Source organism: Sphingomonas adhaesiva, assembly GCF_036946305.1.
GTDB classification, from domain to species: domain Bacteria; phylum Pseudomonadota; class Alphaproteobacteria; order Sphingomonadales; family Sphingomonadaceae; genus Sphingomonas; species Sphingomonas adhaesiva_B.
Genome location: NZ_JAQIJJ010000003.1, coordinates 507,671 through 561,544 on the forward strand (window position 1 = coordinate 507,671; position 53,874 = coordinate 561,544).

The window sequence follows — 53,874 nt, forward strand, 5'->3', positions numbered from 1 at the left end:
ATTGTACCGGCGCCAGGCGGCGTCTCTCTGCATGTAAGCCTCCATCGAATCGGTAAAGGGGGCTTTACATGTAAAGGACGGTTTACGTCAAGCTGCCTTTACCTGCATCAAAACCGTGTCGGCCCTCATGGAGAAGGACGGATGGCTTCGCAGACGGCGGCCTGGGGCGAGCCGCGAAGCCCATGACCTGCCATCAATCCGCGCGCACGACCGTCCAGATGCCGATCTGCCTGGGTTTGGCTAAGACGTCATCCAAGCCGGCATGCCACGCCTGCCGATAAGGTCGGTTCAGCTGGACGTTGAGCACATCGTTCCGATCGGTCCACGTCTCATGAAGCTGGAAGACGTTCGGCCGCTCTGGATCGACGTGCAAGGCTGCACGAACGAAAGTTGGCTCGTGCCTCATTGCATCCAGCACCGGATTAAGAAGAGAACGAAAGCGATCCACTTGGTCGGTTTTGACGTGGAAGGTGATGACGTAGGTTTCCGGGTTCGACTGCAAGGTCATTCGAGAACCACCTGTACCAGAGCCTCGGCGACGGGGGCGCCATCGTTGCCTGCAATCCGGACTCGTACGGCATGCTGTCGACTGCCGCTGCGCAAAGCTATGCCGGTCGCGATAAGATCGCAGCCGTCTGCCGGGGCAAGGTAGGTAATGCTCAAACTGCTGGTCGCCCCGCCTGATGGCACGGCTTTTGCGCCGGACACCGCCGTGGCGACGGCCGCCACGTCGGCGAGGGTGGCAATGACGCCGCCGTGGATGACCGTTCTCTCCGTTACGTTCGCGGCTGCGAACGGTAGGCGCAGCCTGACTGAACGCGGCTCGATGCTGTCGATCGCCAAGCCTAGCGAACGCGCAACGGGCGAGCCCAGCAGCCTGTCGAGGATGATGGCCTCGGCGGTTGACGGTTCGATCATGCCGACACCGACCGGGCGATATCGCTCGCGAGTTGGGAAGCGTGCGTTACCATCACGCCGTGCGCTACGCCGTCGTAGACGACCAGCTTCGCGCCTGGGATCGTCGTGGCGTAGACGCGACCGCTACTGTCCAGCGGCGCGGAGGCGTCGCGATCGCCATGGATGATGGTGACCGGCAGATCGAGGCCAGCGGCTTCCGCCGACAGGTCGCTCAGCGCGATCGTGCGCTGAAAGGCGACCACGGCACGGCGGGAGCAATCGAGCACCATCGCCGCCATCCAGGCGTTGACGCGGCTCGGTGCGCCGGGGGCGAAGGGATCGATGTTGGCGTCGATCCAGCCCGACAGGTCGCAGGACAGCTGGGCGCACAGACCGTCGACCATCTCGGGTGTGATCCCGTTCTCGCCGATGACACGCGGTCCCGTCGCCCCGACGAGGATCAGCCGCGCGACCCGCGAGCGGTTATGGTGCGAGAGATAGCGGATCGCCTCGCCGCCGGCACCGGAATGGGCGACCAGCGTGACGCCCGTCAGGTCGAGCGTGTCCAGGACTGCGGCGAGATCGTCGGCGAGGCTGTCGTAGTCGTAGCCCGGCCGATCGGTGGATCGTCCGTGTCCGTTACGGTCGTAAGCTATCGTGCGAAAGCCAGCGGCGTTGAGGTGGAGCATGGTCTCGCCCCAGATCCGGCCGTCCATCGCCCATCCGGCCATCAGGACGATGGGTGAGCCGGCGCCCCAGTCGCGAACGAACAGCCCATGGCCGGCGCCACGCGGAATGAAGGCCGGGCTCATGCGGCATCCTTGTCCAGGAAGCCGATCACCTCGGCGATGCGACCATCCGGTGCGAGCCGGACGATGTCGGTTCCGCCGGCGACGGGCGCGCCGTGTTCGAGCGCGAGCGTCCAGGAGAAGCGCGTGAAGGTGCCATGCGCGTCGGGGATACCGCGGAGCGCGAAGACGTGGCCGGGGAATTGTGCGCGGGCAGCCGAGATCATGGCGGCGATCCCGTCATGACCGTCACCCGTCATCATCGGATCGGCGTAGCGGGCATTGGAGGTCCAGCCCTCGGATAGGCGACGATCGCGCGAGGCTGCATCGGCATCGTTCCAAAGCGCCAGATAGTCGCGCGCCAGTGTTTCCGGGTCGGTCATCATCTGTCTCCTCGTCATTGATGAAGCGAGGATGCGGCGGGCGATCAGGCAAGGCGATTACCCCGGAGGTAATGGCATCGGCGCAATGCTGCGATACTGTGAGGCCATGGCCATAGGAGCAAACACCGTCGGGGACGTTCTGCGCGACTGGCGCGCACGACGCCGGTTGAGTCAGCTCGATCTCGCCGGCGAAGCTGAGGTGTCGACGCGCCACCTCAGCTTCGTCGAGAGCGGGCGCGCGGCGCCCAGTCGTGAGTTGCTCCTGCGCCTTGCCGAACCGCTCGCGATGCCGCTCAGGGAGCAGAACCGGCTACTGCTCGCGGCAGGCTACGCGCCCGTGCATGGTGAGCAAGCGCTCGAGGCGCCGGACATGGCGGCCGCGCTGGCGGCGGTCGAAGCGGTCCTGAACGCGCATGCCCCGTTTCCGGCACTGGCGGTGGATCGCCACTGGAATCTCTTCCGCGCCAACGACGCGGCGACGGCGATGTTGAGAAGTATCGATCCGACGCTGCTGGCACCGCCCGTCAATGTGTTGCGGGCCACGCTTCATCCTAAAGGCTTGGCACCCCGCATCGAGAACCTCGCCGAGTGGCGACACCATCTGTTGGCCCGCATGCGCCTCGATATCGACCGTTCGGGCGATCCGGAGCTTGAGGCGCTCCATGCCGAGCTCGTCCGCTTACCCAGTCCGATCAGCCGTCAGCCGCCGGGCGATGCCGCACGCATCGCGGTGCCGCTCGCGATCCGCAGCGAGGCGCATGGTCGCGTGCTGTCGTTCCTGTCGACGACAACGGTATTCGGCACCGCAACCGACGTGACGTTGGCGGAGCTGACGCTGGAATGTTTCTATCCCGCCGACGATGACACCCGGCAGGCGCTGCTCAGCGGTTCACGTCCGTGATCGAGCGCGCGACATGCCCCTGATCGTTGAGGAAGTCGATCGTCGCATGGCCGTTCGCCGCGACCTTCAGCTCAAGCCGCTTGCGGCCGTTCGCATCGCGCAGCGCCAGCACCGAGGCCTTGTCCTCCGTGCGGCCAAGGAACGCGCGCGGCGCGATCCCGACGCCGGCGGCGCGGATGGCAGCATCTCGCTCGACGCTGGCTGGCTGGCGAACCAGCCGGGCAACTGTCGCAAAATCGACGGGCCGATCGGGACGATCGTTGATGGCAAGCCCCGCCTGCCGCTTGTCTCCTGCTTCGTCACTGCTGAGCGATACCGTCTGATCCTGCCGCCATCGGTCGAAGGACAAAGCGCCCAGATTGGTCGGCTTGCCGTCCTTCAGCGCGCCGGAGAAGACCAGTCCGCCATTCTCGGTGCCCTCGTCATTGTAGAAGATCATGCCCGCCTGCGGGCGGTCGGGATGCGGGGTCTCGCGCCCGGCGACGATGATACCCGGCATGCGGTCCCGCGAGGCGATCGTCATGCGCAAGGTGCCGTCGGGCTCGCGGACGTTGATGCGCTGGACGTCGATCGTGTCGAACGTCGCAGCGTTGGGGCCGGCATTCGCACCAAGGATCAGCCAGACGACGGCCAGCGTAGTGACGGCGGCATAGGCGCCGACCGCTCGTGAGGCATCAAGTTTCACGCGCTATCTCTCCCCGGGGTTCGCGTACAGGCGCTTCGAAGCTAAGCCGTGACGCTACGATCCTCTTCAACTATATCGCAAGCAACGAAAGCGACCGTCGTAGGAATACCTGCAACGGCGGGACGGAGTAGAGAAGCATATGCTGACAATCATCGCCGCGCTTCTTTCCGCAATGCCCGGGCCACCGCCCAAGGCCGTGATGCCCAAGGGTGCGATCCAGGAGATCACCTTGGCACCGATCTTCCGCTATCGGTTTATGTGTTCCGAGCATCCGGCAGGCGAGCTGGACTATGCGGGCGACGCACTAGGCGCGGATTGCCTCGTTTTCGGCGGCATGGACAGCGACACCGGCTTTGCGAAGCTCTACCGTAGCGACGGACGCGCCAACGCGGATTGGTATGGATGGCACACCGACGTGCTGGCGCCCGTCAACGGCGTGGTCGCGTTCGTCTACGACAATCCGCGGGTCAACACGCCCGGCACGCTCGGTCCACCACCTGCGGGCACGGTTCGCATCCGTACCGGGGACGGGATCATCGTGACGATGGGGCACCTCGCCGACATACGGGTGCATGTCGGCGACCGGGTCGAGGCAGGCCAGGTCCTCGGCCTCGACGGCAACAACGGGAATGCAAGGGCGCCGCACATCCATATCGGCGCCTACCGCGAGGCCAATAACGAACCGCTCCAGATCCGCTGGGACCTGCGAGCGCTGGCAAAGACAACACCGTCGAGCATCGCGATCGGTTCAAGCAATGCAGCGGGCAAGTAGACCGATGCCTGATATGGACGAGATCATGCAAGCTGTGGCCAAGTTGCAGAACGGTGATCGCGATGAAGCACGCAACGATTTGGATCGACTGTGGAAACAGCTCGGACCGAGCGGAGCCCCGCTGCAACGCTGCACCATTGCGCACTTCCTTGCCGATACCGAAGCTGACCTGTCGAGAGAGCTCGAATGGGATCTTCTGGCGCTTGAGGCCGCTACCGGTTCTTCAGAAGCCCAGGACCGAAATGCCATTGATGCGTCGGTCGCCAGTTTCTTACCGTCATTGCATCTGAACGTCGGAGACGCCTATCGTCGTTTAGGGGAAAGCCGTCTTGCGTTACAGCACGCCATTCTAGGGTTGGCGAATCTCGGGGCTCTTCGAGAGGATAACTATGCGGCCATGGTTCGATCGGGCTTGGCCCGGCTGCAAGCCAGATTAAGTGCTGGTGATGGATCGTGAATTGGACGGCGCTTGCGCCAAGACGTGCGCATTAGGCGACACCGCGCGCGCATCCGGCGCCCCCCGTTAAGTCTCAGGAGTATGTGCAATGCTGGAGACTCGATGCCATTGCGGCCGCGTATCGATTGTCGTCCCAAAGCGACCTCGCGTTCTTACTGCCTGCAACTGCTCGCTGTGCCGCAGGATCCAACCGCTATTCGCCTATTACAAAGCCATGTCGGTCGAGGTTCACGGCGGTGCGGACGACTATGAAGGTTATGCATGGGGTAGGCGTGTACTGCGCTGGCATCGTTGTAAGTCGTGTGGATGTTTCACGCATCATGAGCCGCAACATCGTAGGCCCGACGGCACATCGCGCCTCGGCGTCAATCTGGCGCTTGTGGCAGATTCAGATCGTTTGGCTAGGGTGGCGGTCAATCTGCGTGATGGCGCCTCCGACACCTGGGAGGTGATCGACCGATATCGCGTCGGTATGCTGCCCAGACACTAGTAAGAAGTTGTTCCGGGCTGCTCCGACTTACCGGTGCTTGCTCTAATCCGTCATGGTTCGGCAGCGGAGAAGTAATGATTATCGTGCTGAGTGGCCTGCCCGGTACTGGCAAGACGACGATCGGGAAGGCGGTGGCCGCCAAACGATCGGCTGCCTATATCCGGGTCGACGAGATCGAGCATGCGTTGAGGCAATATTCCGGATTTGATGGCGACATCGGTGCCGCTGGCTATGCCGTTGCTTTTGCCATAGCTTCGTCGAACCTAAAGCTGGGCAATCCGGTCGTGGCCGATAGCGTCAATCCCGTTCCCGAGAGCCGGCAGGGCTGGCGACGTGTTGCGCAAGCCATCGAAGGGGAAAGCTGGCTCGATGTCGAAGTGGTCTGCAGCGACTTGGAGGAACACAGGCGTCGAGTGGAGGAGCGTGTAGCCGATATCGAGGGGTTCAGACTCCCTACATGGTCGTCCGTCAGCTCGCATGACTACGTGCCGTGGACGGAACCCCGTTTGATAGTGGACACCTCTTGTCTCAGTACGGTGGACGCAGTCGCTTTGATCGAACGGCAAATTGAAGCGGTGATCGAGCATCGCTCCGCCACATCCTGAGCCGCAACAGCCCGAAGCCTTTGGCCAGTTCGTCCCTCGTCCGTTTGGCGACGTCGCGATCGCGCGTCGTACCTTCCCGGAGGCTGCCGATGATAGTGTCGGTATGCTTGTAGATGGCGGATCAGCGGGAGCCGCCCGGTCGACGATAACAGGGGGCGGCGCCAGCACAGCATATTCCACCGGTAAGTCGGCCATGCGACCATCTACTACGTCCGTGATCAGGAAGCTGTCGCGCGTCATCGTCGTGGTCCGCCCCGAGGCACCTCCACGCCGCCACTGAAACGGGTGCGAGACAGGAGATCGTCCTCCGAGGGTCTGCTGGACAATCTCTAGATTGTCACGGCTCTGTCGACACTCTTCAGTCCCGCAACTTGGCCTCGCTTCTTCCTGATCAGCGACCGTTCAAACGGCAATCGATCGTTCCACGACCCGTCGAAGCATCCCAGTCGAGAAAGGTGACGGTCACGCCGTGCATGCGGCCCGCGCCATCTCTCGCCATACACTGCTGTGACGCGCCGGGCCGCGTGGGTAGATACAGCGGGCATTCGACATGGTTGGTGCGCAGTCCCGCTTTCCAGAGCGGCGTCATGCAGGCGGGTCCAACCTGCCCCGAGGGCATCATCGTTCCCCGTGGCCCCGGACGACCGAACTGTCGCCGCGGAACGCGATATCGCTGCGGGTAAACGGCGGTGGCCTCACCGACATGAGACCCGGGGCCGAAACGGGGGACCGGAGCTACCGGTTCTACGACCTGCGCGATGGCGGCGCCCCCGCTCGCCATGCCGGCAATGGCGAGCAAACCGAGCTTCGCGCCGACGGACAGCAATCCCCGATACAAAACGACGTCCTCGCGATAGTTGTTCATCAGTAAAGCCTCCGATAGAAATCAAGAGAGCAGCCCGAGACCGCTGGCGATTTGCGCTTCAGGTCGCGCTAATCCGGCAGCCATTGCGCAATCGTCCATTCATGGCCGGATGGGTCGCGCACCCGACCATACAGTTCGCCCCAGAATTGGCGTTCCATCGGCACGACGATGGTTGCGCCCGCGTCCAGAGCCGATCGCCACGTTGATGCAGCGTCCTCGACCTGGAGGTGAAGGGTAACGGTCGTTCGGTTTCGCTCCGTCGGTGCGACGCTGCCGCCGCCGTAGGAGGCGGAGTCGCTGAACTCGTCCATCACGATCAGCGTCGACCCGCCGATCAGAAGGCGCAGGTGCATGATGCGGCTCGAGCCGTCATTAGCCGGCATGCGGGCGACCTCGATCGCGCCATAGGCCTGCTTATAGAATTCGGCTGCGTCGGCTGAGTCCGCGACGGTGAGGATCGGCGTTAGGCCGAGCGGGGGTTCATCGGTCGACATGGCGGCAAACCTCGAGGATGAGTGGGGACGTGTTTGCGCTGGCCGTCATCACGATACCGTCCACCCCTTAGCGCCGAGCCATTGTACCAGCGCACGGTCCGGATCGTCGCCGTCCGAGCCAGGGACCATCGCGACCTCGCGGCCATCGGGCTTGACGATGACGAAGGGATCGAATGAGCCGTTGCCGTTCCGCCGGTAGCGGTGTTGCTGGACGACGAGGAAGCCGCGCCACGGACCATCGCGCAGGACGCCGTACAGGGCGCCGTCGGTGACGTAGCGGATTGCGCTGGTGCGCACCGCGACCTGATGGATCGCCGGCGAGGTCGCGTAGGCGTCGGCCTCGACATAGACGTAGCCGCCATCCAGCGAGAAGTCGGGATTGGCGAGGCTCGACAGGTTGCGCTTGGGATCGTTGGAGTAACGGCCGCGGTACAATTCGCGGCTGCGCCCCGTGCGCGTGTCGGTCAGCCACAGCGACGCAGGAGCCTGGCCGCTGGCGCCGGCCGTGCCACGCGTCGGCCGGGTCGAGGCGACGAACTGGCCATCAGGAGAGCGTGCGCTCAGGCGATCCGCGGCCAATGCGGCTGACGACAGCATCACGGTCGAAGCGACGACAATCATCGTCCTTCGTGAGGTGCGCATAAGAAATCCTCCAGCCAAACGGTGAATGCGGTCTTGTGGGTGCCGATGGGCGAGCATCCGGGATGCATCCAATTGACAGGCTGCCTGCATCGGCGCAGCGTTCGCGGTGGCTGATGCCGCCGGCCGCTCGCGCCCGATAGGGCATGGTGAAGGCATCGCGACGCATATCCTGTCACCGGACAGTCCCCGGCGATGGATCGGCAAGGCGAGCACCCGATGACCTATCGCCGCGAGTGAGGAACTGTCATGACCACGATCGATCAGGCCAAAGCCATGGCCAAGAGGTTGCGTGCCGCCTTGTCCGCGCACGGAACCGACATCACGCATTCCACCAGTCTCGAGCTGGTTGCCGCTGAACTCGGCCACCGCGACTGGAACACGGCCGCGGCGCGTCTGCCGGCCGCCCCGACCGACGGCATCGCCTTCCGCCAAGCGATTCCGATTCTGCGCATCTTCGATGAAGCGAAGGCACGGGAATTCTATTGCGACTTCCTTGGTTTCGCGGTGACGATGGAGCATCGACACGAGCCGAGCCTTCCACTCTACATGGCGATCGAACGCGCCGGCCTGGAACTCCACCTCAGTGAGCATCATGGCGACGCCAGTCCGGGGTCTACCAGTTTTGTGTGGATGACGGGTGTGGTCGCTTTTCAAGCCGAATTGATTGCGAAGAACTACGGCTATGGCCGTCCCGGCATCGATGATCTGCCCTGGGGCAGACAGGTCGAGGTCGCCGATCCTTTCGGCAACCGTATCCGCTTTTGCGAGCGAAAGGGATGAGCCTCGGGATGGCCGCCTCACGATCGAGAGCATGGCGGCCATCCCACCCATCACGCCGCCTCGTGCGACAGGATGTTCAGCAGCCGTCCGAACGGATCTCGCACGAACAAGCGATGCACGCCCCAGGGTTCGTGGGCCGGGCCGTAGGCAATCTCCTGCCCGGCCGCGACGAGCCGCGCATGCACGGCATCGAGATCGTCGACCTCCATCGATAGATCGGGCACCGGCGTGCCGGAGCCGCCCTCGCTCGCGAAGCTGATCTGCGGCACGGCATGGCCGGACCCGACGAAGGTGACGATCCAGCCGTGGTCCATGCCGATCGTCATGCCTAGTATGTCAGCGTAGAAGGCGCGCGCACGGTTCACGTCGGCGGTCGCGATGTTGGGAACGATCCGGGTCACGCTCATGCTCGTCCCTTCTCTCTGGTCAGTCGTCTTCCCAGGCGATGGCGGCGATGCGCCAGCCTTGCTCCGCCCGCGTCAACTGCATCAGCTTGGCACCGCTGCCGTCATAAGGCGCGCCCTGATGCCGTCCGCTCTTCGCGTAGGTGGAGTGGCGGCAGGCGATATCGCGGAGCACCCGTGTGCTGGCGCCGGTCTCCCATTCATGGAAGTCCGTGAGCGTGCCATCGGCCAACATCCGGGCGCGCGGCGCGATGAAGGTGTCGACCGTCATTGTCTCGAGACCCGCGGCGCGGGTGCGCACGATCACCGCCTCGGGCAGGAACAGGCTCCAGAGCCGGTCCACGGAGATCGCGCGTCCGCCGCGATTGTCGAAGGCCGCGTAGAAGTCGAGGACGAGCGCGTCGATCGCGGGGGCATCGGCCGGATCGCCTGCGTGCGTCATAGAAGCGCCGGCGTTCCGACCCAAAGCACGCGGACCGGCGCCGTCCCGTCGTTGCGCATGCGATAGGGATGGCGTTGTTCGAAATGCGTGCTGTCGCCCGCGTTCAGCGTGAAATGCTCGCGCCCGACCCAGACGTCGAGCGTGCCCTCAAGCACGTACCAGAAACCCTCGCCCTCGCGATGCGAGATCGGGGAGGCATGGCCCGGCGGCACCGTCATGTACAGCGCCTCCATGCGCCGCTCAGCATGGCTGCCGCTGAGGCGCACATACTCGACCGGGCTGGTGCCGACGTGGAGATGCTCGGGCGCTTCGGCGCGGCGGACGATCTGCCCCGGTGGCGGCGTTCCGATGAAATAACCCGTTTCGACGTCCAGCGCGGCAGCGATCTGGGCGAGGGAGACCAGCGACGGCATCGCCTGGTCGCGCTCGACCTGCGACAGGAACGGCACGGACAGGCCGGAGACGCCGGCCAGATCCTTCAAGGTCATACCCAGGCGCTGGCGCCGCTGCCGGATCGCCGCGCCGATCAAGGGCGGGCCATGATCCTCCGGTATGATTGCCTGTGCCGTTCGAGCCACGCCGCGATGCCCCTGTCGATGCAAGCCTGCCCTACCTTGCGACTATGGTATTGTCAAAATAGTTTGACAGAATCATAACGATCGTGGTCCGTTATCGTGGCGGAGGCGTTCGATGCTTGATGATACCGAAGCCACAAAACCGGACAGCGCGATCACGACCTCGCGACTGACCCTGCGCCGGCCGACGCTGGCCGACTTTGGAGACATGACGACGCTCTGGAGCGAACCCGAGGTGATCCGCTACATCGGTGGGCACCCCTTCTCGCCGGAGGAAGTCTGGCAGCGGCTGCTGCGCTACCGAGGGCATTGGGCGCTGCTCGGCTACGGCTATTGGGCCATCCGTGAGACCGCGGCTAATGCGTTCGTCGGCGAAGTCGGCTTTGCCGACTGGCATCGTACTGGGCTGCCCGACATCACCGGAATGCCCGAGGGCGGGTGGGTCCTGAACCCTTCGATGCAGGGCAAGGGCTATGCGGGAGAGGCCCTCGATGCCGCCTTGGCGTGGCTCGACCGTACGATCGATCCGCCTTCATCGGCCTGCATCATCGCGCCAGAGAACCGGCGTTCCCTCAACCTCGCGCAGCGACGAGGCTATCGGATCGTTCGGGAGGCGACCTACCGCGACACCGAGACATGCATTCTGGTGCGCGATAGTCCGACTGGTGAACGATATTCGACAAGTCCGATCGCGAAGTAGCTCATCGTGACATTACTCGCAGAGGGCACGCGGAATTTGACTGCGCCATGGTTTGCATTCTCGATTTCTCGCGATCTACAAGTGGATGACCACGAGGGGAGAGACTGGACGAGCTCGCCTGTTGCCGGCGAAACGGATCGATGAGATGTGGAGGGTGAAGCCGCTATCTGCGATCGAACTTCGCCACCTGCGCTACTTCCTCGCTGCCGCCGAATACGGCAGCTTTCGCAAGGCCAGCAGCGCGCTGGCCGTACAAGAGTCGTCGGTCAGCCGCCGGATCCGGGATTTGGAGGGGCATCTCGGGACTTCCCTGTTCCGGCGGCATAATGGGGGTGTTGCGCTGACACCGGCCGGCCAAGGCTTCCTTCGCGAAACGCGGACGGCCCTGGAGCATCTCGGCGATGGCGTCACTGGCGTCAGTGCGATTGGAAAGAGCGAGAGCGGCAATCTTCGCGTAGGTCTCTTCTCGTCTCTGGCCTCCGGTTTCCTGTCCACGCTCTTTCGTGCCTTCGATGCCGACCGCGCAGGCGTGCGGATCGATTTTAGTGACGGGCATCCGAGCGAACATATCGCGGCGGTGAGGATGCGGCATCTCGACATCGCCTTCATCACCGGCACGACAGAGCATGCAAGATGCGAAACGGCTCATCTCTGGTCCGAACAGGTCTTCGCGGTGCTACCGGCATCCCATCCGCTTGCCGCTCAACCGTCGCTCGTCTGGCGGCAACTGGTCGGTCAAACGTTCATCACCAGCGAGCAGTCGCCCAACAACGAAGTCCACGACGTTCTCATCCGACGCCTGTCCGATCTCGGACAACATCCCGAAGTTCATAGACAGCATGTCGGTCGCGACACGCTGATGTCGCTCGTGGCGATCGGGCTTGGCCTGACGCTCACCAGCGAGGCCGCGACGTCCACGTCGTTCGACGGAGTCGTCTATCGACCGATCGCGGGGGAAACCATCTCCTTCTGCGGCGTATGGCTGCCGCAGAACGACAATCCAGCCTTGCGCCGCCTGCTGAGCATGGCTCGGGCGCGATCCGTGATCGATCAGCCGGTCCGTCCACCAAGCGCTCCGATCACCTGGCAGTCGCTCGGCGGGCTTTCGCAAATTCGCGATCGGTCGCCATGAACCGCTCCAGCATGGGCGCAATCAGGCGAACGGGATCGGCCGCCGGCTGCCCCGTGTCGCGCGCGAGCACGTCTGCATAGGTGACGAGATCGCGGTGAAGGCCGGCGGGCAGTTCGAGCGAGACCTTCACGGGCTTGTCGTCGGCGATCGGTCCGAGCTTCAGCTTCGCCATAGGATCAGCCTCCGTAGGGTTCGAGGACAAGGTCGCGGGTTACAAGCACGCGGACCGGAAAGCCGGGGCGGATCGTCAGCGTCGGCGCGATATCGAGCTGGCGACCGACCACCTGCCGACCGACCTGGCTGACGCCATCCGACGCACCCTGGCGGATCGCGCGAGCGATGTCGCTTTCCTCGCCCGAAGACCCGGCCTGCGCACCAACGGAGAGCAGCGTCGAAAGGCCAGCGGCCTTGGCGAGATCCCACCAGTGGTGGTCCACCCCGTCCTCCAGCCCGGCATAGCCCTCGGCATCGGCACCGGGCTGGCGCTCCAGCACGATCGAGCGGCCGTTCGGGAAGATCAGCCGCGTCCAGACGAGCAGCACCCGCTTCTGTCCGAAGCCGACGCCGTTGTCGTACTGGCCTACGACGCGCGTGCCCTGCGGGACGAGCAGGATGCGGCCGGTCGGGCTGTCGTAGACGTTCTCGGTGACTTGGGCGGTGACCTGCCCCGGCAGGTCGGAGCGGATGCCGGTGATCAGCGCGGCCGGGATGACGGCACCGGCCTGAAGCACGTTCGCCGAGGCGGGCGCGGCGACGCGATCGGGCGACACGGTACGCTTGTCGGGTGCGGCGTCGAGGAAGGCCTGCTGGCGCTGCTGGGCCGATGGCGTTGCCGGCTGTGGGGCGAGGCCTAGACTGGTGAGGTCGGGCTGCGGCAGCGGCGATCCGGGCGTGGTGGATGCCGGCGCGGCATTGTCCGCCAGACGCGCTTCGGTGCCGGCGAACAGCTTGGCGGTGCGCGCCGCCTCCAGCTCCTGTAGGCGCCGCTCCAATTCCTGGCGTCGGCGCTCGGCTTCCGGATCGGGGGCGGCCGGTTGCACGGAACCTCCAATCCCGGGCGTCGGCACCGGCTGGCCGCCGTTCTGCGCGCTGAGGATCGGCCGGCCGAGATCCCCCGGCAGCGGCGGTCCCAGCTTCGGCACGCCGGTATAGTCCTTGGGCAACGCATTGAGCCCGTCGGGCGTGTTGCGATTGCCGGTGGCGAGCAACTCCTCCGATGCCTTGCCGCCATGCTGGCTCTGAAGCCCGTAGACCAGCGCTCCGCCGACGCCGAGGCCGGCAGCCAGGCCGATCCCGGCCAGCACCTTGCGCGACAGCCGCGTCACCCGCGGCGGCTCGGCGCGCAGCCGCATGGCAGAGGCAGGCTCGCCGGTCAGCGACCGGGCTTCGTCGCTCGCAGCGACCGCGGGCTCGACCTCCTCGTTCCGGATCTCGTCGGGGCTCATGAGCTTGGCCGCCCATCGGTGCGCACGATCCGCACGCGCTGCTGGCTCCGGCTCGATCCGAACCGCAACTCGGCGGCGGCGAACAGCCGATCGACGATCATGTGGTTGCCACGGACGCGGTAGTTGACCAGTTCGGACGTGTCGCCCTCAGGCCCGACCACGAACAGCGGCGGCATCTCACCTTGGGCGATGCCGCGCGGGAACTCGATGAAGACTTGCCGGCCGTCGTCGAAGGCGCGCAGCGGCCGCCAGGGTGCGGTGTCGCCGGTGATCGCATAGCGAAAGTTGAGGCTACCGAGATCGACGCCCGACGCCACCGGCTGCGCGGCCTGCGCCTCCGAGTTCTGCCTGCGGAGCGCGATCAGTTGGTCCAGCGGATAGGACCAGGACACCGAGGCCATGTAGGTCCGCTCCGTGGCGCGCAATTCCATGTGATAGGTGCGCCGGTCGGTGTTGATGACGAGGTTGGTCAGGAGGTCGGGCCGGGTCGGCTTGACCAAAATGTGGACCACCTTGCCGGCGCCCGCGCCGCTCTCGGTGTCGCCGATGATCCAGCGAACGGTGTCGCCGGCCGCAACCGGTCCCGAGCCGACCAGCGCCTCGCCCGGCTGGAGCGCGACGTCGGTGATCTGCCCCGGCGCGGCATAGACTTGGTAGAGCGCGCCTTCGGTAAAGGGATAGACCTGCACGGCGTTGATGAAGCCGTTGCGCACCGGCTGCATGCGGGCGGCGGCGTTGGCGACCGCCACACGCGCTGCCGGGTCGGCGAGCTCGGGCGACGGACGGGAGGGGGCCAGCGGCTTCAACTGGCCGGGCAACGGCAACGGCTTGGGTAGCTCGACCACGGTGACCGGAGCGGGCGGATCGACCTTAAGCGCCGCCGGTGCGGCATCGTCGTAGGCGATCTCAGGCGGCTTCTCGAGGTGGGCGCAGCCGGCGAGCGTCGAGGTGCAGAGCAACAGGATGGAAGCGGCGGGCAGCCGGCGAACCGGCCTCCCGTGCTGTCGGGACGGCGGGATCATTGGCCGAGCTCCTTGGACCAGTCGATAGCGGTGACGTAGAGGCCGAGCGGGTTCTTCCGCAGCGTGTCGGCGTCGCGCGGGGTCTGCACCGCCACGGTGAGGATCGCCGACCAGCGCTCGGTGGCGGCGAGTGCACCGTCCTGGTAGCGGCGCTCGGTCCAGGCGATGCGGAAGGAGTCCGGCGAGGCGCGGATCACGCTCGACACCTCGACCGAGACCTGCACCTTGCCGACGCGCGCGAAGGGATCGTTGGCGCGGGCATAGTCGCTGAGCGCCAGCGCACCCTTGTCGGAGGCGAGGTCGTAGGCGCGCAGCCAGTTCTGCCGCAGCACGATCGGGTCGGCCGGCACCGCGCGCACCTGCTCGATGAAACGCGCGAGGTAGAAGGCGACCTGCGGTTCGGTCGGGCGATAGTCTGGCACCGCCGGGGCGATGGCCTGCGCGGCGCCGAGCTTGTCGACCTGCACCACCCACGGCACGATCGAGCCGTTGGCGGACTGCCAGATCAGGCCACCCGCCAACCCGGCGGAGAGCGCCAGCGAGCAGAACGCCATCAGCCGCCAGTTCTTCGCCTGGACGCGGGCGGAGCCGATGCGATCGTCCCAGGCCTGCGCGGCACGCTGGTAGGGCGTCACCGGCTCGGGGGTCTTACCGTAATGCGCGGCGGGTCGTCGGAACGGGATCATGGTCACTCCCCTTGCTCGAGATCGACGGAAGCGCCGCCGCCATGGGCGTCGCCGGACCTGACCGCGTGGGCAGCGGCCTGGACGCCGTGCGAGGCCTTCTGGCCGCGCTGCAGGCGCCGGGCCCAGGCGGGCGGGCTGCCGGCCGCGCCGGAGGATGCGGCCGGGGTGGACGCGGCATCGGTGGCGGCCTCACCGGCGGCGCCATGCCGTCCGGCGTCGAAGCTCTCGCTCATCGAGGCCGCGGCGCGGCGAAACGGACTGGCGATGGCCTGGCCGACCCGCGAAGCGCCCGTGCTCGCGACGTTGCCGAGGCCGGGGGCGACGCCGGCGACGCCCGACTGGCCGGCAGCACCGGCGCTGTAGGCGGCGGACGCGCCACCGGCGAGCGTTGCGCCGCCACGCGCCGTGGCACCGGCGGCGCTGGCGAGCGCCGCGCCGCCCGAGGCGACGCCACCGACGGCCGCCGCGCCGGCCGCAACCATGCCACCCGCGGCGAGCCCGGTCCCGATCGCCGCGCCGGCGCCGAGCTGCGGGCCGCCCGACACGAGCCCGCTGGCGATGCCGGGGCCGAAGATGCCGAGACCCAGCAGTGATAGTGCGGCGAGCACGATCGCCATGGCGTCGTCGATGGTCGGCGTCGCGCCGGCGAAGCCCTTGGTGAACTCGCCGAACAGGGTGGAGCCGATGCCGACGACGACGGCGAGCACCAGCACCTTGATGCCCGACGAGACGACGTTGCCGAGGACGCGCTCGGCCATGAAGGCCGACTTGCCGAACAAGCCGAAGGGGATGAGCACGAAGCCGGCGAGCGTCGTCAGCTTGAACTCGATCAGTGTGACGAAGAGCTGGATCGCGAGAATGAAGAACGCGAGCAGGATCAGCGCCCAGGCGAAAAGCAAGCAGGCGATCTGGATGAAGTTCTCGAAGAACGACACCCAGCCCATCAGCGAGGAGATCGAGTCGAGCAGCGGGCGGCCGGCGTCGAGCCCGGTCTGCGCCACCTTGCCGGGGCGGAGCAGATCGGCGGCGGTGAAGCCGGTGCCGGACGCCTTCAGCCCGAGCCCCGCAAACGAGTCGAAGACAATCCTGGCGAGGTTGTTCCAGTTGCCGATGATCCAGGCGAAGACGCCGACGAACAGCGTCTTCTTGACGAGGCGCGCGATGATGTCGTCGTCGGCACCCCAGGACCAGAACAGGGCGGCGAGCGTCACGTCGATGACGATCAGCGTGGTGGCGATGAAGGCGACCTCGCCGTGCAGCAGGCCGAAGCCGCCGTCGATGTAGCGGGTGAAGACCTCAAGGAAGTGGTCGATGACGCCGGTGCCGCCCATGTCAGCGGCTCCCGGCGAGCGGCACGGCCTTGGCGGGATCAAGGCCCAGGAAGCGCGCCCGGTTCTCGGCCCAGGTCCGCAGGCAGGCCGGATCGCGCGCGGCGGCTTCGCCGAGGAACTGGCATCGCTCCAGCGCAAGGCGCAGCGGATCGGCCGGGGCGGCGGAGACGGTGACCACGACCGCCGCCGGCGGGGCCTCCTCCTTCCGGGTCATCTCCACCGCCGTCGCGGTCACCGCGACGGCGACGAACACGATGGCGCCGATGCGCGCGTGCATCCTACCTTCCATGACGCTCGCCCTCAGTTGCTGCCGTAGAACATCTTGGCGTTGCCCGGCTGGTAGCCGGTGCCCGGCGCCAGGAAGCGGCGGCGCTGCTCCTGCCCTTGCGCGGAGGCCGCGGCCTGCTCGGCATCGTGCAGCGCCTGCGCGCGCCCGTTGGCGGCAACGACGGCAGTCAAGTCGGCGAGCTGCTGCGCCTGAAGCGCGAGGAGCTGGTTGCCGGCCTGTGCGGCCTGGAGCGCGCCGGTGGCGCCCTGGCTCGCGCCGACCAGCGCTGACGTCTGAGTGCGGTTGGTGTCGAGGTTGCCGACGACGCCGGCCTGAACGCGCATCGCATCCTGCAAGCCGCCGACCGTGGTCTGCCAGCGCGAGCGGGCGTTGCTGACGAGCTGCGCGTCGGTCGCCGAGAGCGAGACGCTGCCATACTTCTGCGTGAAGGCTTGGTCGATCGAGCGGACGTCGTAGGCGATGTTCTGCGCCTGGGAGAGGAGCTGCTGGGTCCGGCTGACCGACTGCTGTAGCTGCTGCAGCGAGGAGTAAGGCAGACTCGCGAGGTTGCGGGCCTGGTTCATCAGCATCTGCGCCTGGTTCTGGAGCGAGGTGATCTGCTGATTGATCTGCTGGAGCGCGCGCGCTGCCTGGAGGACGTTCTGCGCGTAGTTCGATGGGTCGAACACGATGATGGCCTGCGCGGGTGTCGCCAGCATCGGCGCGAGGAGGACGGGAGCGGTGAGCAGCGCCGCAGCGAGTCGGACGCTAAGGGAATGGCGCGGTCTCATGGACGTGTCTCCAGGTTGGTGAGGTCGGGGATGAGGTCGGCGGCCCAGCCGGCGTCGCGATGGCGCAGCCAGGCCGCGAGGAAGCCGGCGCGGCTGTGCTCGGCGACGATCCTCGCAATGGCCTGCTGGTCCGTGCGCGAGGATGCGGCGCAGAGCGCCAGCGCCACCTCGCCGAGGCCCAGCTCGAACAGCCGGTTGCCGCGCCGCGACTGGCAGTAATAGTCGCGCTTCGGCGTCGCCCGCGCGAGGATCTCGATCTGCCGGTCGTTGAGGCCGAACCGCCGATAGATGGCGGTGATCTGCGGCTCGATCGCGCGTTCGTTGGGAAGCAGCAGCCGCGTCTGGCAGCTCTCGATGATGGCCGGGGCGATAGCCGACCCGTCGATGTCGCTGAGCGACTGGGTGGCGAAAACGACGCTGGCGTTCTTCTTGCGCAGCGTCTTCAGCCATTCGCGGAGCTGCCCAGCGAAGCCCTCGTCGTCGAGCGCGAGCCAGCCCTCGTCGACGATGATCAGCGTCGGTGCGCCGGTCAGCCGGTCCTCGATGCGGTGGAACAAGTAGGCGAGCACGGCCGGCGCCGCGCCGGTGCCGATCAGCCCCTCGGTCTCGAAGGCCTGCACAGTGCCGGCGCCGAGATGCTCGTGCTCGGCGTCGAGCAGCCGGCCATAGGCGCCGCCGACGCAATAGGGTCGCAGCGCCTGCTTCAGGTCGTTCGACTGGAGCAGCACCGCGAGGCCGGTGATGGTGCGCTCCTCGACCGGCGCGGAGGCGAGCGAGGTCAGCGCCGTCCAGAGATGCTCGCGCACGTCAGGCGTGATCGGCACGCCTTCGCGGATGAGGATGGCGACCAGCCAGTCCGCCGCCCATGCACGCTCCGGCACGTCGTGGACGCGGGCGAGCGGCTGGAGCGCGACGCCGTCATAGGCCGGGTCGAGCGGCGCTAGCGCCTCCTCGATGGCGTCCCACGTCTCGGCCTCGCTGCCGGCCGGACCGATGTCGTTGCCGCCGAGATCGTGCCAGTCACCGCCCATCGCCAGCGCGGCGGCGCGGATCGAGCCGCCGAAGTCGAAGGCGAAGACCTGCGCGCGACGGTAACGCCGAAACTGGAGCGCCATCAGCGCCAGCAGCACCGACTTGCCGGCACCGGTCGGGCCAACGACGAGGGTGTGACCGACGTCGCCGACATGCAGCGACAGCCGGAACGGCGTCGATCCCTCGGTGCGGCCGAACAGCAGCGGTGGCGCGTCGAAGTGCTCGTCGCGCTCCGGCCCGGCCCACACCGCTGAGAGCGGGATCATGTGCGCGAGGTTCAGCGTCGAGACCGGCGGCTGGCGGACGTTGGCGTAGGCGTGCCCCGGTAGCGAGCCGAGCCAGGCATCGACCGCGTTGATCGTCTCCACCATGCAGGTGAAGTCGCGGCCCTCGATCACCTTCTCGGCGAGCCTGAGCTTCTCGTCGGCGATGCGCGGGTCCGCATCCCACACCGTCAACGTCGCGGTGACGTAGGCGACGCCGGCATAGTCCATGCCGAGTTCCTGCAGCGCCATGTCGGCGTCGTTGGCCTTGTTGGAGGCGTCGGTGTCGACGAGGGCAGAAGCCTCGTTGGTCATCACCTCCTTGAGGATCGCCGCGACCGACTTCCTCTTCGCGAACCACTGCCGCCGGATCTTCGTCAGCAGCTTGGTCGCGTCGGTCTTGTCGAGCAGGATGGCGCGGGTCGACCAGCGATACGGAAAGGCGAGCCGGTTCAGCTCGTCGAGCAGGCCCGGCGTGGTGGCGGTCGGGAATCCGGTGACGGTGAGAACGCGGAGATGCTGCGTGCCCAGCATCGGCTCCAGGCCGCCGGTGAGCGGCTGGTCGGCGAGCAGCGCGTCGAGATGCATCGGCGTCTCGGGCACGCGCACGCGGTGTCGCTTGGTCGAGACGCAGGCGTGGAGGTAGGTGAGCGTCTCGGCATCGTCGAGCCAGCGGCAGGCGGGCATGAAGCCCTCGACCAGCTGGAGCAGCCGGTTGGTGCGGTCGACGAAGCCGGCGAGCATCTCGCGCGGGCGCGCTCCGGCATCGGCACGGTTCTCGTATAGCCAGGCTTCGGAGCGCGTCGCGGTCTCCGCCGGCGGCAGGAACAGGATGGAGAGGAAGTAGCTCGACTCGTAGTGTGCGCCTGCCTCCTCGAAGGCAGCGCGCCGCTCGGCGTCGACGAGGGCCGAGGCCGCATCGGGAAAGCGGCTGTCGGGATAGGCGCCGGCCGGGTGACGCTGCGCCTCGACGAAGATCGCCCAGCCCGAGCCGAGACGGCGGAAGGCGTTGTTCAGGCGGCCGGCGACCGCGACCAGCTCGGCCGCGACCGCGCTGTCGAGATCGGGGCCACGAAAGCGCGCGGTGCGCTGAAGCGAGCCGTCCTTGTTGAGGACGACGCCCTCGCCGACCAACGCCGCCCAGGGCAGGAAGTCGGCGAGCCGGGCGGCACGGCTGCGATACTCGGCGAGGTGCATCACGATCGCGCCCTCAGACCGACAGGTGGCCGGGGACGCGCAGGTGTCGGCGCACCACGTCGACGAAGAGCGGGTCGCGCTTGGCCGCCCACACCGCCGCCATGTGGCCGACCACCCAGATGGCGAGGCCGAGCAGCCAGAGCCGCAGGCCGAGCCCGACCGCACCGGCGAGCGTGCCGTTCATGATGGCGACGGCGCGCGGCGCACCGCCGAGCAGGATCGGCTCGGTCAGCGCGCGATGCACCGGCACGGTGAAACCCGGCACCTCGCCGGCCGGATCGGAGACGCCGGCCATCAGACCAGCGCCCCGCCGCCGAAGGAGAAGAACGACAGGAAGAAGGAGCTGGCCGCGAACGCGATCGACAGGCCGAAGACGATCTGGATCAGCCGGCGGAAGCCGCCGGACGTGTCGCCGAAGGCGAGCGTCAGGCCGGTCGAGATGATGATGATCACCGCGACGATCTTGGCGACCGGCCCCTCGATCGACTGGAGGATCTGCTGGAGCGGCTGCTCCCACGGCATCGACGAGCCGGCGGCCTGCGCGGCGGGCGACATCGTCAGGCTGAGCGCAGCAGCAGAAACGGTCAGTGCGAGACGCTGGCGGGCATGCGATAGGGTACGGGTCACGATTGGTCTCCTGGGGTGAGGGCTGCGGAGGGGATGAGAGGAGCGGCAGTGGTGACGGTCGTGGCCGGCACGACGCGGTAGTCGCCGTCGGCCCCGAGCCTTTCGACGCGGGCCAACTCGGCGAGACGGCGCTGCGAGCCGCGCCCAGCGAGCACGGCGACGAGGTCGATCGTCTCGGCGATCAGCGCGCGCGGCACGGTCACCACGGCTTCCTGCATAAGCTGCTCCATGCGGCGCAGCGCGCCGATGGCGCTGCCGGCGTGGATCGTGCCGATGCCGCCGGGATGGCCGGTGCCCCAGGCCTTCAGGAGGTCGAGCGCCTCGGCGCCGCGAACCTCGCCGATCGGGATGCGGTCGGGGCGCAGGCGCAGCGCCGAACGAACGAGATCGGACAGGGAGGCGACGCCGTCCTTGGTGCGCATGGCGACGAGGTTGGGCGCGGCGCATTGCAGCTCGCGCGTATCCTCGATCAGCACCACCCGGTCGGGCCAGCGCGCCACTTCGGCGAGGAGCGCGTTGGTGAGGGTCGTCTTGCCGGTCGACGTGCCGCCCGCGACGAGGATGTTCTTGCGCTCGCCCACCGCCAGCCGCAGCAGCGCGGCCTCAGCGAAGGTCATGATGCCGGCGTTGGCGTAGTCGTCGAGCGTGAACACCGCGACGGCGGGCTTCCGGATCGCAAAGGCCGGCGCGGCGACGACCGGGGGCAGCAGCCCCTCGAACCGCTCCCCGGTTTCGGGCAGCTCGGCCGAGACACGCGGGGCGCCGGCATGGACCTCGGCGCCGACATGGTGCGCGACGAGGCGGACGATGCGCTCGCCGTCGGCGGCATCGAGCCGCTCGCCCGTGTCGGCGAGGCCGTCCGAAAGCCGGTCGATCCAGAGCCGCCCGTCGGGGTTCAGCATCACCTCGACGATTGTCGGATCGTCGAGGAAGCGGGCGATGGCCGGGCCGAGCGCCGTGCGCAGCATCCGCGCGCCACGCGATCTCGCCTCCGATCGTCCGTGCTGAACCACGCTGTTCGCCCCGTCGTCATCGGACCGCACCGTGCGGCCCTGGATCGGGGTCGAGTAGAAGAGGCCCTAAACGCCCAAGTTCAACAAGTTTCCATCGTGGTAGTAGTGTGGCGTGCAAATACAGGTGATCGGCGGCGCCAAGTTCTGGAACCGGCCATGACGGCGACGCTTCGACGACTCAGGCACTGTCACCGCCAATGTCGTCTGGTATCTCGTTCAGCACGCTGCGGCCCTTCTGCAACTGGCGCCCGAGCGTCTGGATGAACCCGTCGAACCGCTCGCGCCCTTTGATCTGCGCGGTCGACTGCGCGTCCTCGGGCAGGGGCGGTGTGATCGTCAGCCAGAAGCGCACGAACAGCGCGAGCATGTCGGCGGTGATGCGCTGGTCGCGCTCGACCCGCGCCATCTGCCGGGCGAGCTTGTCGAGGCGGCGCGTGAACGCTGCCTCGCGCTTGTCGAGCGCATCGGGGGACAGAAACGAGGCGACGGCTGCCTCGACGATGGAGGAGCGCGGCAGTCGTTTGCGCTCGGCCAGCTCGTTGATCCGCCCAATCATCTCGGCCGGCAGGGTCAGGTTGAGGCGGTCGCGCATCGGCGTCACAGCTCCATGCCGTCGCCGGGGTCAAGCGACACCTGCCGCGCGATCCCACGCATCTGCTGACGCATCGCCCGGGCCTGCCGGGCGGCATCGTCCTCCTCGTCGTCTATCATCACCGCGAACTCGTCGGCGGGCGCCTTCGCGATCTCCGGCACGATGGCGACATGCTCGGGCAGTTCCGGCTCGCGCCGCAGCCCGGCGTTCGCCTTGTCCGCCTCGGCTGCTCTGGCCGCGGCGAGCAGCGCCGCGTCCGGCTGTATCGGCGCCAGCGTCGACCAGCCGTCGGTGCGTTTCGATCGACCGGACTTCGCCGGATCGGGCGGCGGCAGGACGCGCTCCTTGAACCGCGCATCCTCATAGTAGCGCGCCTTCTTCGCCCGGATCGGCGGCGTGCCCGCGACCATGACGATCTCGTCGGCGGGGGGAAGCTGCATGACCTCGCCGGGCGTCAGCAGCGGCCGCGCCGTCTCCGAGCGCGACACCATGAGGTGACCCAGCCAAGGCGAGAGCCGGTGCCCGGCATAGTTCTTCTGCGCCTTCATCTCGGTCGCGGTGCCGAGCGCGTCCGAGACCCGCTTGGCGGTGCGCTCGTCGTTGGCGGCGAAGCTGACGCGCACATGGCAGTTGTCGAGGATCGAGTTGTTGTTGCCGTAGGCCTTCTCGATCTGGTTCAGCGACTGCGCGATCAGAAAGGCCTTCAGGCCGTAGCCGGCCATGAAGGCGAGCGCGGACTCGAAGAAGTCGAGGCGGCCGAGCGCCGGGAACTCGTCGAGCATCATCAGGACGCGATGCTTGCGCTCCTTGGCGTGCAAGTCCTCGGTCAGGCGGCGGCCGATCTGGTTCAGCACGAGCCGGATCAGCGGTTTGGTGCGCGCGATGTCGGACGGCGGCACCACGAGGTAGAGCGTGGCGGGCGCGGCGTCGGCCACCAGGTCGGCGATGCGCCAGTCGCAGCGGCGCGTCACCTCCGCCACCACCGGATCACGATAGAGGCCGAGGAACGACATGGCGGTGGAAAGGACGCCCGAGCGCTCGTTGTCGGACTTGTTCAGCAGTTCTCGGCCTGTCGACGCCACGACGGGGTGGACGCCGGCCTCGCCCAGATGCGGCGTCGTCATCATCGCCTGCAGCGTCGCCTCGATCGAGCGCTTCGGGTCGGAGAGGAAGGCGGCGACGCCGGCGAGCGTCTTGTCGGCCTCGGCGTAGAGGACGTGGAGGATGGCGCCGACCAGCAGCGAGTGGCCGGTCTTCTCCCAGTGATTGCGCTTCTCCAGACTGCCTTCCGGATCGACCAGGATGTCGGCGATGTTCTGGATGTCGCGGATCTCCCACTCGCCGCGCCGGACCTCGAGCAGCGGGTTGTAGGCGGCGGACGCGGCGTTGGTCGGATCGAACAAGAGCACGCGGCCATGGCGGGCGCGGAAGCCGGCGGTGAGCTGCCAGTTCTCGCCCTTGATGTCGTGGACGATCGCCGAGCCGGGCCAAGTCAGCAACGTCGGCACGACGAGGCCGACGCCCTTGCCCGAGCGGGTCGGCGCGAAGCACAAGACATGCTCCGGCCCATCGTGGCGGAGATAGGCGCGGTCGAGCTTGCCGAGCAGCACGCCATCGGCGCCGAGCAGCCCGGCCGCCTGCACCTCCGCCGCCTCCGCCCAGCGTGCCGAGCCGTAGGTCTCGACGCGCTTGGCTTCCCGCGCCCGCCACACCGACATGCCGATCGCGACCGCGATGGCGATGAAGCCGCCGGACGCGGCGATATAGGCGCCCTCGACGAAGATCGACGGGGCATAGGCATCGTAGGAGTACCACCACCAGAAGAAAGCGGGCGGCAGGTAGAACGGAAAGCGTAGCAGCGTGAACCAAGGCGGTCCGAGCTCCGGCTGGAAGGCGAGCCGCCAGGCGACCCACTCGGTGGCGCCCCAAACGCAGGCGAGCACGATCAAGAAGACGGTGAGGATCTGGCCCCAAAGGATCTTGGTGGCGGTCATACGCCAAGCACCTGGTTCATCTGGCACTCCTTTCGTTCAGAGACCGAGCCCGAGGTCGCGCTTGCGCCCGAGGCCCCATTCGATGCCGCCGCCTTCCTTGGCGACGCCGGTGACGTGCTGGCCGAGCTTCTTCTCGATCTCCTTGGCCCAGGGCACGAGCTGGAAGCCGAGGCCGTCATCGACCATCGCGAAGCGGCCGGAGGTGAGGACGAGCTGGCGGCGGTAGGTGCCGGCGACATGCTCGCCGGCTGCCGGCTTGACGTGCCGCAGACCAGTCTCGGCCGAGAGCCGCTCGCCGACCGCATCGAGCTCGCGCTGGCGCAGCGTCGCGATCAGGTCGCGCTGGAGGAGGATGCGCTGGCCGTCGCGGCGGGCGAGACCCTGACCGGCGAGATGCTCGGCACGCGCCTGCATGGCGTCGCGTGCCTCGCCGCCGAACCCGCCGGTCGACAGCGACATGCGCTCGCGTTCGACGAGGCGATGATCGAGCCAGGTCGCGCCCGGCGCGGTCACCTGCGCGGCGAGGTCGAGGTCGGACCGGGTGGCGAGCACCAGCGTCGGGCGCGGGTCGTCCCCATGCCCGAAGCGCCGCACCTCGACGATGCCGCCGGTGGCCGGCGCGTGTTCGAACGCCTCGATGCCGCGGAAGCGGACATGGTGGGCACGGCCGTCGGTGCCGTCGATCACGGCATAGGCCTCGCCGGTCAGCTCGTCATGCAGCCCGCGATCGATCAGCCGGCCGACGATCGGCGCGCCAGCCCCACCGCCGTCGATGGTGTAGTCGGCGAGGCCGCGATCCTGGCCACGCTCGGTGAAGGCACGGTGCATGGTCTTGATGATGTCGCCGCGCATGCCGAGATCGCGCAGCCGCTGCTCGGCGTCGAGCCCGACCATCCACTCGCCGGGTGCGGCGGGACTAGCGAGACCCATCGTCTGAAGATGCTGGAGCCGCCCGACCATCAGGCGGCGGATCTCGGGATCGTCGGGGCCGGTGCGCTCGGGTCGGAGATCGATCAGTCCGACGTCGTCGGCATGGTAGCGGATCTCGGCATCGAGCCGCGTCCAGCGCTCGGCCGTGACCTCCTTCTCCAGCGCATTCCTGACCTCGTGCTCCGGCTTAGGGCCGAGCTCGATCGCGACAAGGTCCTCGGCGCGCGAGCGCAGGCTGCGGCTCATGTAGTCGCGCGAGATGACGAGGTCGGCGCCGCTCTCGTCGACGCCGCGCACGAGCAGGTGGACGTGCGGGTTGTCGGTGTTCCAATGATCGACGGCGACCCAGTCGAGTCGGGTGCCGAGGTCGGCCTCCATCTGCTTCGTCAGGTCGCGGGTGAAGGCCTTCAGGTCCTCCATCCCGGCGGCGTCCTCGGGCGAGACGATGAAGCGGAAGTGGTGGCGGTCGCCCTGGCAGCGTTCGGCGAAAGCGCGATCGTCGGCGCGATCGGTGTCGGCGTCGAACAGCACGCCGCGCTCGCCGTCCCGGCTGACGCCGTCGCGCTTCAGGTAGGCGACGTGCGCCGAGACAGGCGCGGAGCGGAACGCCTTGCCGGCATGGCGGGCAATGCGCGCCTTGACGACGACGCGGCGGTTGGAGCCGAACAGGCGCGAGCGGCCGAACTTGCCGCGGCCCCGGCCGAAGGTCGAGCGGCCGTAGGCGGAGGACCGTGCGTGGCCCGCGGTGAAGCTGCCGGTATGACCGGCCGTCCGCGCGGCGCGGATCACCTGGTCGATGACGCTCTTCGTGCCGCCGGAGGGGCCGGAGCGGATGCGGCCGGGCCGGACGCGCAGATCGCTGTCGCGCTCGCTCACGATCGCCCTCCGGCGAGGGCATCGGAGCGGCTGTGCATACCGAAGCGTTGAAAAGGCTCAAGAAAACCGGGCAGCATGCCCGCGACCGACCGCGGTGCACGGAAGAAAGTCAGTCGCGCCAGCGACTTACGACGATCCGGGCATCGGCTTTTATCTCGCCCTCTGTCCGTCGTTTCTGTCTGCTCCCTCCCGAATACCGTGCAACACCCTCCGCACCACGCTATGTCACGCCAGCGTGCGACCGACATGGTGGCCAGCCATCGTGAGCTGAAAACCTCACCGATCGGGTGTTGAGGCGTCATCGGGACGGATGCTGATCCGGCCTCGTGCTGCGTTCCGGCTGCGATGTCGGGCATCGCGTTCACCGTGCTTCTCCGTCGCCGGACCGCGCCACGAACAGACCGCCGGACTGCGGCACGATCGCAGAGAGGTCGCGCACGTTAGAACCACCCGAACTGCCGTCATCCCGCGATCCGGCTACCTCGGAGTTTGCAGCCACTCGACGCTCCGGCTGCGCGGCGAATAGCGACGCGCGGGTCCAGGCGAACGGATCGGCGGCAGCGAGACGGACTGGACCACCGGCAGCTTGGCCGTCGATCGCCGGTCCGAGCGCCGCGACATAGCCGATCGTCTCGGCCGGCAGTGCACGTCCGGCTCGCGACGCCTCGTAGCGTCCCGGTCCGGCATTGTAAGCGGCCAGCATCGCGTCGACGCTGCCGTAGCGGTCGTACATGGCGCGCAGGTAGGCCGCGCCCGCCAGGATGTTCGCGCGGGGCTCGTAGGGATCGCGCCCGAGCGCGTGCCGGCCGCTCAGATAGGTCCACGTCGAGGGCATGATCTGCATCAGGCCCATCGCTCCCTTGGGCGAGGTCGCGTCGGCGCGGCCACGGCTCTCGATCCGCATTACCGCGCGGATCCACGCCTCCGGGATGCCGAAGCGCTGCGCCGCCTCCGCGATGTGCGCGGCGAACGGATCGGGCGCCAGCCGTGCCCGGATCGGCGTCTGCGCGGAGGCCATGCCGGTACTCGGCGAGCCGCAGGCAAAAAGGCCGGAAAGGAGACAGAGGGAGATGCGGCTGCGACGATCCCGTCGTCCGACCGTCGATCGGCTGCGAAGCCGGCGCACGGTTCAGCCCCGCTCACCGCGCTTGGGCGCGCGGTTCCAGTGCAGGCCCCAGGTCATATCGTCGTCGCCCGAGCGGAAGAGATTGGCGCGGATGGGGGCAAGGAAGACGGGATCGTCGATCAGCACCGCGACATAGTCGCCGGCCCGCTCGCCGCGCCGCTTCCAGCCGGCGCCAACCTCCGGCCCGTCCTCGTCGCCGAGATGGATGCGATAGTCGGGCGCGTTCTCGGCGTCGGACGGCTCGGCCGGCCCGATGACGAACTCGGTGTCGAAGGACAGGGTGCGGATGCGACCGGTGAAGCCGGTGGATGTGCGCGTGAAGTGACCGATGAGCGGCATGGAGGCCTCCGTGGTTGCGGGTTCGGGTTGAGGATGGCGGCGCGATCAGCGCGTCGGCGCACGCCAGACGAAGCGGCCGTCGCCGTCTTCGTCGGTGTATAGCGGCGTCGCGGTGCCGATCACGGTAGAGGCCGGCAGCGGACCGAAGTAGCGACCGTCCAGGCTATCAGGGACGGCACCGTTCATCAGGAACAGCTCGCCGGTTCCGAGCCGCCGGCAGCCTCGCCAGACCGGCAGCGGTCGACCGAGCCGGTCGCGGTCGAGCGCGTCCCCAAAGGGCACGCCGTCGACGGTGATCGTGCGGTCCTGCCGGCAGACTTCCTGCCCCGGCCGTGCCGCGACATGCTTCATCAGCGGCACATCGAGCGGCAGGTAGTGCCGTTCCGCCAGGAAGCGCGCGAGCAGCGCGGGCGGTCGGACCGCGATGAGATCGCCGACGCCCGGGCGCGCGTCCGGATGGAGCGCGTAGAGTCCGACCGGCACGCTCGCTGACGCGTTCCAGATCAGCCGCGGGGTCACGCTGATGCAGGTCAGCATCGCGACGAGCAGCACGGCGAGTGCGGTCGCGAGGACATAGAAGCGGCGGCTCATCGCCCCATGCTCCGCCGCAGGACAAAGGCGCGGTGTTGCTCGGCCGTGTAGCGGCGCAGCTCCTGGCCGACGCCGATGCGGCTGTGGACGTGCCGCCAATGGTCCGGCGAGACATCGACCGGATCGATGCGGAGGGACTCGATCGCATCGACGTGCTGAAGGACGCGCTCGACCTTCGGCCAGCCCTCGATCTTCAGGAGGATTGCGCCGCCCGGCTGCACGAAGGGCAGCGTCTGGAACGCCGTGCCCGGTTCGACCGCCTGCACGATGTCGATGCGCGAGACGATCGTGCCGTAGTCGTTGGCGGCCCAGCGCACGAAGGCGAAGACGCTGCCTGGACGAAAAGACACGACGCGACGGCGGCGGTCGAGAATCCGGTCGGCCGCGACTGCGCCGAAGCGGATCCAGTTTTCGATGCGCTTCTCGACGTAGGTCAGCTCGACATGGGTCAGGCCATCGGGCGGCGGCGATGACGCGGGCGCGACGGCGACGCCGGGCACGGGAACGCCGGTCATGACTGGTCTCCTGCGGTGGGTGGGAACTCGCGCGCGAGCAGCTCGCGCAGCATGTCGGCGACGGTGATGCCGCGCCGGAAGGCGGCGATCTTGATCCGGCCGCGCTGATCGGGCGTGACGTCGATCGTCAGCCGCGCGGTGAAGCCGGCGTCGCCCTCGGTGCGACGAGCCGGCGCTTCGGCCGTCCGGACCCAGCGTTCCGGATCGGCGGGCCGGGTGGCGAAGCCGCGTCGGGTCGGACGATCGCTCACGACGTCGCCCCCGGGATGCCGAGCCGCTCGATCTCGTCGGCCAGCGCCGCGATCTCGCGCGCGGCGGGTGCATCGCCGTCGAGCTCCGAGACGAGACGGCCCACCTGCGCGGCGGCCGCGAAGGCAACGCGCTGGCCGATCGACGTGGCGAGGACCGGCGGATCGTGCTCGGCGAGCGTCTCAGCCGTCTCGCGCGCCATGACGGTGCGCGCCGCGCAGCGATTGAGGACGAAGCGGGCGATGAGGTTCGGGCGGTAGATGCGCGCCTCGGCGACAAGCGCCAGCATCTCGGCCGAGGCCCAGCCGTCGAAGGGCGATGGCTGAACCGGGATCAGCACGAGGTCGGCGGCGAGCAGCGCTGAGCGCATCAGCCCGGCGACGCGCGGCGGCCCGTCGATCACGACATGGTCGACGGATCGCGCCAACTCCGGCGCTTCCCGGTGCAGCGTGTCGCGGGCGAGGCCCAAGACGCCGAACAGCCGCGGCGCACCGTCCCGGCCGCGCGCCTGCGCCCAATCCAGCGCCGAGCCCTGCGGATCCGCGTCGATCAGCGTGACGCGCTCCCCTCTTCCGGCCCATTCACCGGCGAGATGCAGGGCGAGCGTCGTCTTGCCGACACCGCCCTTCTGGTTGAGCAGCGCCACGATCATGACGCGCTCCCGGCTCGGTAGGAGCGAAGCGTGCGGGTTGTCGTAGAAACGGCGGGATGCGTTAGAAGAATTACGAAGTAATTCTGGTTAGTAGTGTTAGAGGGCGCGCAAGCTGCTGACTTCAAATGCTGAATCGGCGATTTCGGTCCCCGATAGCACGAGCCTGCGGTCCCCGATGGCACGAGGGTTCCGGTCCCCGATAGCACGAGGGGATTCACAGCTTATCCCCAGGCTGGGCCACGCGGCGAGGGCGCGGCGTGTAGCTGAAGGGCGGCAGCTCGGTCGGCGCGAAGGCGAGCCGATCGGGGCTGCATCCGCCGGCTTCGAGCGTCAGCCGATAGCCCGGCAGCGGCTGGCGACGCACGATCTCGCGCAGATCGTAGGCGAAGTGCTTGAGGGGCGAGAGCGAGCCGGATTTGGCGTGGAGGTGCGGGAGATCGAAGCTCCAGCCGCCCTCCTGCCGGCCGCCGTGCTTGCGCACGAGGCGGTAGAGCCAGCGCTCCAGCCCGCCCGTCAGGTCGAAGTAAGCCCGGTCGATGGTGAGCACGAGCGCGTCGTCGAGGACGGCGGCGAAGAACCAGTCGGGCAGGATCAGTTCGAGGCCGAGCGGCCGGCCGGAGGCGTCGGCGCGCTCCTTCCACTCGTTGATCCAGGAGAAGCGGTGCAGCCGCCGCTCGGTCGGCTGGCGGATCGAGGTCGCGATCGTGGTCGATTGGAGACGGTCGAGGGCGGCCTTCAGGCGGTCGTAGTCGCGCAAGCTGACGCCGCGGCCGATGAAGTTGAGGATCTCGTAGGGCGTCGTCGCCATCAGGCGCGACGGCTTCAGCCCGGCATCGCGGGCCTCTACGATCTGGCTTGCCGCCCAGATCAGCACGTCGGCGTCCCAGATCGTCGCCATGCCGTGTTCAGGCACAGCCTCGACGCGGATCACGACCGTGCCGGCGCGAAAGTCGATGGGCGCGAGGCGCTTCGACTTGGCGAGCGAGAAGAAGGGATAGGCCATGAGATCCTGCGCATCGCGGGGGGCGAGGTCGCCGGGCAGCGCCCGGAACAGGTCGAGTTGCGCGCGTTCGCCGGCGTCACGGGTCACGCGTCAGCGCGCGTAGCGGCCGGGCTGCGCCACGGCGGGCAAGGCGTGGCGCTTGGCAGGCAGCACGGACCCACGCGGGTCTGAGGTCGAGGTCACGGCGCCGCGCGCCGTCCACGTCTGCAGGTCGTCGACGGAATAAACGACGCGGCCGCCGAGCTTGCGATATGCCGGGCCGGTTCCGTAGGTCCGGTGCTTCTCCAGCGTGCGGGCGGAGAGGCTCAGGAACTCGGCCGCTTCCTTGGTGCGCAGGTAGCGCGGCGGCAAAACGGCGGCGTCGGGGCGCATGGATCGGCCTTTCGTGAGGGTCGCGCGCACCGCCGGTCAGCGGCGGTGAACACGGGTCACGATGGCGAAGCAGGACCGGCGAAGTGCAGCGTGAATTCGGGGGATGGCGAAATCGCGCACCGCCGCGCGGCGCAACATTCGGCGCGTCAACACGACAAGCGAAGCCAGGGATGACTTCGTTCAGGGCTGCCGACGATGGCGGAGGAGCCTGCGATAGCCGCCGGCGATCAGGGCGCGGGCGTCCCGAAGCAGCGCCGCGACGGCATGGCGAGCCGATGACGCCTGCCATTCGTCGCGGTTCACGCGCTCGGCATGGAGCACGACTTGGGCGATCTCCTGGTGTGTCGCACCGGATCGGCTGCCGTCGATGGCTTGCAGCATGCGGCGCTGACGCCGGCGCTGCTGGCGGGTCAGGCGTGTGTCGGCGGGAACGGCGCGTCCGTGAAGCCGGGACAGGAGTTGTCGGATCGCCTCGACGCGGTCGAACCCGTCGAGGCCGAGCGGCACGAGCGCCATGAGCGTGTCGCACCCGTCGACGGTGATGCGGAGCAGCGGCAAGGTTCGGCTGTCGCCGAGATCGAAGGCGACCGACCTGGCTTCCATGTTGGAAGGGGCTGTCGCACCGCCGCCTCCGTCGACCGCCGGGATCGCATCCTCGGTTCCGAACCGGGTCAGCGCGGCCGGTGGCGGCCCAAGGAGAACGACGCTGGTGTCGTCCTCAGGCCGCCAGAAGACCGGCGTGTGCGGCGGGATGGCTTGCGGGTCGACGGCGAAATCGCAACCCCCAGCGCTCCCCGATAAGTTCGGTCATGGCGCCGGCATCGACGTCGGACGCGCTTGCCGCGAAGGTGTCGTAGTCGCGGCTGTAGTCCTCGTTGCGCCGCAGCCATTCCCAGCCGAGATCGGATGCGGACAAGGTTTCGGCGCGGGCATATTCAGTTGGCGAGCGCCACCCGGATGGGTCTGGTGTCACGGTGATCCTCCCCTTCGTCTTGTCACGAATTGCGGGAAAGGCAGACTTCTCGCTTTGAATGGCCGACGGAAGCCACCATGTCGGCACCGGGTGATGTCGCAGCAGCATCACGATGCGCGCTGGCCCTCGCGGACGAGGTGACGGTAGCCCTGCTCGGTCATCCAGCGGGCACGCGCGAGATGGGTGTCGTGCATGTGCCGGCAGCGCTGCGGTTCCGCCGTTGGATCGAGACCGAACAGGACCTGCACGGCCTCGCGCCAGTCGGCTCCGTCGCGCGCGGCGTCGAGCAGCCGGAGATAGAGCACCATGTGCTCGCGATCGTAGTCGGTCAGCTGATCGCCGACCGGCGGATCGTCGAGAAGTCGTGGCGTCGCCTGGCCCATGATGCCTCCATTCTGGAGCATTATCCCCGGTTAATCAGCTTCATCATCGATATGCGCCAGCCAAGCGCCGAGATGTGGCGCTCGTAAGTCCAATTCGCTCAGCGTCGGGGTGGACGGGGCGCTTTCTCGTCGGCCGGATCGTGAAGGAGGAGGACGCCTTCGCCTTTGTCGGTGACGAGCAGGACGATGCCGGCCGCCTCGAAGGCGCGGCGGATCTGGTCACGCGTCGACTCATACACGTCGAGCCCGTTCTCGGACTCGAGGCGCTTGAGGGCGGTAAGCGATACCCGGGCCTCTTCAGCGAGCGTCTCCTGCGTCCAGTTCAGCAACGCGCGCGCGGCCCGCGATTGGCGGGCGGTGATCATGCCCGACCACCACCACCCCGATCCCGGCGCGCGCCAGAACTACGGCTATATTAGTCGCTCTAGCGGTCCAGCGCTACCGTGAACCGGAGCGTGAGCGGTCGTCGCGCCTGCTTGCGGACGATCTGATTCGGCGCTCGCAAGCCGAAGGCCCCGGCCTGTCCGGCCGGGGCCTCGCGCCCGCGTCAGTCGCCTCGCCGACCGTTGGGGCGGGACCAGATCAGCGAGTAGGTGTCGCCGTCTTCGTCGTCGAAGAGGTTGGCGTAGATGGGGGCGGTGAAGCTCGGATCGTCGAGCTTGAGGCCGAGATAGTCGCGGCCCTCGTTGGAGCGCTTGGACCAGGCGGCGCCGATCTCGACGCGGCCGACCAGCACGCGGTGGCTGGGGGCGTTGTCGCCCGAGCGGCTGCTTTCCGGGACGATGCGGACGCCCTTGGCCTGGACGCTGAGGGTGACGATCTCGCCGGTGAACTCGTTCGAGGCGGTCTTCTTGAAGGTGCCGATGGTCGCCATGATGGTCTTCCGTTCCTTGTTCCCGAGCCCGCACCGTTGCGGCCTCGATGGCGATCCAGGGGCCGGAGGCGACCGCCGCCGCATCGCACCGCGACCGAAGCGCCAGCGGAGGATGGCGGGGACGCGGCTTTCTTGCCTCGCGAGGAACGGGCGAAGCCCGGGGGAAGAAAGTCGTGGACACGCCGTTGCGGCTCAGGCAGTCGAGGCGCAGCCGTCCTTCGGCCAGATCAGCCCATCACAGAGGCCATTCGGAGCGGGCGTCGGACAAGGGGAAAGCGGAGACGATGGCGTTCATCCGTGCCGCATCAGAAAACCGGACCGGGTTCTGAGGCCGTCACAGCCTCGAACAGGCAGGAGCACCGTTCGTCTCGGGACATGCCGCACGGGATCACCACGCCTCCAAACTGTACGCCGGCCGTTGCAAGATCGCAGCTGCCCCGAGGACGCTCACCTGCGGGACACGCATCGCTGCGTCATCGCCACGGCCTGATCAACCGCTTTCGGCAAACCTCCCGGACGACGGGGCGGAGATCGACGGCCATGTTGGTCTGGCGAACAGGACAGTCAGTTAGCCGCGCCCGGTGTGAGTACCCGACCGGAAGGCCCGGCCGCCATGCCAACGAGCCGCACGAACGCCGTCGCCCCCACCGCCATAGCGCCCGTCGCCGAGAACACCGTCTGCCACGCGCCGGACGGCATCAGATGCTGCACGATGCCGTGCGTCGCATGGTAGCCTGCGATGATCGCGGGGGCTACGAAGACGGACGCGATCAGCGCTCGCGCCCCGGTCGGCCGCACGGTGGCGAGCAGCGCCTGGCCGCCGCCGAAGGTGAGCCCGGCCGCGAGCGCGCCGACGACGATGGCGCCGAGCCAGCCCGCGCCGGTGTGGAAAGCCCAGGTGCCAGCGGTCACGCCGACGAAGAAGGGCAGCGCGAAGACCGCGAGCGTGAACAGCAGCCAGCAGAAGAAGCCGATCGTCGCGATCGACAACAAGATACCCAGGACGATCATGGTGGTGTCTCCGTGAGAATAGGTCTGACGGTCGCGCCTCCACCACCACCGCGGCGCGGGTCCGACGTAGCAGAAAGGGCCTCTCGCGGGGAGCGCAAACCGATCCGGTCGGCGCTCGGCGTCGATGATCCGCACGCCCTTACGGGCTGTAGGGATCCATCTCGGCGACCACTTCGACGTCGGCGTCGATCTCTGCGGCGGGCGCGACCGAGAAGCTGCCGTCGCCGGCGCGGAAGATCGCGATCGTGACCATCAGCGTGGTGGCGAGGCTGAAGGCGAAGGCGTGTGCGTCGGTGAGGGACATCGGTCCGGCTCCTGTTCCGAGCGGAGGACCATCCCCCGCTGACAGGCGCCCGATGTGTCGGGCGGAGCGCTGCGATCACCGCGGAGGCGAAGCCGCAGCGGCGGCATGCTCGCATAGCCGACCCCGAAGCGGGTTGATCGTATGAAGCGATCCGTCTGACCAAGGATCAGCGCAGAGAAGCGGGGGTGGTGTTCCGCATCCCGGACAGGTGTCAGATGGCCTCCTTCAACGGCTCGGACTTCTTGCCGTCGTGTGCCAACCCGCGGGTGATCATGCACGAGGTCAGTGCTGAATGGCTCGTAGATGAACGTAGCAGCCTTTGGCAGGTCACCGGACGCTGGGGTGTCAGCCGGCAGGTCGTATTGGGGAACGGTGCTGTGGAACGCCGGTAATGCTACCTGAAAATTCGCCGCCGCCCGCGTTAGCGATTGAAGCCGTATGGCGGAGACGCGGGCACCGTGGCTCCGGCGAAGCCGAAAGCGCGGCCCGTAGGGCAACGCCCGTACGATCGGTATGTCGGAGAGACCGGTTTGAACCTGCCCGATTGCCCGATTAAGTGACAGACTTCCTAGGTTTCGGCTGATGCAGCCGCCGCTTTACACCCGGTTTCAATGCGCCGCGCATATCCTTGCTCACCATCGCAAGATCGAACCACTCGGGGTCGAAATGGCCGCCGCACCAGCGATTGGTCTCCTTATACTCGGGGTGCTTCGGATCCGCGATCACGTCGAGGAACTGCTCGTATCCGGGGATGCCGCCAACATCTTCGGGCGGGCGTGCACGGGCACCGTCGATACAGGTCGCGTGGAGCGGAGCGGGATCGAGGAACAGCATGTCCTCGATCTCGATCGTATGATGCCAGTCGTCGCCGAAGTCGTAGAGGTAGGCGAACGAAATCGCGTCACCTCGGAAGTCACGCAGGCGGATCTCACGTTCGTCGAAGACGCGCAGGTCGCCATCGACCGAGCCCTCGTCGGAGAGCGCGGCATCGCCATACCGAAGGCCGCCGATCTGGAACTCGTGAAGATGGTAGTTCCACCAGTTGAACGCCGCCTGGATGACGAGGTGCAGCTGGGCGAGATCCCATGCTGCCGGCACCACCAGCCGACGCCAGACGGGTGGATCGATGCCGTCGATGGACACCCTGAGCTGAATGGCGTTGGGAGGTACGAACATGAAGGCGAGCAGAGCGGCAGGCAGTTCCGGCGTCAAGCGCTAGACTACCTGAATGCCGCCGTGGCTTTCTCAGTTGGCTGTCAGGCGGCGTTCATGCGCCGCCCGTGTCGAACCGCCAGACCGGGATGCCGAGCTTCTTCGCCTTGTCGGCGAGATTGTCCTGGATGCCGGTGCCGGGCCAGACGAGGATGCCGATCGGCAGGACGGAGAGCATCGCGTCGTTGCGCTTGAAGGGCGCGGCCTTCGAGTGCTTCGTCCAGTCGGGCTTGAAGGCGACCTGCGGCACCTTGCGGTGATCGGCCCAGCGCGAGGCGATCAGTTCGGCGCCTTTCGGTGAGCCGCCGTGCAGTAGCACCATGTCGGGGTGCTTCGCGTGAACCTGATCGAGCCTGGCCCAGATGCGCTGGTGGTCGGTGCAGTCGAGGCCGCCGGTGAAGGCGATCTTGGGGCCGGCCGGCAGCATCACCTCGGTCTCGGCGCGGCGCTTGGCGGCGAGGAAGTCGCGGCTGTCGATCATCGCGGCGGTGAGGTTGCGATGGTTGACCATCGAGCCGGTGCGCGGGCGCCAGGGTGAGCGGGTCAGGCGCTCGAAGGCATCCGCGGCTTGGTCGCGCATCACCTCGAAGGCGTCGCGGCGTTCGAGGAGCGTCTGTCCCTCGGCGATGTGGCGTTCCAGCTCGACCGACTTCACCTCGGAGCCGTCCTGCTCGCGCTGGCCGCGCTTCTGCGCCTGCTCGTTGTCGTCCAGCTCGCGCTCGATGCGGTCGGTGGCGCGATGGAAGAGGTTGACGGTGGACCAGAGGAGATCGTCGAGGTCGGGTTCGAGGCGGGTGTCCTGCAGCGTTCCGGCGATGGCGTCGAAGATGTCGGCGATCATGCCGGCGACGTGGGTGCCCTCGGGCAGCGGGCGGGGGTCGGGCTCATCCTGGAAGGGGCGGTAGCCGTAGAGCTGAAGCTCCTGGAGGACGTGGTCGGTGGGTGAGGCCTGGTGTTCGGGCTCGTGGTCGTCGTGGTGGCGGGCCATGGGGCTGTTCCTTCGCCGGTGACCGCGACCCTCGCGGCCTTCCATGGCGACGACAGCCGTCGGGCGGTCCGGCCTTGCACCCGGCGCGGCACGCGACCGGGCCGGAGCACAGCGGAGGATGGCGAAGGCCGGCGATTTTGCCTCGCGATGCAAAGCCGAAGGCGGCGGAAAATCGTCGGCCGCAGCCATTGCCGGGCCGGGCCGTTTGACGGCCGTTCGCCCTCTCGGAAGGCCTCGGTCGCGGTTCTCTCCGGCGGCAGCAAGATCGGACCCACCGCCACCGCGGCGACCGCGTGCCCGATCGTGCCGTTCCCGCTACCGGCTCACGCCGCCAGCGCCATCAGCCGAGCGACGTCCTGCGGCAGAAGCTGCGCCCGGAGCGCCGCCCGCAGTCCCTCGACGCCGAACGCCATGAGATCGTCGTTGAAGTCGCCGAGCGTCGGCACCAGCACCACCGCCTCGATCCCGACCGCCTCCGCACGGGCCGCCAGCATCGCCGCCATCGCCTCCCCAGCATCGCCGTTGTCGCGTGCGACATAGAGCCGCCGCAACGTGTCCGGGAGAGCCAAGGCGCCGAGGTGAGCCGCAGAGAGCGCCGCCACAGCGGCCAAGTCGGGCAACGCCGACCGCAGCGACAGTATCGTTTCGATGCCCTCGCCGGCCGCCTGCACGTCGGTGCCGATGCCGAACCGGACTCCGTGCCCGTTGAGGTCGCCCATTGCCTTCCGCTGCGTGTCGACCGGCGCCTTGCCGGAGCCGTCGGGGGCGAGCCAGGTGCGGTGCGCGCCGGTCTGCCGACCGGTGAGATCGGTGACGCGGGCGAGCAACGCCGGCCACGTCTCGCTCGGGCCGTCGTCGGGCCGGTAGTAGCAGCGCGGATGGAAACGGAGCGCGTCGGTTCCGTGCAGAGCCGTGATGCCGCGTTTGCGGAGATACGTCTTTGCGACCGTGCCCGCGATCGGCATACCCATCGCGAAGAGCCGCCGTGCCGCCTCGGTCGAGCCCGACGGGGCGGGTGTCGATCTATGGTGATGCTCTTCCGGCCCCGGCTCGGGATGCCGCAGGCTGAGGAAGGCGCGGGCTTCCTCGGCGACATCGGCGAAGTCGATCAAGCCGAGGCTCTCCCGGATCACGTCGAGCAGGTCGCCATGCTCGCCCGTCGCCATGTCGTTGAACTTGCCCGCAGGCCCCTTTGGGCTGTCCTTCAGCCGCACGAACATCGAGCGGCCGGGCGTGTTGCGCACGTCGCCGACCTGCCAATAGTTGCCCTGCCGCCGTCCGGCGCCGAGATAGTGACGGCACACCGCCTCGGCCTGTCGGCAGAGACACTGCGCCAGGTCGGATGCGTCGAGCCGGGCCATCACGCCGCCTCCCGTTCGGCGACGCGCGCGATAGCATAGGTGTTGAGCAGCCGGGCGAGCACGGTCGGTCCCTCTGTGCCGACCGGCACGAAGAAGCGCAGCTTCCACGAGATGATCTCGGTGAAGAGGCCGTAGGCGCGCAGCCGCTCGCGCATGGCCTCGGTGAAGCCGGTCAGCTCGATGCGATTGCCCGCCATCACCCGGACGCGGCGAAGCTGGAGACCCTCGGCGAGGTCGAGGATGGTCCGGCCCTCGACCAACGCGGCATAGGCCTGATCGGGCGTCAACGCCGGCGTGCCGGTGGCGAGCGCGTTCGCTGCCCAGCCGGCCGAAACGCGGCGGCCGATAATGCGTTCGCCGTCATCGGCCTGAAGCCGGTAGACGCGCGTCGACTCGTTCGGCAGCTGCTTCCAGATCGGCAACAGCAGGCCAGCGACCATGTGGAGAGTGGTGTCGGCGAACTCGGGCACATCGGCCAGCTCCGCCTCCCACGCTGTCACGAAGGCGGCGCGGTCAGCCTCGGCCCAGTGGCTGTCGGCGAGGGTATGAAGCGGCAGCCCGTGCGCCTCCATCGGCCGGATGAGCCGGATCCGCCGCTCGATCTCGCCATCGTCGAGCATCAGCGACGGCGCGGGCACCTGCACGGCGGCGCGGCCCGAGCGCTCGTTGATCAGCAGTCGCGCGACGCGCTCGTGGCCCCAAGAGAGCGCATCCTCGACCGTCACCGGCCGGTTGCGCCGCCGCTCGGTGATCGTCAGCAGCCGCGTCTCGGCGCCGGTGCGCGGATGGGTGTAGATCGTCTGCCGGTCGGTGACTTTGAAGCTCTCTGCCGTCAGCGTCTCCAGCCCGACATCGTAGATGCCCGCCGCGATGGCGCCCTCGACCTTGGCCGCGAGAAGCTGCTCGAAGGTGGTGAAGAGAATGCCTTGGAGCGCGATGGTGAGCGCGAGCAGCCGATTGAGGAAGGTCGTGATCGGCGGCAGCTCGTCCTTGATGCCGCCGGTGGCGTCGAGCAGCTTCAAGCCGGTCGCGGCCTCGAACGTCTCCAGCGAGCAGCCCTCGATCTTGCCGCGCACGAGCAGCAGGTAGAGCTGTCGCAGAGCGTCGCGGGCATAAGGGCTTTCGAGATTGTCCTCGGGCCGGAACAGGCCGGCGCCGCCGGTCTGCCGCTGCCCGCGGGTGATCGCGCCGAGCGTGTCGAGCCGGCGAGCGATGGTGGAGAGGAAGCGCTTCTCGGCCTTCACGTCGGTCGCGATCGGGCGGAAGAGCGGCGGCTGCGCCTGGTTGGTGCGGTGGGTGCGCCCGAGCCCCTGGATCGCGGCGTCGGCCTTCCAGCCGGCCTCCAAGAGGTAGTGGACACGCAGTCGCCGGTTCCGGGCCGACAGCTCGGCATGGTAGGAGCGCCCGGTGCCGCCGGCATCGGAGAAGACCAGGATGCGCTTCACATCGTCCATGAACGCAGCGGTCTCGGCGAGGTTAGCCGAGGCGGGACGGGTTTCGACTGCGAGCCGGTCGCCGCCGCCGGGCGTCGCCTTGCGCACGATCCGGCGCGAGCGGCCGGTCACCTCCGCCACCATGTCCGTGCCGAAGTGCTGGACAAGCTGGTCGAGCGCGCCCGGAACGGGGTCGAGGCCGGCGAGGTGCTCGATGAGTTCGTCACGGCAACGGACGGCCTCGCGGCTCTCGACCGGCTGGCCGTCGCGGAAGACGGGCCGCGAGGACAGGTTGCCCTCGCCATCGGTGAACGGCTCGTAGAGCTGCACCGGGAAGGAATGCGCGAGGTAATCGAGGACGTACTCGCGCGGCGTGATGTCGACGCGGACGTCTCCCCATTCCTCGGTGGGGATCTCGGCAAGCCGGCGTTCCATCAGCGCCTCGCCGGTGGAGACGATCTGGACGACGGCGGCATGGCCCACAGCGAGGTCTGCCTCGATCGCGGCGACCAGCGTCGGCGTCTTCATCGAGGTGAGGAGATGGCCGAAGAAGCGCTGCTTGGCGCTCTCGAAGGCCGAGCGGGCGGCGGACTTGGCCTGACGGTTCAGCGTGGCGTCCCCGCCCGTGATGTTGGCGGCTCGCATCGCGGCGTCGAGGTTGTTGTGGATGACCGCGAAGCCTTCAGCATAGGCATCGTAGATGCGGACCTGCGCCGGCGTCAGCGCATGGTCGAGCATATCGTACTCGACCCCGTCGAACGACAGCGAGCGGGCCGTGTAGAGGCCAAGCGCGCGCAGGTCGCGGGCAAGCACCTCCATCGCCGCAACGCCGCCGTCCTCGATCGCGGCGACGAACTCGGCCCGGCCGGCGAAGGGGAAGTCCTCGCCGCCCCAGAGGCCGAGCCGCTGCGCATAGGCGAGGTTGTGGACGCTGGTCGCACCCGTTGCCGAGACGTAGACGACCCGCGCGTTCGGCAGCGCGTGCTGGAGACGCAGGCCCGCGCGGCCCTGCTGCGAGGGGGCGGCGTCGCCGCGCTCGCCCTTCGAGCCTGCGGCGTTCTGCATGGCATGGCTCTCGTCGAAGACGATCACTCCCTCGAAGTCGGGCCCAAGCCATTCCACGATCTGGCGGACGCGCGAAAGCTTCTCGGCCTTCGCATCGAAGCGCAGCGTGGCATAGGTGGTGAACAGGACGCCTTCGCTGAGCGGAATGGCCTTGCCCTGCGGGAAGCGTGACAGCGGGGTGACCAGCAGGCGCTCCATGCCGAGCGCCGCCCAGTCGCGCTGCGCGTCCTCGATCAGCTTGTCGGACTTCGAGATCCAGACCGCCTTGCACCGCCCCTGCAGCCAGTTGTCGAGGAGGATGGCGGCGGACTCGCGGCCCTTGCCGACGCCGGTGCCGTCACCGATCATGAAGCCTTGCCGGAAGCGGACGGCGGTCTCGGCGTCGTCGCGCGCGGCGGAGACGAGGTCGAGCGTCTCGTCCACCGTCCACGATCCGGCGAGATGGGCGCTGTGCGCCTCGCCGGCATAGATCACGGTCTCGAGCTGCGCGGCGGACAGGCGCTCGCGGATGTCGGCGGGCAGCATCGGACGGTAGCCGGGCTTGGGCGGCGCGACGCTCGCCATCGCCGCCGACTGGACGAGGGTCGTCGGGTGCGGCCGCGCGTCGGGGATACGGATCGCCTGCAAGCCGTAGGTCTCGTAGATCGCTTCGGTCAGGTGTGCGCCCTCGGGCGGTGTCCAGTCCACGGTCTCGTAGGCGAGCGGGACCCCTGCGGGATCGGTATCGATGGCCGACGCCGGACGGGAAGCCGGCGTGCGCGCGAGATAGCCGCGTACGGTCTTCGGCGTGACGGCCGCGACGGGAACGGCAGCGGCTGGTAGCGTCACCGGCAGGCGCGGTGGCAGATCGCGCTCGATCCAGCCCAGCAGCGTCGCCACGTCCGGCGCCATGCCCATCGACGCGGGCGGCCGAACCGGATCGTCCGCGGCCCGCTTGTCGATCACGGTCAGCCGCGTCGGAAAGCTGGTGCCGTGCTTCGCATAGACCGAGCCGGCGACCGTCGCGGTGAATACGACCGTGCCCGTTTCCTGCAACCGGACGAAGGCGTCGCGCCAGTCGGGCAGGTCCGGGCCGACATTGGCGCCGGTAATCGCCACCAGCCGGCCGCCGGGTGCGAGCCGCGCCAGTGCCGAGGCGACATGGCGGAGGCCCGCGTCGGCAACGCGGCCGGCGACATGCGCCATCGCCGAGAACGGCGGGTTCATCAGCACCACGGACGGCACCACGCCGGGATCGAGATGGTCGTCGATCTGCGCCGCGTCGAAGCGCGTGACGGAAATGGCCGGGAAGAGCTGGGCGAGCAGGTCGGCGCGGGTAGCGGCCAGCTCGTTGAGGATCGGCGCGGCGCCGGCCGTCTGCGCCAGGATGGCGAGCAGGCCGGTGCCGGCGGAGGGCTCCAGCACGCGGTCGGCCGGCGTAATCGCGGCGGCGGTCAGCGCGGCGAGCCCGAGCGGCAGCGGCGTCGAGAACTGCTGCATCGCCTGGCTCTCCTCGGAGCGCCGGGTGTGCGTCGGCAGGAGGGCGGCGATCTTCGCCAGCACGGACAAACGTGCAGCCGGAGACGCGGCTTTGCGGAACAGCGCCTTGCCGTATTTGCGCAGGAACAGGATGGTCGCGACCTCGCCCGCCTCGTAGGCGAGCTTCCAGTCCCAGGCGCCGGCGGCGTCCGACGCGCCGAAGGCGGACTCCATCGCGTCGCGCAGCATCGCGGTATCGACGGGAGCGCCGCGCTCGAGATGCGGCAGCAGCAGGTTCGCGGCAGCGAGGATGGGGGCGGCCGGATCACGGCCAAGCGGGATTGGCGCGGCCGCCAGGCCGGGTACGGGAAGCATGACGTTCATGGGAAACACCTCGGGAGAGTGGGATGGACGGCACCCCCGCGACGCTCTCTCTCGATCCGCCGGGGCTCACTCCCGGCCGGCCCCGCTCTGCCTCTCGATGCCGGGCATGAAAAAAGCGCCCGATCGCAAGGATCGGGCGCTTCGTAGTGGTTTTAGGGACCGCTTTCTCTCTCGATGGCGGCGAAGATCGCCAACGCCTCAAGCTGCGTTCGCCGGACCGGCCGGCGGCTCGACCTCGGTCTCGATGCGCTGCGCCCTGCCCATCCAGGGCTCGGGCCGGATCGTCTTCACCCAGTCGGCGAAGGACGGGATGTGCCCGAGATCCTCGCGCACATGCTGCTCGGCGACCCAGCGGGTCGGGATGACGCGGCCGGTGGACAGCGTCAGCGTCGGCCCGAAGATCGTCTCCGCCATGAAGATGCCTTCGGCATGATGGCGGAGCGCCCGGTGCCGGAAGTCGGCGGTGATCTGCTTGCTCTCGTCGAACCAGCTATGGACGGGCAGATAGTCCTCGACCGTGCCGCCCCATTTACGGACCGACGACAGGGCGTGATGATAGGGATGCGCCATCGCCCGTCTCCTTCAGAACTCGTGGGTGTAGTTGTTGGTGGCGGTGTAGCGCTCGTCGTAGTCGAGGCTGATCGTGGCCGCTGCGACGTCGAACACGAACTCGCCGTAAGCGCCGTCGTTGTTCTCCCAGCCGCTATGGGTATCTCCGAGATAGTCGTAGGCGAGCCGCTCGATGACCTCGCCGAGCGGCAGGTCGCGGCTGACGGGATCGCTCGTGCCCCATTCGGCCGACAGGAACGGCACCGTCGCCTCGGGAAGCTCGATCGGCTCGTCTCCGGCGCGGGCGTCCATGCTTTCGATCTGGCCGCTGTCGCCGTAGCCGTCGAAGGTCACGATGACCTCCGTGACGCCGGCTTCCGCCAGCGCGGCGAACAGCGCCGCCTTGTTGGTCGCGCGCTGTACGCTGTTCAGCGCCTCGTATGCGGCGAGCGTCCGGGCATAGGCCTCGATCGACGGATCGCGCGCCGTTGCGGGCGAAAGCACAGGATCGGACATTAGGGGTTCTCCGGGAGAGCGGAAGAGGGGAATGGCCGGACAGCGCTCTCTCTCTCGACCGCCCAGGCTCGGTCCCTCCCGGCCCCGCTCTCCCTCTGCACCGCGGGCGCTCCGATGCGGCCTCAGCCGAAGCGACGCCCCTCGTCGGTGAAGCTGTAGCCGTTGGCGAGGATCGCGGCATCGACCTCGGCGTCGGACGTCAGATGTTCGTACTCGGCCTCCAGCCGCCGGTAGAGCCAGCGCGCCAAGTCGCGCAGCGCCTCGGCGACGGCTTCCTCGGCTCCGGACGTCATGTCCTGCCCGGTCGGGCTGTCGCGCTCCACCGCGATCGCCATGCTGTGCTCGTGGTAGTACCGGCCACGATGCCGGATGTCGGCGCGCAGCTGGTAGAAGTTGCGGCGCTGGATCGCCCCGAGCGCGTCGGCGATGGCATGGAGATCGGTGTCACGCGGCGCATGGGCACGGATGGCGGCCGCTCCACCGGGCGCATAGGCATAGCGGCCTTCGAAGCAGGCCCCATCACCCTGGCTCCAGAAGCCGGAAAAGAAGATGCAGGGCTTCGCCCGCGTGCCGCCGCCGAACAGGCGGACGGACACGGTGCGAAGCTCGACGCCGAGGATCGTGCAGACGCGCGCGAAGTCGTCGTAGACGGCCTCGTGCCAGTCATAGTCAAAGCCGGTCCGACGGAACCAGGCGCGGGCGCGTTCGCGCGCCGCCTCGTCCAGCTCTTCGAGGCGGTAGACCACGGTTTCGATCACCTCAGGCATGGGGGTCACCCCCGTCCAGCACGATGGCGAGCCAGCCGTCGGTGTCGGTCCAGCCGACCGTCTCGCCGGTCGCCAGATCGAGGACGTGCGCGCCGCCGCCGAAGCCGTCGAGCCGCGGCTTCGAGCAGGTGTTGGCATATTGGAAGCCCCAGCGGCCGGTCAGAGCGAAGGCGGCGGCGCAGCGGCGGACGAAGGCGATCAGCCGCTCGGGATCGCCGGTTCCGTCGTCGCGCATCCACAGCATCGTGCCGCCATGCTCGGGCTGGATCGACAGGAGGAAGCCTTCAGACGGCGGCTCCTCGGACGCGCCGTCCTCGGACAGGGCGTTGTAGAGGTCGAGGGCACGGGCGGCATTGTCGGGCGTGCCGACATCGAGGGTGCAGGAGAAGTGAGTAACATAGTCGGCCATGACGGGCTCCAGACGTGAAGCGGCCCGGCGGACGAGGCCGGGCCGAACGGGGAACGGACGGGGAGCGGCGACGCACCGCTCCCCACGGGCGGGATCACTCGGCGGCGAGCAGTATGTGTCCGTCGTCCTCGGCGGGATCGTCCTCGCCATCCTCGGCGAGGAAGGCCGGCAGGTCGGCATCGCCATCCGTGCCGATCTCGTCGACGAGCGCGGCGTCCCCATCGGCCGATCGCAGCGGCTCGGGCAGCCAGCCGCTGTCGGCGAGCAGGCGTTCGGCCTCCTTCGCCATCTCGCCCTTCTTTAGATGGTCGATGAGCTGTGCCGCGCGATCGCCCGCGCCCTCGCGCACCGCTTCGAGGATGCGCGCCTTCGTGACCCGGCCGAGATAGTTCGTCTGGGTCGGCCGCCAGCCCGCCGTCACCATGTCGAGCCCGGTCGCGTGCGCCAGCCGGTCGGCCTGGGCCAGCCGGACGCCGAGACCATGCTCGGAGATGCCGTGTGCGCCATAGGGGTTCGGCTTCTCGTAGAGCGCGTTGACCCCGAAAGCGACGCAGTGCGCGAGGAGCGCCATGCGGCTGGCCTCGTCCAGCGCCGCGAGCCAATCCCACAGCGCATCGTCGTCCTCGGGCAGGTCGGCCGCCCACGCCGCCTGGCGCTCGTCCATGGCGCGCGCGGACAGGCTGTCCTTCAGGTCGTCGGCCTGCGCCAGGAAGTAGACCTGCCGGACCGAGGCTTCGAGGCAGCCGGATGTGGACCGATGGCGGAAGGTGTCGAGCACCAGCTTGTGCAGCAGCGCCGTCATGGCGACGTGCGGATTGCCGGCGATGGCATCGCGCAGCGCGAGCGTGCGATGAGCGGTCAGTTCCGCCAGCAGCCGGTCGGGCAGCGGGCGGATGCCGTCTTCCTCCTCCGGCTCGGGCTGCGCCACCGGCTCGCCGCCGATGGTGATGATCGCCCGCTGCACCACCGGCATGGCGGCGGTCACGCTGCCGAGCGACACGGCGTCGACCGTGCCGTCGTCACCGCTGTCCGCCTCGCCCTCAGCGGCGAACGCCGCCTCATCCTCGGGCCGGACGTAGCCGCGATCGACCAGCAGCGTGCCGTCGTTGCCGATCGACACGAACACGCCCGCTTGGCCGATCTCGGCCGGATCGTAGTGCACCGGCCGCTCGTCGAAGGCGGCCAGCGCCGTCTCGATCTCGCCAAGCCGCTCGTCCACCGCGTCGGGCAGTTCGTCGGCGTCCTCGTACTCGGAAACGAGCCGGTCGTTCTCCTCCGTCAGCGCCGCGATCGTCGCCTCCTCTTCGGCGGTGAGGTCGAGCGACGTGCCGACGAGCGCACGCAGGCCAGTGGCGACGCCGTAAGGCAGGCTCACCGCCGCCTCGACCCACATCCAGCCTTCGCCCGCGATCTCGTCGGCGATCGACTTCAGCTTCTCGGAGACGAGCCGGTCGAGCAGGCCGACATCCTGCAACCAGCCGCCGTCGTCGGACTCGAACAGGTCGCGCAGCACCCCGCCGCCTGCCGCCTCGTACGCCTCGATCCCGACGAACCGCGCCCGCTTCTCGGCGGCGCGCACCGCCTTCTCGGTCAGCATGCGCCGGATCTGCCAAGGCTCCTTCTGCCACGAGCCGCGGATCGCATCCCAGACCTCCCCCTGCCGCGCATGGTCCTCCGAGACGGTGAAGGCCATGAGCTGCTCCAGCGTCATGCCGTCGTCGGCATAGACCTCGAGGAGCGCGGGCGACACAGAGGCGAGGCGCAGCCGCTGCTTCACGACGTTGACGCCGACAAAGAAGGCGGCGGCGATCGCCTCCTCGGTCATGCCCTTGGTCCGCATCGCCTGGAAGGCGCGATACTGGTCGAGCGGGTGGAGCGGCGCGCGCTCGTCGTTCTCGGCGAGCGAGATCTCCTCGACGAGGATATCGCTATGGGCGTCCGACACGACGCAGGGCACGGGGGCGGTCTTGGGCAAGCGCTTCTGCTTCACCAGGAGTTCCAGCGCGCGATAGCGGCGGCCGCCGGCCGGAACCTCGAACATGCCGGTCTCCGCGCCCTCGGTGTCCAGCACGGCACGGACATGCAGCGACTGGATCAGGCCGCGCCGGGCGATCGAGGCGGCCAGTTCCTCGACCGAGACGCCGGCCTTGATCTGCCGGACGTTGGCTTGGCTCAGCACCAGCTTGTTGAAGGGGATGTCGCGCGACGACGCGAGGGTGATCTTCTGAACGGCTGTCGCCATGGTCGTTACTCCGCGACGGGCGCCGAGAACCACTCTCGACCGAAACCCGTCACGAAGCGAAGCGCCGCCCTCTTCCTCTGGAAGGGCGACGCTTCGGCATGGCGATCAGGAAAGGCACGGAGCCGCAGAGCCGGGGTCACGCCGATCCGCATCTCCGGCTTTCCGGGGATCAGGCCGCGCGGTCGAGGAGCTTCTTGGCGCGGCCCTCCAGGTCGAGCCGGGCATCCTGATGCGACTTGTCGCGCGCCACCGCCGTGATGCCTTGAACGAAGTCGAAGATGCTGGCGGGCGGATGCCCTTCCTCGGCCAGCACGGTCTCGATGATCCGGCCCGTGTCGGCCTTGGAGAAGCCGCGCCGCCGCAGGAAGTCGGTCCGGTCCTCGTCGGTGCGCGCCACGATGCGTTCGCGCGCCGCCCGGATGCCGGCGACGAAGGCGGACGGCGAGGAGTCGGCGAAGGCGGTGAGCGCCGGGGCGGCCTCGGCCGCGAAGCGGTTGGCGGCGTACTTGGAGTGCCGGATGCTGATTTCCTCGAACTGCTCGACGCCCCAGAGATTGCGGTTCTGGCAGACGGCGCGCAGATAGAAGCTGGCGATGCCGAGCGTCTTGGCGCCCACCTCCGAGTTCCAGGCATAGAAGCCGCGGAAGAACAGGTCGGGTGAGCCGTCCGGCAGGCGTCCGGCCTCGATCGGGTTCAGATCGTCGACCAGGAACAGGAAGACGTCGCGGTCCGAGGCGTAGAGAGTCGTCGTGTCCTGGGTGACGTCGACGCGCGGGTTGTAGATGCCGGTCGACCAGTCGAGGACGCCCGGTACCTTCCAGCGGGTGTCGCCGGTGCCGTTGCCGGCGATGCGCTGCACCGCCTCGACCAGCTCATGGTCGTAGATGCGGCCGTAGTCCGGGCCGGTGACGGCGCGCAGCTCGACGCGGCCGTTGTCGGCCTCGTAGGTCTTCACCTGCTCGGCGCGATGGGTCAGCAGCCCGTGCTGGAGATTGATCGCGGCGAGCGGCGCGGGAAGCTGGCGCAGATAGGCGGCGGGCGCGCCGACGAGGCTGGCGAGCTGGCCGAAGCTCCAGTGGGTCGGCAGGACCGGCGCCTCTGCCCCGGGCACGATCAGCGCCAGCCGCTCGGGGTCGTCGCGCCGCGCCTCGACATGGATCAGCGCGCTCTCGACGACGCGCGTGCGGCTGCGATCCGAGCGCGCCTGCACAGCCTCGCGCAGCGCGCCGAGCGACAGAAAGCGTCCGTCCGCGGGCCGTGAGAACCACTCCGACGAGACGCGGCCGATCCGCGCGCCACGGCTGACATCCACCTTATAGCCGCCGCTGCGATCGAGGGGCATATCCAGGACCTGCATGTTCATGGAACCGAACTCCATGACGGGGCCAAGAGCCTCTCTCCCGGCTTTCACCCGTCACGGAAACCCGATCCTCACTCTTCCTCTCGGGGCGTTGCGGGGCGTCCCCGCAGATGGGGTCGGTCGAGACGACAGGCTCGGGCGTAGGGGAACGCTTTCCCCATCCCGTTCTGGATCTTTATTGCATAGGTACGGTCGTCACGGAATTTTCAGCGCCAAGGTCTATGCGAGATGACTTCTTTGGTATGTTTAACTTTGTCACGATCGCAGCCGATGGAACGTTGCGATGATCAATGCCTGATCGATGCTCAAACTGCTTTCAGCCGCCAGCATAGCGTTCGAGCCGAATTCTCACCTCCAATGCTGGAAGCCGGCAACGGGGATGCGTAGAGATCGCCGTAAGACCGGCGTGGAGACGAGGGGCGGGGACGTGCCGGCCGCCCTCGAACTGATCGCACACCCAGAGCACCCCGTAGCACTCGACCTGCGTATCGCGAGCCAGTCGACGGATTCCACCATCTCCTGCCAATAGCGGCCACCCCCGACGCTCGGCGATCGCGAACGCAAAGGTGTCGGGCGCAGAGAGTTCCTTTCGCTCGCGTCGAAGACCGGCGGCCCGACGTAACTCGTCAGACGATAATTCCTCGACGCGGAGCCCGAGCGCCAGCAGCTGATCGCCAAGGACTCCTGCAAGTTCGCGCGCAAACAGAAGATCGGGCACCGCAAACTCGTAGGGCAGCCGAAACAGGTCCTCGACGAGCGCCCCTCGGTCGAGATCGATGATGACCGAAGTATCGGAGACGAGGACAGGCAAGGTCAGGCCGCAACTTGATCCAGACGCGCATCGAGCTCGCGCACGGAAATCCCAAGAAGCTCTGCGGCGCGCGACTCTCCTATCATGCCTTCCGCCAGCGCACGGTAACACAGCCGCTCGAACCTTTTGGGCTCCTCGGCTTCTGGATCGATCGTTGCAGGCTCCGCGAACGGTGCCTTCCGCCAACCCCGTTCTGCGAAGACTTTGAACAGTTTAGCATAGGCCGACTGGCTGATGATTCCGAGATCCTTGCAGCGATACGTGAGCGCTTGGATGCTGACTCCAAACCGGGATTTCAAGACCACCAGCTCGCCGAGGCTGAGCGACGAGCGGTTCGAGCCGACCTCAGCGCGCAGAACATCGGCCGGCATGAGGAAGGCGCCTGCGAAACGATGAGCCGCTTTCTCCTCATCGACCCCATCCTTCACCTCCAGCACCAGATGTCCGAGCTCGTGCGCTAGGTTGAAGCGCTTACGCTCCGACCACGTCGATCGCTTGATGACGATGACGCGGGCAGCGTCCCGCTCTTTGCGGCGGACCTTGGCCGCCAATCCGTCGATGTCATCGAGATCGAGGGAAATGACCTTGATTCCACGCTCCTCCAGGAGCTCAGCCAATTTCGGGATTGGATCGTTGCCGAGACCCCAGTCGTCCCGAACCGACCTGGCTGCATCTTCGGCGTCCCGGACGTCGGCGACGGGATGCGGCGCGCTCCGCGGCCGCTCCCATTCGACACTGCGGAGGTGAAGGAGATCCTCGACCGCGAGATAGCGTTCGAGCGTGCTGATCGTTCGGGCGCGCAGCGCCGCTTCCTCCCGCACGGTCGCGATCGTCTTTTTACGGAAGTCGACACCCTCAAGGGCGATCTCATCGTCCGCCAATAGGTACTCTTCGGTAACGTCGAGGGCACCGGCGATCGCGAGAAGTACGCGCGAGCTGGGCATATCCTCATCGCGTTCATATTTGCCGATGGCCTGGGCCGACACGACGTCCCCCATTGCTCCCGCCAAACCTCGCAAGGAGAGACCCGCGGCGGCACGGGCGACCTTTAACTTGCGCCCAATCATCGGCGTTCTCCTCCGTTTTCGGTTTACAACCTCTCATATGGGGCAAAAATTGTAAACCAATACCCCTTGCGCCGGAGGGATTCGCCTCCCATCCTTTAGGGAACAGGGCCCATGGAGGCCAAGATGTAAACCGGCAGATGGCGTCAGCATAGACGCAGAAGGGCGTCGAAGGGGGTCTCATGGGGCTTAGTAACACCGCGCTGCGCTACTATGACGGCAATGTCCTCCGCCTGCCGGCAGACAAGCGCAAGGAATATCACGAGCAGGTCGACCGCCTGATCGTCGAGCTGTGCAAGAGCGTTCGCGACAAGACCGAGATCAAGATCACCAAGGTCGTGAAGGCCGGCTCTTTTGCGAAGTTCACGATCCTGCGCAAGACGTCGGTCGATCCCGTGGATGTCGATGTCGTGTTCTACATCTCCGGGCGGGACGCGAGCCAGGAGACGCTCGACCACCTGAACGACCTGATCTATGACCTTCTGGTCAAGATCTATCCCAACAAGTCGGTCGAAGACTTCCAGATCCAGCGTAAAGCCGCGACGGTTACCTTCGTCGGGACGGGGTTGAGCGTCGATATCGTACCTGTCATCGAGGACGAGGCGCGGCCGGGCTATGGCTGGCAGTTTGACATCCATGACGGCTCGAAGATCCAGACCTGCGCGCCGTGCCAGATCAAGTTCGTGCGTGACCGCAAAAATCAGGACGCGGACTTTCGCACCCTAGTGCGCATGGCGAAGAAGTGGCGCAACCATGCGGGCCTCTCGCACCTGAAATCGTTCGTGATCGAGCTGATCATGGCGCATGTCCTGGCACAGCAGGGGACGGCAGGGTCGATCGATCAGCGCTTCCGCAACTTCCTCCTCTATATCGCGCAGTCAGGCTTGAAGGACGAGATCCGCTTCCCGGAGAACGTCGCGCCGTTCGGAACCTTCGACCATCCGGTCGTCATCCTCGACCCGGTCTACAGCCTCAACAACGTCGCGAGCCGGATTACTGAGGCGGAGCGACAGGAAATCGTCGCAGCGGCACAGGAGGCTTGGGAGACGGCCAACTTCGCGTCGGCCGAGGACGATCATGCGGTCTGGAAGGAGCTGTTCGGACCGCGCTTCAAGACGGAGGATTAAGGGCATGTCCCAGACCGCCACGGCAACCGCTACCTACACGACGACGGATATCGAAAAGGTGGTGCGCCGCGTCACGACCGATCTTGTGATGATTGCGGACAGCTCGGCTGCCATCACCGCCGACAAGGCTCGGGAATATGGACATGACATCGAGTTGCTTGCCAAGAATGGGTATCTCAAGAAGGTCGACGTGACCCTGCTGAGTGCAGGCGTTGAGCAGCGGGCGGTCTGTTACGAGGTAAACACCGCCTCTGGAAATCTGGAGTCGAGCAGGCCGGGGGGCGTGCTGTGGCCCAAGGTGGCGAGCCCGTTCCTCAGGCTCGTGCTCAGCTACACGTCGGCCTATGACGACACCGCGCGGGCGAAGATGGCGGGGAAGCTGAAGATCGGCTGGTCGCCCACCAGCGCCGATACGAGCCACAGCGGTCTTTCGGCGAGTGGTGGGCGCGACTACGCCAGCAACAGCTACGGTATGCAGCGTAAGGATTGGGCCGCGTGAGCCAGACCACGATCTTCGACAGCGAGACCCCGCTGCCCGACGAGGCGCTGGCCAAGCGTCAGACCAACCTGCTCGGGTTCGATGCACGCTATACCCGTGTGCATGACCAGCTTCGGTTGCTCTTGAACGTCGGGCAGCTCGCGGCATGGAACAAGCAGTATCACGGGGGCAAGCTGGCGATCTGCGATCTCGTTGCCGAGCAATACCCGCTGGTTATCTTCCATGGCGACGTAGGGACGGGAAAGACCGCCATGGCCGAGTGCATGGCCAACCGCCTTGTCGCTGAAGCTAAAAGCGAAGATTCGATCCTGTTCAAGCTGAGCAACCGGGTGCGCGGAAGCGGCATGGTCGGCGAGATGGGCACGTTGATCGCGGAGGCGTTCCGGAAGGTCGTTCAGTCGGCGGGTAAGCATCGCCGCGCGATCCTCGTCATCGACGAGGGTGACAGCCTCGCCGCAGCTCGCACTCAGCAACACAGCCACCACGAGGATAAGGTGGCCGTGAACACCCTGATTCAGTGCATCGACGATCTTCGCCAATATGGTGGTCGGATCGTCGTCTTCCTCTGCACCAATCGGCTCACCGCGCTGGACGCCGCGCTGCATAGGCGTGCCGCCATTATCGAGGAGTTCCGTCGTCCTTCGGACGACGAGCGCCGCCAGCTTTTCGCGATGGACCTGGCAGCCATGTCGTTGAGCGCCGCACAGCTCGGTCAGCTCGTGACCGCGACCGGCGGCCGGTCGGGACAGCCCGGATGGACGTATTCCGACATTCGCACGCGGCTCTATCCTGCTGCTCTGGCAAGGGCATATCCCAAGGACCCTCTGCGGTTCGAACACCTCCACGCCGTCGCATCGACGCTGAAGGCATCGCCCGTTATGGAGGATCGCTGATGGCCCGCTCACCCTTGTTCGGCCGTCGCATTCATATCGCGGGCAGCATCGTCGATGATCTTGCCATCGCGACCCCGGAGGAAGTCGGGCGTGCGCGCGAGCTGGTTCCCGCGCTCGTCAGAGCGCTGATGAAGCGGGGCGCAAACTTCGTCGTTCCGGTCGATGCGGAGCCGAAACGCAAGGGCGATGGCCTCCCGATCTGCTTCGATTGGCTGGTGTGGCAGGCGATTCGAGACAATCTTGCGAGCCGGCCCGCAGGTGTCTCGGGGCCGCTCGCGGTCGCCGTGCAGCATCAGAAGAGTGAGGATCAGGTTCCGGCCGAGTTCGAAGGCTTGTGGGATGAGTTGCGCGGCAACACGTCCCTCGTCCAGATCGAGAATGCCGCGGCCTGGAACATGAACAGCAAACGGATGGAGGCGCAGGCCCGTTTCGGCGATGTCCTCGTTGCGCTCGGCGGCACCGAAGGTGTGCTGTTCCTCGCCAACCTCTACCACGATGCCGGCAAGCCCGTTGTCCCGCTGAACCTCGCAATCTGTCCTGAGACGACAGGGGCGCGCCGCATTTATGCTCTGGGGCTTGCCAGCCACCAAAGCCGCCGGCTTTTTCAAGTCACGGACGGTGATCCGCACAGCTGGATCAACCGCATTCGTTTTCCGGCGCGTCAGGCGACCGCCGACCGCGTCAACGAGCTTGTCGAGCTGCTCGAAGCGCTGGAGCGACCGCGAGCCTTCGCGGTACGCCTCCTCAACCCCGATCTGCCTGAGTTCGCAGACGTGCAGAATTTCTTCGACGTGGTGGTGCAGCCGGTCATCGAAGACGAGCTGGGCTATCGCCTCATCGTCATCGACGGGCGGCAAGCCTACGATCATGCGCGCATCGACGAGGAGATTTTCGCCAAGTTGCACCGCAGCAGCGTCGTGATTGCCGATCTCACGGGGTCACGTCCGAACTGCTTCCTCGAGCTCGGTTATGCCCTCGGCCGCGGGCTGCCGACCATGGTGACGGCGCAGGAGGGGACGAGCACGCCGTTCGACATCACGACCCTGTCGGGGTTGCGCTGGGTGACGTCGGGTACGGCGGATGATCGGCGTCGCGCGTTCCGAGAACATTGGCGGGCGATCCGGACGCGCCCGCCGCTAGTGTCAACGGAGCCGTTGATCGCATGACCGAGAAGCGCGAAGTCTTCATCTCAGTCGATGTCGAGACCGCTGGACCGATCCCTGGGGAGTATAGCTTGCTCTCGATCGGCGCTTGTCGCGCTGACG

General features: G+C 67.6%; 66 protein-coding genes (2 of these 66 only partly in view). 13 read left to right on the plus strand and 53 right to left on the minus strand.

Features of this window, described 5'->3' with window-relative positions:
• The 5 genes from PGN14_RS05955 to PGN14_RS05975 form a co-directional block, all read right to left on the minus strand.
• Positions 1-33, minus strand: partial view of a hypothetical protein gene (locus tag PGN14_RS05955; protein WP_335298500.1) — the 5' portion only. Its footprint begins 369 nt before the window's first position; only the first 33 of its 402 coding nucleotides appear in the window; it begins with the start codon at positions 31-33; the stop codon falls past the left edge of the window.
• Between the two features lie 160 nt (positions 34-193).
• Entirely contained in the window at positions 194-508 is a 315-nt protein-coding gene (locus PGN14_RS05960) for a putative quinol monooxygenase (RefSeq protein WP_335298501.1), read from the minus strand.
• Positions 505-918 carry a PaaI family thioesterase gene (locus tag PGN14_RS05965; RefSeq protein ID WP_335298502.1) on the minus strand — a complete coding sequence of 138 codons (414 nt, stop codon included), beginning with the start codon at positions 916-918 and terminating at the stop codon, positions 505-507. The genes PGN14_RS05960 and PGN14_RS05965 overlap by 4 nt, the downstream gene beginning before the upstream one ends.
• Positions 915-1,709, minus strand: coding sequence for an alpha/beta fold hydrolase (locus PGN14_RS05970; RefSeq protein ID WP_335298503.1), 795 nt, complete (start codon positions 1,707-1,709; stop codon positions 915-917). Before PGN14_RS05970 ends, PGN14_RS05965 begins: the two co-directional genes overlap by 4 nt.
• On the minus strand, positions 1,706-2,071 hold the full coding sequence (locus tag PGN14_RS05975) for a nuclear transport factor 2 family protein (RefSeq protein ID WP_335298504.1): 366 nt from the start codon (positions 2,069-2,071) through the stop codon (positions 1,706-1,708). Before PGN14_RS05975 ends, PGN14_RS05970 begins: the two co-directional genes overlap by 4 nt.
• A 28-nt stretch (positions 2,072-2,099) precedes the next feature.
• On the opposite strand from PGN14_RS05975, the gene PGN14_RS05980 reads away from it, so the two are divergent.
• Positions 2,100-2,969: a helix-turn-helix domain-containing protein gene (locus PGN14_RS05980; RefSeq protein WP_335298505.1), complete on the plus strand. Its 870-nt coding sequence runs from the start codon at positions 2,100-2,102 to the stop codon at positions 2,967-2,969.
• Here PGN14_RS05980 and PGN14_RS05985 read toward each other — a convergent pair.
• Positions 2,950-3,654 (minus strand): hypothetical protein, encoded by a 705-nt coding sequence (locus PGN14_RS05985; protein ID WP_335298506.1) that lies wholly within the window; start codon positions 3,652-3,654, stop codon positions 2,950-2,952. The two genes, PGN14_RS05980 and PGN14_RS05985, sit on opposite strands and share 20 nt — an antisense overlap.
• Positions 3,655-3,793: 139 nt before the next feature.
• Here PGN14_RS05985 and PGN14_RS05990 point away from each other — a divergent pair, with 139 nt between their 5' ends.
• The 4 genes from PGN14_RS05990 to PGN14_RS06000 all read left to right on the plus strand — a co-directional run bounded on the left by PGN14_RS05990 (position 3,794) and on the right by PGN14_RS06000 (position 5,978).
• Positions 3,794-4,426 carry a M23 family metallopeptidase gene (locus PGN14_RS05990; RefSeq protein WP_335298507.1) on the plus strand — a complete coding sequence of 211 codons (633 nt, stop codon included), beginning with the start codon at positions 3,794-3,796 and terminating at the stop codon, positions 4,424-4,426.
• 13 nt (positions 4,427-4,439) lie between these two features.
• A complete protein-coding gene (locus tag PGN14_RS05995; RefSeq protein WP_335298508.1) occupies positions 4,440-4,883 on the plus strand; it encodes a hypothetical protein in 444 nt (147 codons plus the stop codon).
• 88 nt (positions 4,884-4,971) lie between these two features.
• A complete protein-coding gene (locus PGN14_RS16840) occupies positions 4,972-5,373 on the plus strand; it encodes a GFA family protein (RefSeq protein ID WP_443019460.1) in 402 nt (133 codons plus the stop codon).
• 74 nt (positions 5,374-5,447) lie between these two features.
• Positions 5,448-5,978 carry an AAA family ATPase gene (locus PGN14_RS06000; RefSeq protein WP_335298509.1) on the plus strand — a complete coding sequence of 177 codons (531 nt, stop codon included), beginning with the start codon at positions 5,448-5,450 and terminating at the stop codon, positions 5,976-5,978.
• 391 nt (positions 5,979-6,369) lie between these two features.
• Here the strand turns inward: PGN14_RS06000 and PGN14_RS06005 are convergent, their stop codons facing one another.
• The 3 genes from PGN14_RS06005 to PGN14_RS06015 form a co-directional block, all read right to left on the minus strand.
• Positions 6,370-6,843: a hypothetical protein gene (locus tag PGN14_RS06005; RefSeq protein WP_335298510.1), complete on the minus strand. Its 474-nt coding sequence runs from the start codon at positions 6,841-6,843 to the stop codon at positions 6,370-6,372.
• A gap of 68 nt (positions 6,844-6,911) precedes the next feature.
• A complete protein-coding gene (locus PGN14_RS06010; RefSeq protein WP_335298511.1) occupies positions 6,912-7,337 on the minus strand; it encodes a VOC family protein in 426 nt (141 codons plus the stop codon).
• Between the two features lie 48 nt (positions 7,338-7,385).
• On the minus strand, positions 7,386-7,958 hold the full coding sequence (locus tag PGN14_RS06015) for a hypothetical protein (RefSeq protein WP_335298513.1): 573 nt from the start codon (positions 7,956-7,958) through the stop codon (positions 7,386-7,388).
• A 267-nt stretch (positions 7,959-8,225) separates the two neighbouring features.
• Between PGN14_RS06015 and PGN14_RS06020 the strand changes: the two genes are divergently transcribed.
• Positions 8,226-8,759: a glyoxalase superfamily protein gene (locus tag PGN14_RS06020; protein WP_335298514.1), complete on the plus strand. Its 534-nt coding sequence runs from the start codon at positions 8,226-8,228 to the stop codon at positions 8,757-8,759.
• 50 nt (positions 8,760-8,809) lie between these two features.
• Here PGN14_RS06020 and PGN14_RS06025 read toward each other — a convergent pair whose 3' ends face one another.
• From PGN14_RS06025 to PGN14_RS06035, 3 genes are read right to left on the minus strand one after another with little or no spacing between them, the layout of a single operon-like run.
• Complete coding sequence (locus tag PGN14_RS06025; protein ID WP_335298515.1) at positions 8,810-9,166, minus strand: glyoxalase superfamily protein; 357 nt, start codon at positions 9,164-9,166, stop codon at positions 8,810-8,812.
• 19 nt (positions 9,167-9,185) lie between these two features.
• Entirely contained in the window at positions 9,186-9,605 is a 420-nt protein-coding gene (locus tag PGN14_RS06030) for a hypothetical protein (RefSeq protein WP_335298516.1), read from the minus strand.
• The gene (locus PGN14_RS06035; protein ID WP_335298517.1) at positions 9,602-10,135 is read right to left on the minus strand and encodes a helix-turn-helix domain-containing protein; all 534 of its coding nucleotides are present in this window, start codon (positions 10,133-10,135) and stop codon (positions 9,602-9,604) included. Before PGN14_RS06035 ends, PGN14_RS06030 begins: the two co-directional genes overlap by 4 nt.
• A 160-nt stretch (positions 10,136-10,295) precedes the next feature.
• Here PGN14_RS06035 and PGN14_RS06040 point away from each other — a divergent pair, with 160 nt between their 5' ends.
• Both PGN14_RS06040 and PGN14_RS06045 read left to right on the plus strand, forming a co-directional pair.
• Positions 10,296-10,880 carry a GNAT family N-acetyltransferase gene (locus tag PGN14_RS06040; protein WP_335298518.1) on the plus strand — a complete coding sequence of 195 codons (585 nt, stop codon included), beginning with the start codon at positions 10,296-10,298 and terminating at the stop codon, positions 10,878-10,880.
• Positions 10,881-11,025: 145 nt separating this feature from the next.
• Positions 11,026-12,012, plus strand: a complete 987-nt coding sequence (locus PGN14_RS06045) for a LysR family transcriptional regulator (RefSeq protein WP_335298596.1) — start codon at positions 11,026-11,028, stop codon at positions 12,010-12,012.
• Here PGN14_RS06045 and PGN14_RS06050 read toward each other — a convergent pair.
• From PGN14_RS06050 to PGN14_RS06250, 41 genes are all read right to left on the minus strand, one after another.
• The gene (locus tag PGN14_RS06050) at positions 11,960-12,184 is read right to left on the minus strand and encodes a DUF2274 domain-containing protein (RefSeq protein ID WP_335298519.1); all 225 of its coding nucleotides are present in this window, start codon (positions 12,182-12,184) and stop codon (positions 11,960-11,962) included. The genes PGN14_RS06045 and PGN14_RS06050 overlap by 53 nt on opposite strands.
• 4 nt (positions 12,185-12,188) lie before the next feature.
• Positions 12,189-13,457: a TrbI/VirB10 family protein gene (locus PGN14_RS06055; protein ID WP_335298520.1), complete on the minus strand. Its 1,269-nt coding sequence runs from the start codon at positions 13,455-13,457 to the stop codon at positions 12,189-12,191.
• Positions 13,454-14,479 carry a P-type conjugative transfer protein TrbG gene (trbG, locus tag PGN14_RS06060; RefSeq protein ID WP_335298521.1) on the minus strand — a complete coding sequence of 342 codons (1,026 nt, stop codon included), beginning with the start codon at positions 14,477-14,479 and terminating at the stop codon, positions 13,454-13,456. Before trbG ends, PGN14_RS06055 begins: the two co-directional genes overlap by 4 nt.
• The gene (gene trbF, locus PGN14_RS06065) at positions 14,476-15,165 is read right to left on the minus strand and encodes a conjugal transfer protein TrbF (protein ID WP_335298522.1); all 690 of its coding nucleotides are present in this window, start codon (positions 15,163-15,165) and stop codon (positions 14,476-14,478) included. Before trbF ends, trbG begins: the two co-directional genes overlap by 4 nt.
• Before the next feature lie 2 nt (positions 15,166-15,167).
• Positions 15,168-16,496, minus strand: a complete 1,329-nt coding sequence (gene trbL, locus PGN14_RS06070) for a P-type conjugative transfer protein TrbL (RefSeq protein WP_335298523.1) — start codon at positions 16,494-16,496, stop codon at positions 15,168-15,170.
• A 1-nt stretch (position 16,497) separates the two neighbouring features.
• Positions 16,498-16,773, minus strand: a complete 276-nt coding sequence (gene trbK-alt, locus PGN14_RS06075) for a putative entry exclusion protein TrbK-alt (RefSeq protein WP_443019462.1) — start codon at positions 16,771-16,773, stop codon at positions 16,498-16,500.
• 23 nt (positions 16,774-16,796) lie between these two features.
• A complete protein-coding gene (gene trbJ, locus PGN14_RS06080) occupies positions 16,797-17,555 on the minus strand; it encodes a P-type conjugative transfer protein TrbJ (RefSeq protein WP_335298525.1) in 759 nt (252 codons plus the stop codon).
• Positions 17,552-20,050, minus strand: a complete 2,499-nt coding sequence (trbE, locus tag PGN14_RS06085; protein WP_335298526.1) for a conjugal transfer protein TrbE — start codon at positions 20,048-20,050, stop codon at positions 17,552-17,554. Before trbE ends, trbJ begins: the two co-directional genes overlap by 4 nt.
• 10 nt (positions 20,051-20,060) lie before the next feature.
• On the minus strand, positions 20,061-20,342 hold the full coding sequence (locus PGN14_RS06090; RefSeq protein ID WP_335298527.1) for a VirB3 family type IV secretion system protein: 282 nt from the start codon (positions 20,340-20,342) through the stop codon (positions 20,061-20,063).
• On the minus strand, positions 20,342-20,674 hold the full coding sequence (locus PGN14_RS06095; protein WP_335298528.1) for a TrbC/VirB2 family protein: 333 nt from the start codon (positions 20,672-20,674) through the stop codon (positions 20,342-20,344). The genes PGN14_RS06090 and PGN14_RS06095 overlap by 1 nt, the downstream gene beginning before the upstream one ends.
• Complete coding sequence (gene trbB / locus PGN14_RS06100) at positions 20,671-21,642, minus strand: P-type conjugative transfer ATPase TrbB (RefSeq protein WP_335298529.1); 972 nt, start codon at positions 21,640-21,642, stop codon at positions 20,671-20,673. The genes PGN14_RS06095 and trbB overlap by 4 nt, the downstream gene beginning before the upstream one ends.
• Positions 21,643-21,865: 223 nt before the next feature.
• Positions 21,866-22,279 carry a ribbon-helix-helix protein, CopG family gene (locus PGN14_RS06105; RefSeq protein ID WP_335298530.1) on the minus strand — a complete coding sequence of 138 codons (414 nt, stop codon included), beginning with the start codon at positions 22,277-22,279 and terminating at the stop codon, positions 21,866-21,868.
• 5 nt (positions 22,280-22,284) lie between these two features.
• Positions 22,285-24,273 (minus strand): conjugal transfer protein TraG, encoded by a 1,989-nt coding sequence (locus PGN14_RS06110; protein ID WP_335298531.1) that lies wholly within the window; start codon positions 24,271-24,273, stop codon positions 22,285-22,287.
• A 36-nt stretch (positions 24,274-24,309) separates the two neighbouring features.
• Entirely contained in the window at positions 24,310-26,079 is a 1,770-nt protein-coding gene (locus PGN14_RS06115) for a relaxase/mobilization nuclease domain-containing protein (protein ID WP_335298532.1), read from the minus strand.
• Positions 26,080-26,440: 361 nt separating this feature from the next.
• A complete protein-coding gene (locus tag PGN14_RS06120; protein ID WP_335298533.1) occupies positions 26,441-27,097 on the minus strand; it encodes a lytic transglycosylase domain-containing protein in 657 nt (218 codons plus the stop codon).
• A gap of 111 nt (positions 27,098-27,208) precedes the next feature.
• A complete protein-coding gene (locus PGN14_RS06125; RefSeq protein WP_335298534.1) occupies positions 27,209-27,544 on the minus strand; it encodes a DUF736 domain-containing protein in 336 nt (111 codons plus the stop codon).
• A gap of 45 nt (positions 27,545-27,589) precedes the next feature.
• Positions 27,590-28,135 (minus strand): S26 family signal peptidase, encoded by a 546-nt coding sequence (locus tag PGN14_RS06130; protein ID WP_335298535.1) that lies wholly within the window; start codon positions 28,133-28,135, stop codon positions 27,590-27,592.
• Positions 28,132-28,650: a DUF2840 domain-containing protein gene (locus PGN14_RS06135; protein ID WP_335298536.1), complete on the minus strand. Its 519-nt coding sequence runs from the start codon at positions 28,648-28,650 to the stop codon at positions 28,132-28,134. Before PGN14_RS06135 ends, PGN14_RS06130 begins: the two co-directional genes overlap by 4 nt.
• Positions 28,647-28,901 carry a ribbon-helix-helix protein gene (locus PGN14_RS06140; protein WP_335298537.1) on the minus strand — a complete coding sequence of 85 codons (255 nt, stop codon included), beginning with the start codon at positions 28,899-28,901 and terminating at the stop codon, positions 28,647-28,649. The genes PGN14_RS06135 and PGN14_RS06140 overlap by 4 nt, the downstream gene beginning before the upstream one ends.
• The gene (gene parA / locus PGN14_RS06145; RefSeq protein ID WP_335298538.1) at positions 28,898-29,551 is read right to left on the minus strand and encodes a ParA family partition ATPase; all 654 of its coding nucleotides are present in this window, start codon (positions 29,549-29,551) and stop codon (positions 28,898-28,900) included. Before parA ends, PGN14_RS06140 begins: the two co-directional genes overlap by 4 nt.
• A gap of 214 nt (positions 29,552-29,765) precedes the next feature.
• Positions 29,766-30,641, minus strand: a complete 876-nt coding sequence (locus PGN14_RS06150) for a replication initiator protein A (RefSeq protein ID WP_335298539.1) — start codon at positions 30,639-30,641, stop codon at positions 29,766-29,768.
• A 3-nt stretch (positions 30,642-30,644) separates the two neighbouring features.
• Complete coding sequence (locus PGN14_RS06155) at positions 30,645-30,926, minus strand: helix-turn-helix transcriptional regulator (RefSeq protein ID WP_335298540.1); 282 nt, start codon at positions 30,924-30,926, stop codon at positions 30,645-30,647.
• Positions 30,927-31,106: 180 nt separating this feature from the next.
• Entirely contained in the window at positions 31,107-31,529 is a 423-nt protein-coding gene (locus tag PGN14_RS06160) for a DUF2285 domain-containing protein (RefSeq protein ID WP_335298541.1), read from the minus strand.
• Between the two features lie 115 nt (positions 31,530-31,644).
• Positions 31,645-32,007, minus strand: coding sequence for a transcriptional regulator domain-containing protein (locus PGN14_RS06165; protein ID WP_335298542.1), 363 nt, complete (start codon positions 32,005-32,007; stop codon positions 31,645-31,647).
• A complete protein-coding gene (locus PGN14_RS06170) occupies positions 32,007-32,282 on the minus strand; it encodes a DNA -binding domain-containing protein (protein WP_335298543.1) in 276 nt (91 codons plus the stop codon). Before PGN14_RS06170 ends, PGN14_RS06165 begins: the two co-directional genes overlap by 1 nt.
• A gap of 98 nt (positions 32,283-32,380) precedes the next feature.
• A complete protein-coding gene (locus PGN14_RS06175) occupies positions 32,381-32,647 on the minus strand; it encodes a helix-turn-helix domain-containing protein (protein ID WP_335298544.1) in 267 nt (88 codons plus the stop codon).
• A 182-nt stretch (positions 32,648-32,829) separates the two neighbouring features.
• Positions 32,830-33,156: a DUF736 domain-containing protein gene (locus PGN14_RS06180; protein ID WP_335298545.1), complete on the minus strand. Its 327-nt coding sequence runs from the start codon at positions 33,154-33,156 to the stop codon at positions 32,830-32,832.
• Between the two features lie 564 nt (positions 33,157-33,720).
• Complete coding sequence (locus tag PGN14_RS06185) at positions 33,721-34,167, minus strand: hypothetical protein (RefSeq protein WP_335298546.1); 447 nt, start codon at positions 34,165-34,167, stop codon at positions 33,721-33,723.
• 139 nt (positions 34,168-34,306) lie between these two features.
• The gene (locus tag PGN14_RS06190; RefSeq protein WP_335298547.1) at positions 34,307-34,471 is read right to left on the minus strand and encodes a hypothetical protein; all 165 of its coding nucleotides are present in this window, start codon (positions 34,469-34,471) and stop codon (positions 34,307-34,309) included.
• Between the two features lie 552 nt (positions 34,472-35,023).
• A complete protein-coding gene (locus PGN14_RS06195; RefSeq protein ID WP_335298548.1) occupies positions 35,024-35,683 on the minus strand; it encodes a plasmid pRiA4b ORF-3 family protein in 660 nt (219 codons plus the stop codon).
• A gap of 55 nt (positions 35,684-35,738) precedes the next feature.
• Entirely contained in the window at positions 35,739-36,671 is a 933-nt protein-coding gene (locus PGN14_RS06200; protein ID WP_335298549.1) for a DUF2493 domain-containing protein, read from the minus strand.
• Between the two features lie 323 nt (positions 36,672-36,994).
• Positions 36,995-38,032 carry a DUF7146 domain-containing protein gene (locus PGN14_RS06205; protein WP_335298550.1) on the minus strand — a complete coding sequence of 346 codons (1,038 nt, stop codon included), beginning with the start codon at positions 38,030-38,032 and terminating at the stop codon, positions 36,995-36,997.
• Positions 38,032-42,372 (minus strand): strawberry notch family protein, encoded by a 4,341-nt coding sequence (locus tag PGN14_RS06210; RefSeq protein ID WP_335298551.1) that lies wholly within the window; start codon positions 42,370-42,372, stop codon positions 38,032-38,034. The genes PGN14_RS06205 and PGN14_RS06210 overlap by 1 nt, the downstream gene beginning before the upstream one ends.
• A gap of 198 nt (positions 42,373-42,570) precedes the next feature.
• On the minus strand, positions 42,571-42,942 hold the full coding sequence (locus PGN14_RS06215; protein WP_335298552.1) for a DUF6915 family protein: 372 nt from the start codon (positions 42,940-42,942) through the stop codon (positions 42,571-42,573).
• A 12-nt stretch (positions 42,943-42,954) separates the two neighbouring features.
• Complete coding sequence (locus PGN14_RS06220; protein WP_335298553.1) at positions 42,955-43,437, minus strand: DUF6878 family protein; 483 nt, start codon at positions 43,435-43,437, stop codon at positions 42,955-42,957.
• 122 nt (positions 43,438-43,559) lie between these two features.
• On the minus strand, positions 43,560-44,204 hold the full coding sequence (locus PGN14_RS06225) for an antitoxin of toxin-antitoxin stability system (protein WP_335298554.1): 645 nt from the start codon (positions 44,202-44,204) through the stop codon (positions 43,560-43,562).
• On the minus strand, positions 44,197-44,613 hold the full coding sequence (locus PGN14_RS06230; protein ID WP_335298555.1) for a hypothetical protein: 417 nt from the start codon (positions 44,611-44,613) through the stop codon (positions 44,197-44,199). Before PGN14_RS06230 ends, PGN14_RS06225 begins: the two co-directional genes overlap by 8 nt.
• A gap of 94 nt (positions 44,614-44,707) precedes the next feature.
• Positions 44,708-46,855, minus strand: a complete 2,148-nt coding sequence (locus PGN14_RS06235) for a ParB/RepB/Spo0J family partition protein (protein ID WP_335298556.1) — start codon at positions 46,853-46,855, stop codon at positions 44,708-44,710.
• A 169-nt stretch (positions 46,856-47,024) separates the two neighbouring features.
• A complete protein-coding gene (locus PGN14_RS06240) occupies positions 47,025-48,218 on the minus strand; it encodes a DUF932 domain-containing protein (RefSeq protein WP_335298597.1) in 1,194 nt (397 codons plus the stop codon).
• Between the two features lie 313 nt (positions 48,219-48,531).
• Positions 48,532-49,026 (minus strand): PIN domain-containing protein, encoded by a 495-nt coding sequence (locus tag PGN14_RS06245; RefSeq protein ID WP_335298557.1) that lies wholly within the window; start codon positions 49,024-49,026, stop codon positions 48,532-48,534.
• A gap of 2 nt (positions 49,027-49,028) precedes the next feature.
• Positions 49,029-50,093, minus strand: coding sequence for a helix-turn-helix domain-containing protein (locus tag PGN14_RS06250; protein WP_335298558.1), 1,065 nt, complete (start codon positions 50,091-50,093; stop codon positions 49,029-49,031).
• Between the two features lie 179 nt (positions 50,094-50,272).
• On the opposite strand from PGN14_RS06250, the gene PGN14_RS06255 reads away from it, so the two are divergent.
• The 5 genes in view from PGN14_RS06255 to PGN14_RS06275 are tightly spaced (at most 4 nt apart) and all read left to right on the plus strand, a layout consistent with a single transcriptional unit that may run on beyond the window.
• A complete protein-coding gene (locus PGN14_RS06255; RefSeq protein WP_335298559.1) occupies positions 50,273-51,217 on the plus strand; it encodes a CBASS oligonucleotide cyclase in 945 nt (314 codons plus the stop codon).
• 4 nt (positions 51,218-51,221) lie between these two features.
• Positions 51,222-51,716 (plus strand): HORMA-1 domain-containing protein, encoded by a 495-nt coding sequence (locus tag PGN14_RS06260; RefSeq protein WP_335298560.1) that lies wholly within the window; start codon positions 51,222-51,224, stop codon positions 51,714-51,716.
• The gene (locus tag PGN14_RS06265; protein ID WP_335298561.1) at positions 51,713-52,609 is read left to right on the plus strand and encodes an AAA family ATPase; all 897 of its coding nucleotides are present in this window, start codon (positions 51,713-51,715) and stop codon (positions 52,607-52,609) included. The genes PGN14_RS06260 and PGN14_RS06265 overlap by 4 nt, the downstream gene beginning before the upstream one ends.
• Positions 52,609-53,775, plus strand: coding sequence for a hypothetical protein (locus PGN14_RS06270; protein ID WP_335298562.1), 1,167 nt, complete (start codon positions 52,609-52,611; stop codon positions 53,773-53,775). Before PGN14_RS06265 ends, PGN14_RS06270 begins: the two co-directional genes overlap by 1 nt.
• Positions 53,772-53,874, plus strand: partial view of a 3'-5' exonuclease gene (locus tag PGN14_RS06275; protein WP_335298563.1) — the 5' end (the start) only. Its footprint extends 440 nt past the window's final position; 103 of the gene's 543 nt are visible here — the first part of the coding sequence; the start codon lies at positions 53,772-53,774; its stop codon lies beyond the right edge, outside the window. Before PGN14_RS06270 ends, PGN14_RS06275 begins: the two co-directional genes overlap by 4 nt.

Bases quoted from the DNA above. Each gene is read 5' to 3' on its own strand.
- PGN14_RS05960 (WP_335298501.1), bottom strand. From the start codon at position 508: ATGACCTTGCAGTCGAACCCGGAAACCTACGTCATCACCTTCCACGTC.
- PGN14_RS05965 (WP_335298502.1), bottom strand. From the start codon at position 918: ATGATCGAACCGTCAACCGCCGAGGCCATCATCCTCGACAGGCTGCTG.
- PGN14_RS05970 (WP_335298503.1), bottom strand. From the start codon at position 1,709: ATGAGCCCGGCCTTCATTCCGCGTGGCGCCGGCCATGGGCTGTTCGTT.
- PGN14_RS05975 (WP_335298504.1), bottom strand. From the start codon at position 2,071: ATGATGACCGACCCGGAAACACTGGCGCGCGACTATCTGGCGCTTTGG.
- PGN14_RS05980 (WP_335298505.1), top strand. From the start codon at position 2,100: ATGCGGCGGGCGATCAGGCAAGGCGATTACCCCGGAGGTAATGGCATC.
- PGN14_RS05990 (WP_335298507.1), top strand. From the start codon at position 3,794: ATGCTGACAATCATCGCCGCGCTTCTTTCCGCAATGCCCGGGCCACCG.
- PGN14_RS05995 (WP_335298508.1), top strand. From the start codon at position 4,440: ATGGACGAGATCATGCAAGCTGTGGCCAAGTTGCAGAACGGTGATCGC.
- PGN14_RS16840 (WP_443019460.1), top strand. From the start codon at position 4,972: ATGCTGGAGACTCGATGCCATTGCGGCCGCGTATCGATTGTCGTCCCA.
- PGN14_RS06000 (WP_335298509.1), top strand. From the start codon at position 5,448: ATGATTATCGTGCTGAGTGGCCTGCCCGGTACTGGCAAGACGACGATC.
- PGN14_RS06005 (WP_335298510.1), bottom strand. From the start codon at position 6,843: ATGAACAACTATCGCGAGGACGTCGTTTTGTATCGGGGATTGCTGTCC.
- PGN14_RS06010 (WP_335298511.1), bottom strand. From the start codon at position 7,337: ATGTCGACCGATGAACCCCCGCTCGGCCTAACGCCGATCCTCACCGTC.
- PGN14_RS06015 (WP_335298513.1), bottom strand. From the start codon at position 7,958: ATGATTGTCGTCGCTTCGACCGTGATGCTGTCGTCAGCCGCATTGGCC.
- PGN14_RS06020 (WP_335298514.1), top strand. From the start codon at position 8,226: ATGACCACGATCGATCAGGCCAAAGCCATGGCCAAGAGGTTGCGTGCC.
- PGN14_RS06025 (WP_335298515.1), bottom strand. From the start codon at position 9,166: ATGAGCGTGACCCGGATCGTTCCCAACATCGCGACCGCCGACGTGAAC.
- PGN14_RS06030 (WP_335298516.1), bottom strand. From the start codon at position 9,605: ATGACGCACGCAGGCGATCCGGCCGATGCCCCCGCGATCGACGCGCTC.
- PGN14_RS06040 (WP_335298518.1), top strand. From the start codon at position 10,296: ATGCTTGATGATACCGAAGCCACAAAACCGGACAGCGCGATCACGACC.
- PGN14_RS06045 (WP_335298596.1), top strand. From the start codon at position 11,026: ATGTGGAGGGTGAAGCCGCTATCTGCGATCGAACTTCGCCACCTGCGC.
- PGN14_RS06050 (WP_335298519.1), bottom strand. From the start codon at position 12,184: ATGGCGAAGCTGAAGCTCGGACCGATCGCCGACGACAAGCCCGTGAAG.
- PGN14_RS06055 (WP_335298520.1), bottom strand. From the start codon at position 13,457: ATGAGCCCCGACGAGATCCGGAACGAGGAGGTCGAGCCCGCGGTCGCT.
- trbG (WP_335298521.1), bottom strand. From the start codon at position 14,479: ATGATCCCGCCGTCCCGACAGCACGGGAGGCCGGTTCGCCGGCTGCCC.
- trbF (WP_335298522.1), bottom strand. From the start codon at position 15,165: ATGATCCCGTTCCGACGACCCGCCGCGCATTACGGTAAGACCCCCGAG.
- trbL (WP_335298523.1), bottom strand. From the start codon at position 16,496: ATGGGCGGCACCGGCGTCATCGACCACTTCCTTGAGGTCTTCACCCGC.
- trbK-alt (WP_443019462.1), bottom strand. From the start codon at position 16,773: ATGCACGCGCGCATCGGCGCCATCGTGTTCGTCGCCGTCGCGGTGACC.
- trbJ (WP_335298525.1), bottom strand. From the start codon at position 17,555: ATGAGACCGCGCCATTCCCTTAGCGTCCGACTCGCTGCGGCGCTGCTC.
- PGN14_RS06090 (WP_335298527.1), bottom strand. From the start codon at position 20,342: ATGGCCGGCGTCTCCGATCCGGCCGGCGAGGTGCCGGGTTTCACCGTG.
- trbB (WP_335298529.1), bottom strand. From the start codon at position 21,642: ATGCTGCGCACGGCGCTCGGCCCGGCCATCGCCCGCTTCCTCGACGAT.
- PGN14_RS06105 (WP_335298530.1), bottom strand. From the start codon at position 22,279: ATGCGCGACCGCCTCAACCTGACCCTGCCGGCCGAGATGATTGGGCGG.
- PGN14_RS06110 (WP_335298531.1), bottom strand. From the start codon at position 24,273: ATGACCGCCACCAAGATCCTTTGGGGCCAGATCCTCACCGTCTTCTTG.
- PGN14_RS06120 (WP_335298533.1), bottom strand. From the start codon at position 27,097: ATGGCCTCCGCGCAGACGCCGATCCGGGCACGGCTGGCGCCCGATCCG.
- PGN14_RS06125 (WP_335298534.1), bottom strand. From the start codon at position 27,544: ATGCCGCTCATCGGTCACTTCACGCGCACATCCACCGGCTTCACCGGT.
- PGN14_RS06130 (WP_335298535.1), bottom strand. From the start codon at position 28,135: ATGAGCCGCCGCTTCTATGTCCTCGCGACCGCACTCGCCGTGCTGCTC.
- PGN14_RS06135 (WP_335298536.1), bottom strand. From the start codon at position 28,650: ATGACCGGCGTTCCCGTGCCCGGCGTCGCCGTCGCGCCCGCGTCATCG.
- parA (WP_335298538.1), bottom strand. From the start codon at position 29,551: ATGATCGTGGCGCTGCTCAACCAGAAGGGCGGTGTCGGCAAGACGACG.
- PGN14_RS06155 (WP_335298540.1), bottom strand. From the start codon at position 30,926: ATGCGCCCCGACGCCGCCGTTTTGCCGCCGCGCTACCTGCGCACCAAG.
- PGN14_RS06160 (WP_335298541.1), bottom strand. From the start codon at position 31,529: ATGGAAGCCAGGTCGGTCGCCTTCGATCTCGGCGACAGCCGAACCTTG.
- PGN14_RS06165 (WP_335298542.1), bottom strand. From the start codon at position 32,007: ATGCTGCTGCGACATCACCCGGTGCCGACATGGTGGCTTCCGTCGGCC.
- PGN14_RS06170 (WP_335298543.1), bottom strand. From the start codon at position 32,282: ATGGGCCAGGCGACGCCACGACTTCTCGACGATCCGCCGGTCGGCGAT.
- PGN14_RS06175 (WP_335298544.1), bottom strand. From the start codon at position 32,647: ATGATCACCGCCCGCCAATCGCGGGCCGCGCGCGCGTTGCTGAACTGG.
- PGN14_RS06180 (WP_335298545.1), bottom strand. From the start codon at position 33,156: ATGGCGACCATCGGCACCTTCAAGAAGACCGCCTCGAACGAGTTCACC.
- PGN14_RS06185 (WP_335298546.1), bottom strand. From the start codon at position 34,167: ATGATCGTCCTGGGTATCTTGTTGTCGATCGCGACGATCGGCTTCTTC.
- PGN14_RS06190 (WP_335298547.1), bottom strand. From the start codon at position 34,471: ATGTCCCTCACCGACGCACACGCCTTCGCCTTCAGCCTCGCCACCACG.
- PGN14_RS06200 (WP_335298549.1), bottom strand. From the start codon at position 36,671: ATGGCCCGCCACCACGACGACCACGAGCCCGAACACCAGGCCTCACCC.
- PGN14_RS06205 (WP_335298550.1), bottom strand. From the start codon at position 38,032: ATGGCCCGGCTCGACGCATCCGACCTGGCGCAGTGTCTCTGCCGACAG.
- PGN14_RS06210 (WP_335298551.1), bottom strand. From the start codon at position 42,372: ATGAACGTCATGCTTCCCGTACCCGGCCTGGCGGCCGCGCCAATCCCG.
- PGN14_RS06215 (WP_335298552.1), bottom strand. From the start codon at position 42,942: ATGGCGCATCCCTATCATCACGCCCTGTCGTCGGTCCGTAAATGGGGC.
- PGN14_RS06220 (WP_335298553.1), bottom strand. From the start codon at position 43,437: ATGTCCGATCCTGTGCTTTCGCCCGCAACGGCGCGCGATCCGTCGATC.
- PGN14_RS06225 (WP_335298554.1), bottom strand. From the start codon at position 44,204: ATGCCTGAGGTGATCGAAACCGTGGTCTACCGCCTCGAAGAGCTGGAC.
- PGN14_RS06230 (WP_335298555.1), bottom strand. From the start codon at position 44,613: ATGGCCGACTATGTTACTCACTTCTCCTGCACCCTCGATGTCGGCACG.
- PGN14_RS06235 (WP_335298556.1), bottom strand. From the start codon at position 46,855: ATGGCGACAGCCGTTCAGAAGATCACCCTCGCGTCGTCGCGCGACATC.
- PGN14_RS06240 (WP_335298597.1), bottom strand. From the start codon at position 48,218: ATGAACATGCAGGTCCTGGATATGCCCCTCGATCGCAGCGGCGGCTAT.
- PGN14_RS06250 (WP_335298558.1), bottom strand. From the start codon at position 50,093: ATGATTGGGCGCAAGTTAAAGGTCGCCCGTGCCGCCGCGGGTCTCTCC.
- PGN14_RS06255 (WP_335298559.1), top strand. From the start codon at position 50,273: ATGGGGCTTAGTAACACCGCGCTGCGCTACTATGACGGCAATGTCCTC.
- PGN14_RS06260 (WP_335298560.1), top strand. From the start codon at position 51,222: ATGTCCCAGACCGCCACGGCAACCGCTACCTACACGACGACGGATATC.
- PGN14_RS06270 (WP_335298562.1), top strand. From the start codon at position 52,609: ATGGCCCGCTCACCCTTGTTCGGCCGTCGCATTCATATCGCGGGCAGC.